This window comes from Flavobacterium cerinum, from assembly GCF_024496085.1.
Classification (GTDB): domain Bacteria; phylum Bacteroidota; class Bacteroidia; order Flavobacteriales; family Flavobacteriaceae; genus Flavobacterium; species Flavobacterium cerinum_A.
In genome coordinates, this window is record NZ_CP101751.1 from 115,343 (window position 1) to 173,013 (window position 57,671).

The 57,671-nt window shown below is 37.4% G+C and carries 49 protein-coding genes and 2 tRNA genes; 24 read left to right on the top strand and 27 right to left on the bottom strand.

The annotated features are described in order from the left end of the window. Positions 1-21 precede the first annotated feature (21 nt). From NOX80_RS00440 to era, 3 genes are all read right to left on the bottom strand, one after another. Entirely contained in the window at positions 22-2,796 is a 2,775-nt protein-coding gene (locus tag NOX80_RS00440; protein WP_256551384.1) for an outer membrane beta-barrel protein, read from the bottom strand. Positions 2,797-2,887: 91 nt separating this feature from the next. After that, positions 2,888-4,198 carry a ribosome biogenesis GTPase Der gene (der, locus tag NOX80_RS00445; RefSeq protein ID WP_256551385.1) on the bottom strand — a complete coding sequence of 437 codons (1,311 nt, stop codon included), beginning with the start codon at positions 4,196-4,198 and terminating at the stop codon, positions 2,888-2,890. A gap of 82 nt (positions 4,199-4,280) precedes the next feature. Continuing rightward, on the bottom strand, positions 4,281-5,165 hold the full coding sequence (gene era, locus NOX80_RS00450; protein ID WP_256551386.1) for a GTPase Era: 885 nt from the start codon (positions 5,163-5,165) through the stop codon (positions 4,281-4,283). Positions 5,166-5,282: 117 nt separating this feature from the next. Here era and NOX80_RS00455 point away from each other — a divergent pair. Continuing rightward, positions 5,283-5,355 (top strand) — tRNA-Met (locus tag NOX80_RS00455). Between the two features lie 33 nt (positions 5,356-5,388). Beyond that, positions 5,389-5,461: transfer RNA gene (locus NOX80_RS00460), tRNA-Met, on the top strand. A gap of 666 nt (positions 5,462-6,127) precedes the next feature. Here the strand turns inward: NOX80_RS00460 and NOX80_RS00465 are convergent. After that, positions 6,128-6,661, bottom strand: a complete 534-nt coding sequence (locus NOX80_RS00465) for a GNAT family N-acetyltransferase (RefSeq protein ID WP_256551387.1) — start codon at positions 6,659-6,661, stop codon at positions 6,128-6,130. A 10-nt stretch (positions 6,662-6,671) separates the two neighbouring features. Next, the gene (locus NOX80_RS00470) at positions 6,672-7,052 is read right to left on the bottom strand and encodes a hypothetical protein (RefSeq protein WP_256551388.1); all 381 of its coding nucleotides are present in this window, start codon (positions 7,050-7,052) and stop codon (positions 6,672-6,674) included. Positions 7,053-7,108: 56 nt separating this feature from the next. On the opposite strand from NOX80_RS00470, the gene NOX80_RS00475 reads away from it, so the two are divergent. Continuing rightward, positions 7,109-7,954, top strand: a complete 846-nt coding sequence (locus tag NOX80_RS00475; protein WP_256551389.1) for a hypothetical protein — start codon at positions 7,109-7,111, stop codon at positions 7,952-7,954. Positions 7,955-8,133: 179 nt separating this feature from the next. Here the strand turns inward: NOX80_RS00475 and NOX80_RS00480 are convergent, their stop codons facing one another. The 3 genes from NOX80_RS00480 to NOX80_RS00490 form a co-directional block, all read right to left on the bottom strand. Next, positions 8,134-9,474: an IS1182 family transposase gene (locus tag NOX80_RS00480; protein WP_256549765.1), complete on the bottom strand. Its 1,341-nt coding sequence runs from the start codon at positions 9,472-9,474 to the stop codon at positions 8,134-8,136. Between the two features lie 159 nt (positions 9,475-9,633). Further along, positions 9,634-10,257 (bottom strand): hypothetical protein, encoded by a 624-nt coding sequence (locus NOX80_RS00485; RefSeq protein ID WP_256551390.1) that lies wholly within the window; start codon positions 10,255-10,257, stop codon positions 9,634-9,636. A 9-nt stretch (positions 10,258-10,266) separates the two neighbouring features. After that, positions 10,267-10,671, bottom strand: coding sequence for a hypothetical protein (locus NOX80_RS00490; protein ID WP_256551391.1), 405 nt, complete (start codon positions 10,669-10,671; stop codon positions 10,267-10,269). A 229-nt stretch (positions 10,672-10,900) separates the two neighbouring features. Between NOX80_RS00490 and NOX80_RS00495 the strand changes: the two genes are divergently transcribed. From NOX80_RS00495 to NOX80_RS00510, 4 genes are read left to right on the top strand one after another with little or no spacing between them, the layout of a single operon-like run. Beyond that, entirely contained in the window at positions 10,901-12,913 is a 2,013-nt protein-coding gene (locus tag NOX80_RS00495) for a tetratricopeptide repeat-containing sensor histidine kinase (RefSeq protein WP_256551392.1), read from the top strand. Beyond that, entirely contained in the window at positions 12,906-13,541 is a 636-nt protein-coding gene (locus NOX80_RS00500; protein ID WP_256551393.1) for a response regulator, read from the top strand. The genes NOX80_RS00495 and NOX80_RS00500 overlap by 8 nt, the downstream gene beginning before the upstream one ends. A gap of 41 nt (positions 13,542-13,582) precedes the next feature. Beyond that, positions 13,583-14,224 (top strand): DUF1801 domain-containing protein, encoded by a 642-nt coding sequence (locus NOX80_RS00505; protein WP_256551394.1) that lies wholly within the window; start codon positions 13,583-13,585, stop codon positions 14,222-14,224. Next, positions 14,221-14,619 carry a DUF1801 domain-containing protein gene (locus NOX80_RS00510; RefSeq protein WP_256551395.1) on the top strand — a complete coding sequence of 133 codons (399 nt, stop codon included), beginning with the start codon at positions 14,221-14,223 and terminating at the stop codon, positions 14,617-14,619. The genes NOX80_RS00505 and NOX80_RS00510 overlap by 4 nt, the downstream gene beginning before the upstream one ends. A 7-nt stretch (positions 14,620-14,626) precedes the next feature. On the opposite strand, the gene NOX80_RS00515 is transcribed toward NOX80_RS00510, so the two are convergent. After that, positions 14,627-15,322 (bottom strand): DNA alkylation repair protein, encoded by a 696-nt coding sequence (locus NOX80_RS00515; RefSeq protein WP_256551396.1) that lies wholly within the window; start codon positions 15,320-15,322, stop codon positions 14,627-14,629. Positions 15,323-16,161: 839 nt separating this feature from the next. On the opposite strand from NOX80_RS00515, the gene NOX80_RS00520 reads away from it, so the two are divergent. Beyond that, a complete protein-coding gene (locus tag NOX80_RS00520) occupies positions 16,162-16,644 on the top strand; it encodes a DUF1761 domain-containing protein (protein WP_256551397.1) in 483 nt (160 codons plus the stop codon). Between the two features lie 66 nt (positions 16,645-16,710). Beyond that, on the top strand, positions 16,711-17,859 hold the full coding sequence (locus tag NOX80_RS00525) for a GNAT family N-acetyltransferase (protein ID WP_256551398.1): 1,149 nt from the start codon (positions 16,711-16,713) through the stop codon (positions 17,857-17,859). Positions 17,860-17,890: 31 nt separating this feature from the next. Here the strand turns inward: NOX80_RS00525 and NOX80_RS00530 are convergent, their stop codons facing one another. Beyond that, positions 17,891-19,804, bottom strand: a complete 1,914-nt coding sequence (locus tag NOX80_RS00530; protein ID WP_256551399.1) for an ABC-F family ATP-binding cassette domain-containing protein — start codon at positions 19,802-19,804, stop codon at positions 17,891-17,893. A gap of 64 nt (positions 19,805-19,868) precedes the next feature. On the opposite strand from NOX80_RS00530, the gene NOX80_RS00535 reads away from it, so the two are divergent. After that, complete coding sequence (locus NOX80_RS00535; RefSeq protein ID WP_256551400.1) at positions 19,869-20,267, top strand: DUF983 domain-containing protein; 399 nt, start codon at positions 19,869-19,871, stop codon at positions 20,265-20,267. 7 nt (positions 20,268-20,274) lie between these two features. Here the strand turns inward: NOX80_RS00535 and NOX80_RS00540 are convergent, their stop codons facing one another. The 7 genes from NOX80_RS00540 to topA all read right to left on the bottom strand — a co-directional run bounded on the left by NOX80_RS00540 (position 20,275) and on the right by topA (position 29,920). Next, complete coding sequence (locus NOX80_RS00540) at positions 20,275-21,339, bottom strand: NAD(P)/FAD-dependent oxidoreductase (protein WP_256551401.1); 1,065 nt, start codon at positions 21,337-21,339, stop codon at positions 20,275-20,277. Between the two features lie 65 nt (positions 21,340-21,404). Then, positions 21,405-22,316: a type IX secretion system ring protein PorN/GldN gene (gene porN / locus NOX80_RS00545; protein WP_256551402.1), complete on the bottom strand. Its 912-nt coding sequence runs from the start codon at positions 22,314-22,316 to the stop codon at positions 21,405-21,407. A 53-nt stretch (positions 22,317-22,369) separates the two neighbouring features. Then, the gene (porM, locus tag NOX80_RS00550) at positions 22,370-23,914 is read right to left on the bottom strand and encodes a type IX secretion system motor protein PorM/GldM (RefSeq protein ID WP_256551403.1); all 1,545 of its coding nucleotides are present in this window, start codon (positions 23,912-23,914) and stop codon (positions 22,370-22,372) included. A gap of 43 nt (positions 23,915-23,957) precedes the next feature. Continuing rightward, positions 23,958-24,596, bottom strand: a complete 639-nt coding sequence (gene porL / locus NOX80_RS00555; RefSeq protein WP_256553045.1) for a type IX secretion system motor protein PorL/GldL — start codon at positions 24,594-24,596, stop codon at positions 23,958-23,960. An 88-nt stretch (positions 24,597-24,684) separates the two neighbouring features. Beyond that, positions 24,685-26,085, bottom strand: a complete 1,401-nt coding sequence (gene porK, locus NOX80_RS00560; RefSeq protein ID WP_256551404.1) for a type IX secretion system lipoprotein PorK/GldK — start codon at positions 26,083-26,085, stop codon at positions 24,685-24,687. Between the two features lie 163 nt (positions 26,086-26,248). After that, entirely contained in the window at positions 26,249-27,400 is a 1,152-nt protein-coding gene (locus tag NOX80_RS00565) for a formimidoylglutamase (protein WP_256551405.1), read from the bottom strand. Positions 27,401-27,403: 3 nt separating this feature from the next. Next, a complete protein-coding gene (gene topA, locus NOX80_RS00570) occupies positions 27,404-29,920 on the bottom strand; it encodes a type I DNA topoisomerase (protein WP_256551406.1) in 2,517 nt (838 codons plus the stop codon). Between the two features lie 356 nt (positions 29,921-30,276). On the opposite strand from topA, the gene NOX80_RS00575 reads away from it, so the two are divergent. From NOX80_RS00575 to NOX80_RS00625, 11 genes are all read left to right on the top strand, one after another. Next, positions 30,277-31,842 (top strand): vitamin K epoxide reductase family protein, encoded by a 1,566-nt coding sequence (locus tag NOX80_RS00575; protein ID WP_256551407.1) that lies wholly within the window; start codon positions 30,277-30,279, stop codon positions 31,840-31,842. A gap of 156 nt (positions 31,843-31,998) precedes the next feature. Then, the gene (locus NOX80_RS00580; RefSeq protein WP_256551408.1) at positions 31,999-34,194 is read left to right on the top strand and encodes a peptidase domain-containing ABC transporter; all 2,196 of its coding nucleotides are present in this window, start codon (positions 31,999-32,001) and stop codon (positions 34,192-34,194) included. 27 nt (positions 34,195-34,221) lie between these two features. After that, positions 34,222-35,520 carry an HlyD family secretion protein gene (locus NOX80_RS00585; protein WP_256551409.1) on the top strand — a complete coding sequence of 433 codons (1,299 nt, stop codon included), beginning with the start codon at positions 34,222-34,224 and terminating at the stop codon, positions 35,518-35,520. A gap of 132 nt (positions 35,521-35,652) precedes the next feature. Further along, positions 35,653-37,098, top strand: a complete 1,446-nt coding sequence (miaB, locus tag NOX80_RS00590) for a tRNA (N6-isopentenyl adenosine(37)-C2)-methylthiotransferase MiaB (protein ID WP_256551410.1) — start codon at positions 35,653-35,655, stop codon at positions 37,096-37,098. 46 nt (positions 37,099-37,144) lie between these two features. Next, positions 37,145-38,413, top strand: coding sequence for a sigma-54 interaction domain-containing protein (locus tag NOX80_RS00595; protein WP_256551411.1), 1,269 nt, complete (start codon positions 37,145-37,147; stop codon positions 38,411-38,413). Between the two features lie 11 nt (positions 38,414-38,424). Then, a complete protein-coding gene (locus tag NOX80_RS00600; protein ID WP_256551412.1) occupies positions 38,425-38,928 on the top strand; it encodes an LptE family protein in 504 nt (167 codons plus the stop codon). A gap of 19 nt (positions 38,929-38,947) precedes the next feature. After that, complete coding sequence (locus tag NOX80_RS00605) at positions 38,948-39,940, top strand: tetratricopeptide repeat protein (RefSeq protein ID WP_256551413.1); 993 nt, start codon at positions 38,948-38,950, stop codon at positions 39,938-39,940. An 11-nt stretch (positions 39,941-39,951) separates the two neighbouring features. Further along, entirely contained in the window at positions 39,952-40,350 is a 399-nt protein-coding gene (gene secG / locus NOX80_RS00610; RefSeq protein ID WP_256551414.1) for a preprotein translocase subunit SecG, read from the top strand. A 141-nt stretch (positions 40,351-40,491) separates the two neighbouring features. Beyond that, complete coding sequence (locus NOX80_RS00615) at positions 40,492-40,767, top strand: co-chaperone GroES (protein WP_256551415.1); 276 nt, start codon at positions 40,492-40,494, stop codon at positions 40,765-40,767. Positions 40,768-40,814: 47 nt separating this feature from the next. Then, a complete protein-coding gene (groL, locus tag NOX80_RS00620) occupies positions 40,815-42,446 on the top strand; it encodes a chaperonin GroEL (protein ID WP_256551416.1) in 1,632 nt (543 codons plus the stop codon). 95 nt (positions 42,447-42,541) lie between these two features. After that, positions 42,542-44,926, top strand: a complete 2,385-nt coding sequence (locus tag NOX80_RS00625) for a hypothetical protein (protein WP_256551417.1) — start codon at positions 42,542-42,544, stop codon at positions 44,924-44,926. A gap of 41 nt (positions 44,927-44,967) precedes the next feature. Here NOX80_RS00625 and NOX80_RS00630 read toward each other — a convergent pair whose 3' ends face one another. The 10 genes from NOX80_RS00630 to xrtF all read right to left on the bottom strand — a co-directional run bounded on the left by NOX80_RS00630 (position 44,968) and on the right by xrtF (position 54,174). Beyond that, positions 44,968-46,278, bottom strand: a complete 1,311-nt coding sequence (locus NOX80_RS00630) for a hypothetical protein (RefSeq protein ID WP_256551418.1) — start codon at positions 46,276-46,278, stop codon at positions 44,968-44,970. A gap of 420 nt (positions 46,279-46,698) precedes the next feature. Next, positions 46,699-47,244: a transcriptional regulator gene (locus NOX80_RS00635; protein ID WP_256551419.1), complete on the bottom strand. Its 546-nt coding sequence runs from the start codon at positions 47,242-47,244 to the stop codon at positions 46,699-46,701. After that, complete coding sequence (locus NOX80_RS00640; RefSeq protein WP_256551420.1) at positions 47,244-47,585, bottom strand: type II toxin-antitoxin system HigB family toxin; 342 nt, start codon at positions 47,583-47,585, stop codon at positions 47,244-47,246. The genes NOX80_RS00635 and NOX80_RS00640 overlap by 1 nt, the downstream gene beginning before the upstream one ends. Before the next feature lie 214 nt (positions 47,586-47,799). Beyond that, complete coding sequence (locus tag NOX80_RS00645) at positions 47,800-48,138, bottom strand: heavy-metal-associated domain-containing protein (protein WP_256551421.1); 339 nt, start codon at positions 48,136-48,138, stop codon at positions 47,800-47,802. Positions 48,139-48,156: 18 nt separating this feature from the next. Further along, complete coding sequence (locus tag NOX80_RS00650) at positions 48,157-50,403, bottom strand: TonB-dependent receptor plug domain-containing protein (RefSeq protein ID WP_256551422.1); 2,247 nt, start codon at positions 50,401-50,403, stop codon at positions 48,157-48,159. Between the two features lie 68 nt (positions 50,404-50,471). Next, positions 50,472-50,894: an HYC_CC_PP family protein gene (locus NOX80_RS00655; RefSeq protein WP_256551423.1), complete on the bottom strand. Its 423-nt coding sequence runs from the start codon at positions 50,892-50,894 to the stop codon at positions 50,472-50,474. 44 nt (positions 50,895-50,938) lie between these two features. Then, on the bottom strand, positions 50,939-52,297 hold the full coding sequence (locus tag NOX80_RS00660; RefSeq protein WP_256551424.1) for an MBL fold metallo-hydrolase RNA specificity domain-containing protein: 1,359 nt from the start codon (positions 52,295-52,297) through the stop codon (positions 50,939-50,941). A 2-nt stretch (positions 52,298-52,299) separates the two neighbouring features. Next, positions 52,300-53,157 carry a restriction endonuclease gene (locus tag NOX80_RS00665; protein ID WP_256551425.1) on the bottom strand — a complete coding sequence of 286 codons (858 nt, stop codon included), beginning with the start codon at positions 53,155-53,157 and terminating at the stop codon, positions 52,300-52,302. 41 nt (positions 53,158-53,198) lie between these two features. Next, the gene (locus tag NOX80_RS00670; RefSeq protein ID WP_443134976.1) at positions 53,199-53,642 is read right to left on the bottom strand and encodes an exosortase F system-associated membrane protein; all 444 of its coding nucleotides are present in this window, start codon (positions 53,640-53,642) and stop codon (positions 53,199-53,201) included. Then, on the bottom strand, positions 53,617-54,174 hold the full coding sequence (gene xrtF / locus NOX80_RS00675; RefSeq protein ID WP_256551427.1) for an exosortase family protein XrtF: 558 nt from the start codon (positions 54,172-54,174) through the stop codon (positions 53,617-53,619). Before xrtF ends, NOX80_RS00670 begins: the two co-directional genes overlap by 26 nt. 70 nt (positions 54,175-54,244) lie before the next feature. On the opposite strand from xrtF, the gene NOX80_RS00680 reads away from it, so the two are divergent. The 3 genes from NOX80_RS00680 (at position 54,245) to NOX80_RS00690 (ending at position 57,395) form a co-directional block, all read left to right on the top strand. Next, positions 54,245-54,700, top strand: a complete 456-nt coding sequence (locus tag NOX80_RS00680; protein WP_256551428.1) for a GAF domain-containing protein — start codon at positions 54,245-54,247, stop codon at positions 54,698-54,700. Between the two features lie 108 nt (positions 54,701-54,808). After that, a complete protein-coding gene (gene rpsO / locus NOX80_RS00685) occupies positions 54,809-55,078 on the top strand; it encodes a 30S ribosomal protein S15 (RefSeq protein ID WP_256551429.1) in 270 nt (89 codons plus the stop codon). Between the two features lie 154 nt (positions 55,079-55,232). Beyond that, the gene (locus tag NOX80_RS00690) at positions 55,233-57,395 is read left to right on the top strand and encodes a polyribonucleotide nucleotidyltransferase (RefSeq protein ID WP_256551430.1); all 2,163 of its coding nucleotides are present in this window, start codon (positions 55,233-55,235) and stop codon (positions 57,393-57,395) included. The last annotated feature ends 276 nt before the right edge of the window (positions 57,396-57,671 follow it).

The following is a 57,671-nucleotide window of genomic DNA, read 5'->3' on the forward strand; positions in this document are numbered from 1 at the left end:
CCTTTTAATTATGGATATATTTTAAAGAACTCTATCCCTTCCCCTTCCTTTTTTTTCTTTTCCGGCAAATTTTTCAATTTTATAAGTCAGCGAAAACATAGCATATCGCTTTAAAACTACATTTTCTTCATCCCGAATACTGGTTGCTGTAATCGTTCGCGTAGCACTCTGATTCTGATTTAACAAGTCGTAGACTTTTACTTTAAACAACATTCTGTCTTCCCAAAAATTATATCCGACACTGGTATTCCATAGGTAAAAATCTTTTTTAAAACCATCGGAAATTGCCGAATTGTAGTTATACCCAAAATCGTTTCCGATAACCAATCCTTTCGGCCAGTAACTCGTAGTCTGTAAATTGACCTGATGCTGATAATTCGAAGCCGAACTTACGCTATAATTCGTATAGCTCGTATTATTATAGACATAACTATAAGAAGGACTTACGCTTAACAATTCGCCGTAATCCCAGTTAAAGTTAGCTTTCGCTCTGATGCGATAATTAAAAGCATCATACATTTCGGCATTAGTATATCCTTTGCTTTTGGTAAAATTCAATCCCGAACCTGCGCTGATACGGAATTTATGCATTTCGACTTTATAACTTTTATTCCAGTTTACACCTGTCCATGTATTAAAAACTCCGGAAACATTTTGATAAGTCGTATATCGCTTTGCACTTTCGTCATATACAGTTGAAGCAATTGCCTGACTTTCATAAAACTGTCCGCCGGTATAAAAACTATAGCCTGAACGGGAAGCATAGTCATAATTCCGGAAGCTTGCATAAACATAGTGGCTCTTATTCGGATTCAAATCCGGATTTCCGGAATAGCTCACCAAAGCACTCGAAAGATCTTCTACAGGTAACAATTGCGTCGCAGACGGGAACGATACCTGATAGGAATAATTCAGCCATAACGATTTTGCTTTCGATAGTTTATAATCCATATAAACTTCCGCCGACGGTAATATATAATCCCGAATTAGTTTGGTATCGCGATATAAATAAAACGATTCATTATCCAAACGGGCAATATTAGTTCCGAAATACCCGCTCAGATAGAGTTTATTTTTCTGTATATTAATTCCTGCTTTGGGATTAATCGTGATTGTTTTCGAGCGCAAAAAACTTGTCAGCGTATCATTTTGTGTTGTATAATCACCGGTTACCTCATCATAATTATAAGCCGTTTTATTGTCCAATGCTTTATTCCATGTATAATCTACCGCTATTTTAAAACGAACGGAATCCATTATCGGCTCCAGGTATTCCAGTCCGATATCGATACGATCATTAAAATTTCGATTATAGCGAATCTGATCCCGGTTATCGGTACGGAGCAAATTTCCGTTTTCATCATAAAACCGCGTTTTGGACTGATTCAGATTACTTCCGATATCTTTTGAATTCGCATTGTCAATCGTAACTCCGATGCTTCTTCCCTTTTTGTTCAGTCTTTTATTAAAAGCTATTGAATTACTGAAGTTCTGATTGTCCGTTTCGTTATACAAATTACTCTGACTATCATTTAACGTCCGGTTATTATCTCCTAACGTTGCCTCGACTGACTGGCTATTGTATTTTGCATTCCCTTTAGTAAAACGAGGGGCAACAAAAACCGTCGCTGTCGAATCGATTTTATATTCAACATTAAAACTCGTGTTATGGGTGTATTTATCCTCTCGTGAATTCCCTTCCGATTCCGTTATGATGGTTCGATCCGGTAAAAAGTTCTGATACCGGCTTTTATTGGTGTTTTTCGAAGTTGCATCGTTATAAAAATAATTTCCGTTGATGTCAAATCCTTTAAAAAGTTCATCGGCATAATTCAATCCGACCATATTGGACTGTGTAATTCCTTTTCCTCCGCCAAAATTCATTCCGCTATCACCGGAACGAGACGAATTATTACGACCACCTCCCATATTGTCAAAAATTTCATTCATGGAGAATCCGGTCGAATTAATATTATTCGACGATCCTAAAAAACTGATCTTACGGGAACCTTTAAAATAATTTACCAACGCACTACTTTCATAGCGACTATCTGTACCATAACCACCGGTAAATTTCCCAAAGAAACCTTTATTCTTATCTTCCTCGATCGTCAGGTTAATACTGGCATTATTGGAATTCCCTTTCTGTCCGGATATTTCTTCTTTTTTGGTTTTAGTATCCGTTACCTGTATTTTATTAATAACATTGGAAGGCAGGCTTTGCAGTGCAATTTTTCCATCCTTATCAAAAAACGGTTTTCCGTTTACAAGGATTTGATTTACTTCTTTTCCGTTAACAGTAATTTTACCGTCCGTATCCACTTCTACACCGGGTAATTGCTTTAAAAGTGTTTCTACGTTCGCATCCGGGCGCACTTTAAACGAAGCGGCATTAAACTCTAATGTATCTTTTTTAATCCGGATTGGCGGCGCTTCCGCTTTCACCACCACTTCATCCAATGCTTTAGCCGATTCAGCAATTGCAATCGTTCCGAAATCTTTCGATTCGGTAAAATTTTCCAGTCTTACTTTATGATCCTGATAACCGATCAGCGCTATTTTCAGAAAAACAGGCTGTGTTATTTTTTTTACGCTGAGTTCAAAGTTTCCGGTTTTATTGGTGATCGTATAATCGATCAGCGAAGAATCTTTGGCAACCGACAAGTAAACGGTTACAGATTCGATTGGCAAACCCGAGTTTTTGTCTATAACTTTCCCTTTTACCGTTATGGTATTTTGAGCGAAGGAAAGGCAACTAAAAAACAAAAACGCAAAAAGTAAGGTGATTTTTTGCATTAGAATAAAAAAAATTGCGGTTAATATATATTAACCGCAAAAGAAATGATTTCGTATGTAATAACGGGAATCTTAAAGAAAGTTTAACAAACTATTTCTGTCTGAAATAAATATCAATCGGAACACCCGAAAAGTTATAGTTTTCCCGCAGTTTATTTTCAATAAATCGTTTATACGGATCTTTTACATATTGTGGTAAATTGGCGAAAAACACAAACTGAGGTGTAGGTGTCGGCAATTGCATACAATATTTGATCTTGATATATTTTCCTTTTAATGCCGGTGGTGGCGTATGTTCGATAATCGGTAACATCAATTCATTGAATTTAGATGTTGCGATACGTTGTTTACGGTTTTCGAATACTTCAACAGCTGTTTCCAGTGCTTTTAGTAAACGTTGTTTGGTTAACGCTGATACGAATAGAATCGGCACATCGGTAAACGGAGCAATCTCTTGTCGGATTTTTGCTTCATAATCGCGTGTCGACATCGTATCTTTCTCCACAAGATCCCATTTATTCACCAGAATAACGATTCCTTTACGGTTTTTTTCAGCCAACCAGAAAATACTCTGATCCTGGCCTTCAAAACCGCGGGTAGCATCAATCATCAGGATACAAACATCACTGTGTTCGATTGCCCGGATAGAACGCATTACCGAATAGAATTCCAAGTCTTCTTTTACTTTCGCTTTTCTACGGATACCGGCTGTATCAACCAGGTTGAATTCAAATCCGAAACGGTTGTATTTAGTATCGATAGCATCACGGGTTGTTCCGGCAATATCGGTTACCACAAAACGATCCTGACCGATTAATGCATTGATAAATGATGATTTTCCGGCATTCGGACGTCCTACCACGGCAAAACGCGGTAACGGATTTTCTTCTTCCACTGCTTCCGGTAATTCCGGCAACAATTCTACTAAAGCATCCAGTAATTCTCCGGTTCCGCTTCCGTTCATTCCGGCAATGGTATAATAATCGCCTAATCCCAGATTATAAAATTCGATTGCGTCTTTTTCACGCATCGCATTATCAACTTTATTTACGGCAAGCATAACCGGCTTTTTCACTTTACGCAACAGTTTTGCCACCTCATCATCCATCGGTGTAATCCCTTCTTCTACATCAACCATAAAGATAATGGCATCTGCTTCATCAATAGCCAATTCTACCTGACGGCGAATTTCACCTTCAAAAATATCGTCCGACCCTTTTATATATCCTCCTGTATCAATTACGGAGAACTCTTTTCCATTCCACTCACTTTTTCCGTAGTTACGGTCACGGGTAACACCACTTACTGAATCGACTATGGCATCACGACGTTGAATCAACCTGTTGAAAAAAGTGGATTTTCCTACATTTGGTCTTCCTACTATGGCTACGATATTATTCATCTTTCTTTATTTTTTGCAAAAGTACATTTTTTTGATTGCAGCGGCCCTATCCAACTGCAACACTGACCTTATTTTTAGTATTTTATTTATTGTTATATCCGAAACGACGCAACTGATAGCTATTGCTTCTCCAGTCTTTATTCACTTTTACGAACATTTCGATATGGATTTGCTTTCCGAAGAATTTCTCAAGATCCTGTCGGGCTTCAATTCCTACCTTTTTAATCGCCGCTCCTTTATGTCCGATGATGATTCCTTTTTGAGTATCACGTTCCACCATGATCACAGCGCGGATTCGGATAATATCATCGTCTTCTTTAAATTCTTCCGTTTCGATCTCTACCGAATATGGGATCTCTTTCTCATAATGCAACAGGATTTTTTCACGGATCGTTTCGTTTACAAAGAAACGTTCCGGTTTATCGGTTAACGCATCTTTCGGATAATACGGCGGTGATTCCGGTAATAATTCGATTATTCTGTCGAAAACGGCACTTACATTAAAGTTTTCTAATGCTGAAATCGGAAAAATTTCGGCATTCGGCACTTTTTCTTTCCAAAGGTTTACCTGTTCTTCCAGTTGTTCCTGATTCGATTTATCGATTTTATTCAGTAACAATAATACCGGAATTTTAGCATGGATGATTTTATTAAAGAAAGCTTCATCTTTTAATTCTTTCTCTCCTATTTCAACCATATATATTAATACATCGGCATCTTCGAACGCCGATTTCACAAAATCCATCATTGAAGACTGTAGTTCATAAGCGGGTTTTATGATTCCGGGTGTATCGGAAAACAAAATCTGGAAGTCATCACCATTTACGATTCCGAGAATACGGTGACGTGTTGTTTGCGCTTTGGAAGTTATAATAGAAAGGCGTTCCCCAACAAAGGCATTCATTAATGTCGATTTCCCGACATTTGGATTCCCGATGATGTTAACATAACCTGCTTTATGTGCCATAGTAAAAATTTTAGCCTACAAAGGTAGGCATATCAGGCGAATAAGAATAAATTTTTTATTTTTTTTAAAAAAGGCTTGTTATTCCAAATATTCGTTGTAATTTTGCACTCGAAACATCGCGGGATAGAGCAGTAGGCAGCTCGTCGGGCTCATAACCCGAAGGTCACAGGTTCGAGTCCTGTTCCCGCTACTAAGAAAACATATTGAGAATTCAAACGCACAGCGCGGGATAGAGCAGTAGGCAGCTCGTCGGGCTCATAACCCGAAGGTCACAGGTTCGAGTCCTGTTCCCGCTACTAAGAAAAGCTTCAAAGAAATCTGGAGCTTTTTTTGTTTACTTACCTTTAAACATCTCATCTTGTTCACAAACGTGACGCTCGCGCCAGCAGCGGGCAATCTTTACAATTAGATAAAAAGACGCTTGTTGCCTTTCTTGCATCTTTATCGGGTAGTTATTATAAAAACGGAAAGACCGGAATTACCTCGAAAATAATATTGTTTTTCGTTTTGGTTACTAAAAAAAGCCTATTGTTCGATAGACTTTTAATTTTTGACATAATAAAAAACAGCTTTTGATTCACTATCCATAAGCTTAAATCGATGTCGATATACATTATCAGGCCAATCGCTTCTTAGATCGATCACTGTCTGATTTCCGCTTTTAAGTAAGCTATCCTGATTTAACAGGTAATATTTAAAAAAATTGTAATCGTATTTTTCATTTTTTATCGCTTGCTCCATAAAATTATCCGTACCGCCTTTCCGATGACAGCTTCCGCAATTATTTTCAAAATACACACGTCCTATAGTAAACAACAATTCTGTTTTACGTTCCTTTTCAAGATTTTCATAAAACTTATTTTACTCTATTTCTTTCCGCTGACAGGAAATAAGCAACGTCAAAAATAATAACCGGACAAACTGTTTCAACATTTCTTTCAGACACTATTTCTTTCGCATTTTTACTCAAAAAACGCTTTCGGATATTCCACAACGCCCTGAACATCCTGTAAAGCTCCGGTAACCAATTCAATCACCATACAATTTTCAGAAGGAACATCAAAAGGCAATCGGATGCCATACTTACTTGTCAATTCATAACCGAATCGCGGATAATACTGTTCATGTCCCAATAAAACAATAGAACCGAATCCCAATTTCCGGGCTTTTTCATGTGCATAACGAATTAACTGTCCGCCTATACCCTTTCCCTGAAAATCCTGTAAAACCGCTACGGGCGCTAATGCTAATGATTCCGCTTCTTTTCCGTTTTCGTCTTTAATTTTAATTTTGGTCAACAACAGATAACCGACAATCCTTCCATCCTGTTCTGCAACCAATGCTAACTCCGGAATATAGGCCGCTGATTTCCGTAATCGCTCCACTAAAAACTGTTCTTTATGATCACTGTATTCCTCCTTTTCAAAAGCATTTTCAATCAGGTTAAAAACTGCTTGAAAATCGTTTTCCTCTTCTTGCCTTATTTTTATTTCCATTTGTCTATTTTCATTCGTGCATTTTAATCCATTCCACGCTGTCGTTTTCTTTTAATTTTATCACCATTGATTTGGTATGCAACGGAAAAAGAAACATCCGTTTTTGAAGAATCGTGTAAAACAAAAATAAACTATCCGTACGATCCGGCTCACCCAACAAAGCTACTATTTCTTCTTTTTTTAATTGCCTTACTTTTCGGTTCTCGATAAGATCATAAAGCATTTTATCTCTGTAAGCATAAGCAGCATCATTTTTCACACCCCATTTTACTTTATCAAAAGCCATATGTTGCTCTGTCTTCACATCCGATTTCTTTTCGCTATTATCCGACTCTTGTTTGCAGGCAAAACATACTATCAAGAGCAGTGCTGCTACAATTTGTTTCTTCATATTGCCTTTTATTATACTTTACTAAGATACGCAATACTACTCAAATTGAAAATTATATGCTTTTCAAAGTTGATCAAATCAAAAACTATCTCACTAAAAATCAGGCAAAAACACCTGATATTCATTTTCAGAACAATACTACATTAGATACTCTAAAAAACATTATTATGGAACTACACGAAACCGAAAGTCTGATCGCCTATATTGACGACTTGCTACCCGATCATTCTACTGCTGCCAAAAACAATACCGCTATATTATCTGCTAATGCGATAAACACCAATGCTAATATTGTAGCCGGCAGTATAGCCTATTTCGACAAGAATATGTCCGCTCAACAATGTGAAGATGTTATGTATTCGACATTATTCGCGCAAATAGCCAGTGATAAACGATGCGACAGAAAAACACAAACAAGAGACTGGTATCGGAGTTATTTTGATATTTTAAATAAGATCGGATGGAGTACCTATAACACTCCTTTTGATCCTTATAGAACCACCGGAAACACGTTAAGGCCAAGTGATGCCGTATTAAAAATCATGGAATGGGACCAAGAGGCATTACCCGGTTTACAAAAAACCTTACAGGCGTTTAGTACCTTACCGGACGACAGCATGCCTGTTCGGGTTTTCGACAGTGCTTCGAATCTAACATTTCAGACACTAACTACAACCTCAGCTTACGATCAAATTGTCACTACTATTGGGAGTTTTCAAGTGATCGCCCGCGAAAATCCTAAAAAGTTTTTATTCTATTCCTTTCCGGCAAGTACTACAGAGCTAAATTTCAGCGTACAGCGCATCGCATTAAATTCAGATGTTTATAACCAAATACGTCAAAATGTAATCGCTAAGCTCGGACCTTATATCAGCACCTATATTACCTCCTTTGAATTATAATAACACCGTTTAAAAACGGGTTTCATTTGAATACACAGCGGAAAAGGGGCTGTCTCAAAAGGACATCCCCTTTTTTATTGCCGACAATCTTCTGATTTATTTTTTCTGATTTAGCTATTTTGATGTCTCTTTTAGCCAGTAAAAGCATCTACTTTTCAAAAAAGAGAAAATTATCCCTTTTATGATGTCCTAACAGGGCATTTTTTGAGGTTATGAGCCATAGCAAGTAATGCCGTTTCCACTTCGGCCTTGGCTTTGCTACGCAGATTATACCTGCGGAAGCCTTTGTTGTTTTTTATCTGGGCAAAAACGGTTTCTACATCATGACAGCGTTGCTTTCTGAGTTCCTTTCCCCTGTCGGTTACGAGCAGGTTATAAGCTTTTGTTCTTAACTGGGCTACTTCGGGATTAGATAAAGAGATACTTGGTATTCCTGTTCTGGTGTCTTTGTCAAAATGATTATATTTTACATATGCTTCAACACCTTCATTATCAAGTAATGTGTAGTTTTCCTGCGAACCATAACCTGCATCAGCCACAAGTTCTTCAGGTAGTCTATTGTAGTGTTCTTTAAAAATTTTTATATGTTCGGGTAGCGTCCTTGTATCATTGGGATTAGGGTGTAAAGAGTAATTTACAATGAACTGGTTGTGTGTGCTTATCTGTAAGTTATATCCCGGTTTTAACTGTCCGTTCTTCATGTGGTCTTCTTTCATCCGCATAAAAGTAGCATCAGTATCGGTCTTACAAAAGCTGTTTCGCTTACCCATTATATCTTCTTGCTTAGCATACTTCTCAAGGTTTGCAGGCCAGTTCTTACGGGCATAGTTAAGCTTCTGCCGTACTTTAGGGCATATCTTTTTGCCTTTAAGGGCGGTGTCAATCTTCTTAATAGTCTTTTCAACAGCTTCCTTGTCAATAGCCTTAAACTCAACTTCTGTCTTGTCTTTAGATTCAGTAGCGGCAACTTGCTGCGTATACTCCCATAAGTCCTGAAGCTGCTCTTCTATGCGCCTTTTATTCCTTTCGATGGATCTGCCCCATACAAAAGTGTACCGGTTGGCATTGGCTTCTATTTTTGTACCATCGGTAAAAACAGTTTTAAGGCTCACATGTCCCTGGGATTCTAAAAGCAATACAACCTGGGTAAAGATGCTGCGTACCTCATCTTTAAGGCGTTCACTCCTAAAGCGGTTTATAGTATTATGGTCAGGACGGCTCATACCGCTTAACCACATAAAATGGATATTCTGCTTCAAGGCTTCCTCAAGCCTGCGGCTGGAAAAAATATTGCACAAATAACCATAAACCAACACTTTAAGAAGCATGCGGGGATGGTAACTGGAAGTGCCGCCTGGTTTGTAATTCTTAATAAGGCACTCCAAATCAAGACCGTCAATCACATCGGAAACGGTTCTTACTGGATGGTTGAGTTCTATCAGCTCCTCTAAACTCGGAGGAAGTAGAAAATTTTGCTTGGGATTGTAATCTTTAAAGACTACTTTTGATTTATTATACACACCGCAAGTTAACAAACTTGCAAAATATAGGGAGCTCTCGGGCTCCCTTATTTGTATAAAAAAATTGAGGCTGCCTCACTTTTGAGACAGCCCCCTTCCTTTTAACGGATGGGAATTTAGCGGAAACGTCTGGTACAAACATAATCCGATTCTCCTTATTTATCGCAAATTTACTTCCACAACAATACCGTCTTTATCGATCTCAATAAACTTTTCTATTCGTTCATGCTGATCGCTGTAATACGTTTTATCTTGATAATAGTTAATATTCCCGTATTGGGTATATCCGGTTCCGGTATGAACCTGACCTGAATGTCCATAGGAAGTCGACATCATCGCCTGAAGAAAATATTTTCCGGGTTTCATTTTTTCAAACTTAAAACGTCCGTATTCGTCTGTTTTCACATCAATGCGATAACGGTAGGCTGTTTGCGACATAAACACATGTGTCTTTTTGTTTTCCTTCGATTTTCTTAAATCATACCAAGCCTCAAAATAAGGCGTTACCGGAAAAAGAGACACCGTACGATTAGTACCATAAACCCGCTCTGCCATTAACGGTTTAATTCCCAGACTACTTTTCTGTTTTGTCGACAATACTCCTTTAATCGTAGCTTTTCCGTAACCTATGGCTTTCTTAGCCTGAAGGCTATCAAAAGGAGACTCCGGATAGATTTCGGTTATCTTATTTTTATTGGCTTTTCTGTCCGCTTCCTTTACAGGATTACAGGATACAATTAAAATAACTAATCCGATCAGGAATAAAAAAGGAGAATACTTCATTGCTTTCAATTAATATATAGTCGTTGATGCTGACATCACCGATCCAGTTGACACATTTTCTTTTACTACTTCACCGTTAATGATGATTTGTACCTTTAATGTCCCTGATTCTCCCTGCGTGTTTACATCAGCCGATCCGCCGAATGAAATAGCCTGTACCGAAGCCGGCATGCTAATTTCCGGGCTTTCCCATGTAGTTGCATTGATATCGGTATGTGTAGTCATATCTCCTTGTGCATTCGTATAAGCAATAACACCTATTCTGGCATTATCGGTTACAGTTGCTTTATAACGTACTACTCTATTCGTTCCTGTTGATGAACCAGCCGGACTATCACTGTCACTACTACATGATGTTCCGAAAAGCCCGAAAGCCGTTGTCAATACTAACGTCAAAAAAATTCTCTTTTTCATATTATAAAAGGTCTAAATGGTTGAACAATCTTTCTGAAACAAAATTAGATTGCAGCCAAAACAGTAACAATCGCAGAAAATGAGTATTTTTTTCTAATGGTTTTCCGGTATTTTTCAATATTCATATGGCTTTTTACAATGTTTTTATAATCTTTGAAAGAAATTGATTTGATAAAAATTATATTTATCAGTAAATTCCTATTTATTACCCTAAATTAATATGCGAATCATGCACCGGATTTTGTTTTTCCGAAAATTATTATGGTCCCTTTTTATCCTAATCGGTTTTTCATTTTCTGTTACCGCTCAACAGCTTTTACCGGTTAATGAAAAAACATATGCCGATAGTCTAAGTCATATTGTATATTCTAAGAAAACGGATAGTATCAGAGCCAATGCCAGTTTTTTACTTTCCGATTATTGGAGGGCTAAAGACACCGTTAAAAGCCGTTTATTTCTAACAAAAGGCAAACAACTCGCCGCCAGAAATAATTATCTGTATGCTTTGTATTGTTTTTACGAGGGTCAACATTTGTCATCTTTTAAACCGGAAAAGGCTATTCTTACCTTACAAAAAGCGACAAAAAAACTAGCTGCTTTTCACACTCCGGCCAGTTATGAAGCTGCTGCTTCAGCTTGGTATAATGCTGCCATCTTACAACGCAATAAAAAAGGGGATCCATTTGTGATCAATATATTATTAAACAAGTCCATCCCTTTGGCTCAGAAATCCGGAAAACCGAAAAAAATTGCCCATTATTATTCGCAATTGGGAACACTTTTTATGTATAATTCCCAGTTTGACAAAGCAGAAAGCTATAACCAAAAAGCGATTGATTTGTTAGAAAAAAACAATCCCGGTTCAACCGAATTGATGTTAGCCTATCTCGGCGCTGTAAGTAATTATATCTATAAAGGAAACAACGAAGAGGCCAAAATAATGTTAGATAAAGCCAAAAATATCCTGGCTCCTTATCCCGAATCGACTCATTATCCCTATTATTATTATAACGAAGGACTTTATTTGATTACGAAGGGTTATTTTAACAATGCCATTAAAAGTATCGATAAAGGTGTTGCCTTGTCTAAAAGCATGAACCAACCTACCTTACTCCAAATGCTTATTTTTAGAAAATATGACATCTATCTCCAATTAGAACAATATAAAAATGCCCGGGATTTATTGTTGAGCCTACTTAAGGAAGGGACTTTAGCAGCGGAAGTCAACAATCGGAAAATGTTTTATACCCAATTGGCCAGTGTTAATAAAAAGATGGGAAACCTGAAAGAAGCCTACGATTGGCAAGCCCAATACAGTAAATTAAGCGATAGTATTAATGATGGTAAGCTAAAAGAAAAAATTAACGAGCTGGAAGTACAGTTTCAAAATGCCGAAAATCAGAAAAAGATAACGGCTCTTGAAACGGACAAAAAAGAAGCGGCTCTCGCGGCTAAAAACAATCGCCTTTTTAGCGGACTACTAGGTGCCACGGCCTTGTTCTTTCTTGTAATTGCCATACTCGCATTTGCTTTCTACCGAAATCAGAAAAAGTTATCCGAGCAAAAAGAAATCAACCATCAACAGCAATTAAAAGAGCTTCAACAGCAGCAACTTTTATCGTTAACCGAAGCTATGCTTGAAGGTGAAGAACGGGAACGTCGTCGGGTAGCCCGGGATCTCCATGATGGTTTAGGTGGTATGTTAGCCGGTATAAAGATAAAATTATCAGGAGAAATGACCGCTCTTAATAAAAATCCGGATCCGGTAGAAATTCAAAAAATTATCGGACAGTTAGATAATTCGGTAACCGAATTACGTCGTATTGCCCGTAATATGATGCCGGAAACATTACTTCGTTTTGGCCTTGAAACGGCATTAAAAGACTTATGTGAATCGCTTCAAACGCATGAAATCGCTGTTAGTTATGAAGCCTTTAATATTGATAATGAAATGCCGATGGCAACTCAGGTCATTATTTACCGGATCATTCAGGAAGCTTTATCGAATGCTATCCGCCATTCTGAAGCCAATACCATTATGGTACAATGCAGTCAAAACGGAAAAACATTTTTTATTACTGTCGAAGATGACGGAAAAGGTTTTGATAAGCGCATTCTGGAACAGAAAAAAGGAATCGGTATTACCAATATTGAAAACCGTGCAAAATACCTGAACGGAAAAGTCGAAATTCATTCTGCTCCGGATGAAGGAACCACAATAAATGTAGAATTAGATGTCTGATACCGCAAAAATCATATTGGCCATTGTAGATGATCATCCTATTGTCATTGAAGGCCTGAAAACATTATTAAAAAGTGATCCCCGTATCACCGCTGTCAGCTTTATTAACGGCCAATCCTTTCTTGATTTTATCGAAAGTAACGATGTCGACATTGTATTGCTCGATATTATGCTACCCGACTATCACGGAATCGAGCTGTGTAAAATGATAAAGCGGAAAGTCCCGGAAACCGTTATTCTCGGATTGAGTAATCAAGCGGAACGAAGTATTATGATGCAGTTACTTCAAAACGGCGCCGGAGGTTATGTTTTAAAAAATGCGAATGCCAATGAACTTTTGAATTGTATTTCGGAGGCGCTGGAAGGAAAACTAACTTTTAGTGAAGAGGCCAAAGCGATTATGACAAAACCATCTCAAAATGAATGGAAATCCATTCCGACATTAACTAAAAGGGAAAAGCAGATTTTACAAAAAATTGCTAATGGTGAAACTACCGTTGCTATCGCCGATGAATTATTTGTGAGTCCGTTGACAGTGGAGACACATCGACGAAATTTGCTACAGAAATTCGGCGCTAAAAATGTTGCGGAATTGATTAAAATGGCTGTAGAATATAAATTTTTATAAAAAACTGTATCTTTATACAGCACATTATTAATCATTTAGCGATGAAACCGGTTACAAATATCGATCAATATATCGGCAACTTTCCGGAGGCTACCCAGTTATTACTACATCAAATCCGAAACAGTATTAGAGAGGTAATTCCTGAAGCTGAAGAAGTGATCAATTACGGTATGCCTACTTATCAATTACACGGAAATGTCGTGCATTTTGCGGCTTATAAAAATCATATTGGCTTTTACCCGGCTCCATCCGGAATAGCAGCGTTTAAATCGGAATTATACCTTTACAAAGGGGCAAAAGGATCTGTTCAGTTTCCGTTAGATCGTCCGTTACCGTTACAACTAATCCAATCCATTACGCTATTTCGGGCTCAGGAAAATACTGAAAAAGCCCGGTTAAAAAAATCATTGCGAACCTGTACAAAAGGGCATCGCTATTATAAAAGTAGTACCTGTCCGGTGTGTCCGGTTTGTGAATCGGAGAGAAAGCCTCAAAATGATTTTCTATCCCGATTTTCTGCTCCGGCCAGACGTGCTTTAGAACAACATCACATTTTTTCCGAAGGTGATTTAACCCGGTTTACAGAACAGGAAATTTTAGCTTTTCACGGTATCGGAAAAAGTTCGCTTCCCAAACTAAAAGAGGCACTTATTTCTGCCGGTTTACATTTTAAATCTACATGATGAATATAACTGTAACTGAACATATTCAAAACAGGAATCATCCATTGACAGCAATTATTATGGCTTTACGCCAAATTATATTAGAAGTTGACAATCGAATAGCCGAACAAATTAAATGGAATTCTCCGAGTTTTTACTATTCCGGTGCAATGAAACCTTTTGATCCTAAAGAATACAAAAGAGATATTGTTGTTTTTAATTTACACAAAGAAGATTGCGTACTATTGGTATTCCCTACGGGCGCTACAATTCATGATACTTCGGGACTGTTAGAAGGTAAATTTACCGATAGTCGAAAAGTAGTGCTATTCAAGTCAATTGATCAGGTCATGCAGCGGAAAAATGACTTGCAAGCTATTATTACAGAGTGGTTACGATTGGTTGATACACCATAGCTATCTCTTATTTTTTCAAGCTCATATAATATGCTTTTTCTTCCGGTTCAAAATGTTCTAAGGCGTAACGCAACATTACTCTAGGCATTGTAGCTGCGTGTACATCCAAAAAACGTATTAACCGGATTTTATCCGTTTTCCCGGCCTGGCGAATCCATCCGCCTACAGCTTTTCGAATCAGATCTTCCGAATCATTAACCAATATCGCTGCTATAGCAAAAGTATCATCCGCTTGTTTATTTCTTAAAAAATAGCCCGTGCTTACAATAGCGGTACGCCTGGCCCAAATATTATCCGATTGTGCTAATTGATATAAAATAGCTCTAGGTTTATCCCAAAGGTAACGTCCCACAACAAACTGACAACTTATATCAACCAAATCCCAATTATTGATCTGATCGAGACGACTCATATAAAGTTCAAACATGGCTTTTCGCTCGGCATCAGAAGTTTTTTTATTTCTTCCTTTCTTATCCATAATGCTTAAAGCACCGGCACGTATCTCATGAATTGGATTTTCCAAAAGCAGCGCTACTTCTTGTAACGGCATATCCATATAATCTTGAGCTACTTTAAAAAGTTGTCCCATTTTAATCCCCATAAACAACGACCCATTCGTTATTTTAAAATAACGTTGGATTTTCACTTTCTCTATATCGGACTGATACTGATTAAGGTCAACTATAAATTGTTCTGCGGTCATATATAAACATTACATTGCCAACTACGGACATATTTAAATTATTTCAAATATATCGTAGAAAAACAACATAACTTTGCACAGTAATAAAAAAGTTTTTTGAGATTAAAATAGTTAAGAGACACCCTATTCTTTCAAACTGACTCCCCCAATCAATTCTCAAGAACATATCAGGTGCCTCATTAACAACTGTTTAACCCCAAAAAACTTTATTTTTTAAGTAACTCCAAATTAAGCACTTAACTATATCCGGAATCTACTCCATAAATTTACCTAACCTTCCGTTAAGCAAATAATTCCACTAAAAGAGCGAATAAATAAGTAAATGGTAACATACTTTATAATATATTAATTAATAATTCTTGTAGAATCAACTTTAAACTTATTAACGTACTCTGTTTCATCCTTGATTGTCATATAGCAAACGATACAAGGAATCATTTTAGCTACACATTGCCTTCTTCTTACGATTTCAAAAGTTTCTCATTAACACATATTGAATTTCTAAAAATCATCAAAAAAGAACTCTTTTATCGATATTGTTATAACTAAAACTGCATTACTTCAAATTCATTTACAAGGCAAAGTAAACGCAAAAACAAAGGCAAAAAAAGAAATTAGACACTCACTTCCACGTAGCTGAAAAAATAAACACAAAACACTGATTTACAATATTTTAAAAACAACCAGTTTTATTATTTGAGTGTTTTTGAGTATTTATTACTTGCTAATAATAATTTCAATTCCGTATGGTCACAACACATAGCGCAAAGATAAAACAACATAAAAATCAATAATATTGTTAATTTTCATACATTTACACAACAAAAAAGCAAAAAATCATGGAAGTCAACTTTTTAGCGCTTTTATTAGCAGCATTATCCACATTAGTTGTTGGATTTATATGGTATAATCCGAAAGTATTCGGTACTATCTGGATGAGAGAAGCTCATCTAACGGAAGAACAGGTAAAAACCGGTAATATGGCCGTTATTTTCGGAATGGCTATTGTCTATGCTTTCTTTATTTCGTTTATCCTTCAGTTTCTTACAATTCATCAATACGGAGCATTAGGTATGATCGGCGGTGATGTTACTACTGCTAAACCTTCTTATCATGCCTTTATGGCCGACTATGGAACCGTTTTCCGTACTTTTAAACACGGTATGCTTCATGGTTTTTTTGCCGGATTATTTTTCGCCTTGCCTGTAGTGGGTACAAGTGCTTTATTTGAACGCAGATCCTGGAAATATACCTTAATTGCCGGAGGATTCTGGGTAGTAAGTTGCATGATTATGGGCGGAATAATCTGTGCCATGAAATAGAAAAAAACTTTTTTAACACTTATTCTATACTAATCGCTCTACATTTGTGGAGCGATTCTTTCTTTAGTGAAAACAGACTTTACCTATAAAATTTATACATCATCAACAGCGATTCCTGAAAATTGGGATACACTGGCTAATTCCAATATTTTCCTTAGTAAAGCTTATCTTAAAGTACTGGAGAAATCGGCTCCGGTTAATATGATCTGTCACTATATCGGTTTATATCATCAGGAGGAATTATGCGGAATTGCTTTATCTCAGTTTTTAGATCTTAACAAAGTAGAATCCTTCGGTGAACGGGACAATTGCCTTAAAACTTCCGTTCGAAATTTTGTATTCCGAAATTTTAGTGCTCATGTACTTTTTATCGGGAATAATATGCTGACCGGACAGAATGCTTTTGCTATCAATGATAAAATAAATACTGCTGATGCCATTGCATTGCTATTAGCTTCGGTTAATGATTTAAAAGAAATATTCCGAAAACGAAAAACAAAAATTCATTTAACCGTTTTTAAGGATTTTGATCAATCTGCTATATCGCATTTTGACATCCCTGAATTTGCTTCTTTTTATCGATTCACAACCCAACCTAACATGATATTTGACATCCGTGAGGAATGGAAAAACGAAACCGATTATGTGGATTCATTACTAAAAAAGTATAGAGATCAGTATAAAAGAGCACGAAAAAAAGCAACGGGAATTACTAAACGTAAGTTTACTTTAGAGGACATAAAAACACATTCAGACATCATACATCAATTGTATCATAATGTTGCCCGAAATGCTCCGTTTAATACTTTTTTTCTGGCTGAAAATCATTTTTACAAGCTGAAGAAACTACTTCAGGATGATTTTTTCTTTTACGGTTATTTTCTGGATGACAAATTGATTGGTTTCAATACGCTAATTAAAAACGGAACTGTGATCGACACCTATTTTTTAGGATATGATGAAAGTTGTCAGCGGGATAAAATGTTGTATCTGAATATGCTTTATGATATGATTTGTTATTCGATCAATCAGGGTTACAAAAAAATCATCTTTGCCCGGACTGCTTTGGAAATAAAGAGCTCCGTTGGTGCAAAACCTTTGGAAATGTTCGGCTATATTCAGCATAGTAATCCGTTTATTAACCGTTATATTTCAAAACTTTTCCGTTCTCTCGAACCCGAAACAGTATGGCAGGAACGAAATCCTTTTAAATAAAAAAGAGTGGCTATAACCACTCTTCTCTGTTTTATACGTTACTTTCTATTTCTTCTTGTATTAGTTCCCAGTCGGCTAAAAGCTGATCCAACTCTTTCTTTTTCTTTTCATATGCCGAAAAGAAAGAAGCATCCTGCATTAGTTTTTCATAATGTTCGGCAAGTGCTTTGTCATCTTTCTGAATTTCTTTTTCAAGTTCCTGAATCTGACTTTCTACTTTACTTAGCTTATTCTGAAGGCCTTTTTGTTTTTTTTGTTCCTCATACGAAAGCGTCTTACTCTCTTTCTGCACCACCGTTTCCTTAACGACATCTTTTTTCTCTACTTCACGCATATTCTGTACATTGCGTTGTTCAAGGAAGAAATTAATATCCCCTAAGTATTCACGGATTTTCTGGTCTTTAAATTCGTAGACAATATTGGACATTCCCTGTAAGAAATCCCGATCGTGAGACACTAACAGCAAAGTTCCTTCAAACTTCTGCAAAGCGGCCTTTAAAACGTTTTTAGACTTAATATCGAGGTGGTTTGTCGGCTCATCCATTACCAACACATTAATAGGCTGTAATAACAGCTTACAAAGTGCTAATCGGTTTCGCTCTCCTCCGGACAGTACTTTTACTTTTTTCTCAACATCATCACCACGGAAAAGAAAGGCTCCGAGCATATCTCTTACCTTCGAACGATTTGTATCCGTTGCAGCATCCGTCATTGTATCCAGTAACGTTTTTTCGCCATCCAGATATTCCGCCTGATTTTGAGCGAAATAGCCCAACTGAACGTTATGTCCCAGTTTTATTTCGCCCTGATATTCGAATTCATTAACTATTGCTTTTATAAATGTCGATTTTCCCTGACCGTTTTGTCCCACAAAAGCGATTTTACTACCACGCTCTACCAAAAGCGAAATATCTTTTAAAATCGTTTTTTCGCCGTAACTTTTGGTTACATGCTCCGCTTCAATTACAACACGTCCCGGCGTTACAGAAACCGGAAATGAAATACTCATCACCGAATTATCATCTTCATCTACTTCAATACGCTCTACTTTATCCAGTTTTTTGATCAGGGATTGTGCCATTGAGGCTTTAGAAGCTTTGGCTCTGAATTTTTCGATCAGTTTTTCCGTTTCTTCAATTTTTTTCGCCTGATTTTTCTGTGTTGCCAATTGTTTTTCACGGATTTCGTGACGTTGAATCAGATATTCACTGTAAGGCTTACTAAAGTCGTAAATCTTACCCAGAGAGATCTCAATCGTTCTATTGGTAACATTATCCAGGAACATTTTATCGTGGGAAACGATTACTACAACGCCCGGGAAATTTCGTAAAAAGCTTTCCAACCAGATGATACTTTCAATATCAAGGTGGTTTGTCGGCTCATCCAATAATAAAATATCATTGGTTTGCAGTAACAATTTTGCTAACTCAATACGCATTCTCCATCCTCCGGAAAAAGTATCGGTAGCCTTATCAAAATCTTCCCGTTTAAAACCTAATCCAAGCAATACTTTTTCGGTATCACCTACATAGTTATAACCGCCCAAAATTTCATAATGATGGGTAACATCACTTAACTGTTCGATCAATTCGGAATACTCCTGACTTTCATAATCGGTTCGGGTTGCCAACTGATGATTGATGTTATCCATCTTCATTTCGGCATTTTTAATTTCTTCAAAAGCCTGGTAAGCTTCATCCAAAACCGTTCTCCCTTTTACAAAGTCAATATCTTGTTTTAAGAATCCCAGTTTAACTTCTTTTTCAGTTGCAATGCTTCCTGAATCCGGAGCCAGTTCTCTGGAAAGAATTTTAAGCATGGTTGATTTTCCAGCTCCGTTTTTCCCAACTAGTCCGACTCTGTCACCTGCTCCCAATCGAAACGTTACTTCTTCAAACAAGTAAGTTCCGCCAAAAGAAACCGATAAATTGTGTATATTTAGCATAATTTTGTTACAAAGGTTACAAAGGTAATTTTTTAAAGACGTACCTTTACTAAAATTTCTACAAATGTTTAAAAAAGGAACCAAACTCAATAGTATCCTGACCGGAAGTTGCCCAAAATGTCAGGAAGAAGGCATGTATGTTGAGAAAAACCCATATAAACTAAAGAGTGTTTTTGAGATGCATGAACAATGCAGTCATTGCGGCACTTATTACAAAATTGAGCCGTCGTTTTTTTATGGCGCCATGTATGTAAGCTATGGTGTAGGTATTGCCTTCGGCGTAGCCGCATTTGTCATTTCCTATCTGTTTTTGGGATCAACACTTAAAACCGCATTTATCGCCATAATTTTAACTCTAATTGTTTTTATGCCGATCATTATGCGTTTGTCCCGTAATATCTGGATTAACTTTTTTGTCCATTATGACAAGGACTGGAAAAATCACATTAATAAAAACAACTAAGCTATATTTAGGAATCCAATCGGATTCCTAATTTTTTATAAAAACGTTTGATATCAATTTGCGTATCTAAAGCCGTTTTATTTTCAATCGATTCAAAGAGCTTTTGAGCCAAAAACGGCCCTAGCATTACCCCACGTGTCCCGAGTCCGTTTAACAAGTGTAAATTGCGATACAGATGATGTGTTCCGACTAACGGTCTTCTGTCTTTCACCGTTGGTCGTACTCCGGCAAAATGATCGACAACTTCAAATTCACAATCAATTAAAGATTTCAATTCCTGAATCAATTCCTGTTTTCCGGCTTCAGTAGGTTCGTCCGTTTTATCCTCCCAATTATAAGTTGCGCCAACTTTAAACAGTCCGTTACCTATTGGAAGTATAAAAACACTGGATTTTAAAACTACATCAAGATCCAGATCCGGTGCTTTAATCACAAGTAATTCACCTTTGGTTCCATCAAGTGGCACATGATTAAAAAACGGATTTTGTATCATTCCGAAGCCTTCTGCAAAAACAATTTCTTTTGCTTTTATGCCTTTATATTCTAAATAATCATCCGTAACGGTTAATTTAGAATGGTCAAAATGCTCCTTAATCAATAAGTCATTTTCATCCAGATAACGGTTATAAGTATCTAATAAGAGTGCTGTATCAACATAGCCGGTCATCAGCACTTCTCCAAAGCCAAAATCAGATGTAATCGATTGGTATTTTTTATGAATAACAGTTCCCGATAAATAGGGTGCCAGATTGGGTTTATCAGCCGCCTGAAACCAATTATTCTGTTCTTCAACGGATGCGAATTTTCGATAGATCGGTATCCGGAAATCAAATTCAGTTCCGATTCTTTTGGCAATGTCGGCATAAAACGGAAGTCCGTATTCCAATTGTTCCTGAGCACACCAAACCTGACTAAAACGTTTTAAAATAACCGGGTTATATAAACCGCCTGCTACGCGTGAAGACGACGTTGAAGCATCTTCAAATACCTTAAATGTTTTCCCGTTTTGCAATATCGTTTCAGCAAAACAAATTCCGGCGATACCGGAGCCGACAATCAAATAATCTATCATGGTACAAAAATAAAAAACTCTTACCGGGTTGGTAAGAGTTTTTATAAAATTGGAGAAATTATTTTTTAGTAATTCCACATATCTTGTTCGAAGTTGCGGATTTTTTCTTTTACGCGTTCTGATTCCAATAATTGCATTTGAGCATTTTCTTTTACATACTCATCAATCTGACGGTCACCATAAACGTTTTCTTCTCTATAAATTACTCCGTTAAAACGTCTTGAATTCAACAAGTGGTCAAACGTAATTGGCATAGCCGAGTTTTTATCGTTGAAGGCTTTACTTGCGTGTAACACATCTCTTGCCGACGGGAAGTAAACCCAGAACAATTCGATGTATTCTTTCTCCTCTTTGTCCATTGTATAAACATCCGGAACAATTGGGCAAATACCTAAAATACGGTATTTTAATTCACCCTGACGGGTATCGAAATACCAGTAACCAACAACTTTATAATCGGATACGTGAACTGCTGCGATTTCTGTTTTGTTGATATACTCTTCAGAAATTTTGGCACCCGCTTTTTTCTGTTTTGCCGTGAAGCTGTTATACTGCTCTTTACCGGCATCAGTTGTATCGATTCTAAATAATGAAGCCTCGATATCTTTTAATGATTTTTTAGTTGTAAAATAACTATCATCATAAATTTCAGTAAGCTTACCTGCCTTAATTCCTTCAACCAAAACATCATAAAGAGGCTTTCTATCCGGACCTAAGTTTCCTTCTATAGGGTAATATAACGGGAAGTTAACTCTTTCATCAAGGTCGATAATTTCCCAAATCTTTTTCCCCATTAATACATCACGATCATCCACATATCCGTATGGAAGCGGCTTGTCGTTATCTGCATTTAATTGTGCTGCGGTTTTTTTACCGATCTCAGCCGGGGTTTTTGCATTTAAAAGGTTAGACTGTGCAAAAGTTGCAATCGAGCTAAAAGTAAATGCAATTACTAATGAAAAATTTCTCCAATTCATTTTTTATTCTTTATATACTATTTAAGTAATTATAAACTCAAACTTGGTCGTTTTTATTGTACTTCAAATGTACAAGATGCAACTCTTTTCGGCATTTGATCTAAACCAACAAATTTAGCTTTGATCTCGGAGATAATAACGATATCACCTCTGCTTGCTTTAGCGATAGCCGCTTTAGCTCTTGCATCCATTTTGTTTCCGGAAACAACGATAGTCGGCTGACCTGGTACTCTGATGTTAAATTGTGTTACGTTAACGCTAACAGGGAAATCAAAATCTTCTAACTCAGCTGAGATTGTACAAACCTCTAAGTTTGATTTAGATCCTTTAGCAGCAACCTCTCCACGGATTTTTCCAGTCGGAGCCGGTAATCCTTTGATACGGAATACTTCTTTGCTGCTGAATGATTTACCGTCAGGCATAGTAGCAGTAACATTGATTGTTACATCACTTCCAGCACCTGGTGTAAGGTTGTACTGACCTGGTTTTCCAGCTGCAGCCATTCCAGGAGCAGACGCTTTTACTTTATCAGAAGAGATACCTGGTACAGAAACCGAAATCGGGTTCGGAACACCACGGTAAACAACTTTCATTTTATCAGCAGAAACGATAGCCTGGTTTGGTTTTGGTACTACAACGTAGTTTCCAGCGATTTCGATTTCAACCGGTTTGTTATCTTCCATGAAAGTAAACTTACCTTTGATATCTTTATCTCCAACGCTTCCAGCAGCCATTTTGAATACTGCAGATCCGTTTTCGATAGAAGTACTTGCACCTACAACAGAAACTGCTTTCGGAACTGTAGACTCATCATAACGACCTAATACTACACGTCCTGTAACTTGCTCTCCCTGGAAGAAAGCTGATTTATCCATCATTACGAACGCTTTATAGTTTTTCATAGAAGCCGCTGCAATTGCAGTGTTTCCTAAGAATGCGTTGTAAAGCTCTGCTTCGATAACTTTTACGTCATTTTGCATTGCCGATAACTTCGTTAAAGAAGCGATTGACGGGAATCCTTTGTAGTTGTAATCTAAATATTTTTTAGTTACTCCATCTCCGTCTTTCACATCAGCAGTATTGAATTTAGAATCGATTTCAGCAACAATAGCTTTGTATTTAGCATCGTTTCCGATTATCGCTTTCATATCTGCTCTGTACTTATCCATAGTACTAACGATTTCTTTTCCTTTAGCAGAATATCCGTCACCACTAAACCAACCTTCGTCGATTTTGTCACCTTTATCCATAGCTTCGTAAGGAAGTTTTCCGTCTTTGTTTTTTTCAACTCCTGCAGTTGCATCAGCTTTTAATTTTCCGATGTAATCGTAGAAATTTTTAGTAATAGTTGCTACCTGATCTGCTTTCTTTTTAGCTTCTCCAAATTGAGTCGGGTTATCAGCAGCTTTAGTACCTAACGCGCCTAATGTAAGTGAATTTGTTTCTGTAGCAGCCGTGTTAGCTGTTTCGAATTTTTCGTTCATCAAACCAAAAGCGGATAATACTTCTTTTGACATGTTTAATGCCAACATTGCGATGAAAACCAGGTACATCAGGTTAATCATCTTCTGTCTAGGGGTTAATTTTCCTCCTGCCATTTCTTTCTAATTAGTTTTAAAGATTAATAAATAATGCAACTAATTAGTTTCTGTTGCTCATTGCAGAAAGCATTCCGCCGTAAACGTTGTTTAATGAAGATAAATTTGCAGTCAATGATTGCATTTGATCTTTTAATTTCAAGTTGTTTTCTGCAACTTCTTTGTTGATCTCTGCATTACGAGTAGCACTTTCTAATTGTACTTTGTACATGCTGTTTAATGACTCCATTTGAGCTGCAGCCAATGACATTTCTTCAGCATATTTTTTTGTAGAAGCAACTGAATCAACAGTTGGAGCAATTCCTTTAGCAGCAGCTTCGAAATTTTTGATGCTGTTACCTAAGCTTGACATTAACTCACCGTCAATTTTAGCTTCTTTTAACATGTTATCTAATTTCTGAGATAATAATCCTTGCGCTTCTGTTGGGTTTTCCGCTTTTTTCACATCTCTCTTTTTAGCTTCTCCACCTGCTAATTCAGGGTAAACTAAAGACCAATCTAATTCTTTTTCAACTGGATCAAAAGCTGATAATGCGAAGATGAAAGCCTCAACTCCAAGACCAATAATAAGCATTGGGCTTGCACCTGGCCAGTGCATAATTTTGAATAACGCTCCAACGATTACCACTGCTGCCCCCATACCGTAGGCAAAATTCATAACTTTTTTAGGTAGTGCCATAATAAAATAAAATTTTAGTTAGTTAAGTTAATTATAAATAAAAATTGGTTAAATTTTAAAATTGAGTTAAGTTGAAATATTTTGTTGGATTTTAGTTCGGTCTGCTTCCGGTTGCCTGAGCTCCCATATAATCCTGAACTGTTCTGAATCCGATATAACTTCTTGCTGTATCTGCATATTCGAAGTTACGTGTTCCCACCTGTAAGTAGTAAGAAACATCTTTCCAGGATCCGCCACGTACCACTTTACGTTGGTTTTTAGCATCCGGAACATTTGGGTTCATTGTTGACACGTAATCATAAGCCGCTGCATCATATGAAGAATCAGTCCACTCAGCTACGTTACCTGACATGTTGTATAAGTTGAAATCATTAGGCTCGTATGATTTTGCTTCTACTGTATAAAGCGCTCCGTCAGCCGCATAATCTCCACGACTTGGTTTGAAGTTAGCCAAATAACATCCTCTGTCATTATGAGCATAAGGTCCTCCCCAAGGAAAAGTTGCAGATTCTAAACCGCCTCTTGCAGCGTACTCCCACTCTGCCTCTGTTGGCAAACGGAATGAGTTCACTTGATCTCTACCTTTTTTCTTTTTGATATACGAGTTTTTGTTTAACGTTCTCCAAGCACAAAATGCTTTTGCTTGTTTCCAGCTAACTCCTACTACAGGATAATCCCCATAAGCCTGGTGCCAGAAATAATCATTGTGCATTGGTTCGTTATACGAATATGCGAAGTCCTTAATCCAAACGGTAGTATCCGGATAGATTAACTGATTTTCAGTTTTGATAAATTTACTTCTTTTGGAACGACTGCTTGTAGTGCTTTTATCTTTAGCAGCAGCTTGAATATCCATCCATGTATAACGGAATTTCAATTTCGAAACATCGAAAGTTCTCAGACCGTTATAAGACTCACTTGCAGGTAAATACAAAGAATCCATAACCTCAACATAATACTCATCCGGGTATTTTTGCGGGTCTTTATGTAATTTCACTTTTTTGTTAAGACGTCTTCCGGCATAAGGATCTTCATCAGTTCCTACACTGTAATAATTCTCATACATGTATTTGTCGTAAGCAGACATTTTTGCAGGATCCTGATCACTAAAAGCGAAATCTCCAATACTTCCACCTTTATTGCTTCCTGAACCTGGTTTCATACCTTGCTCGTCGGCTAAAATTGCCAAACGAACACGGATTGTAGAATCTTTTACCCATTCGACAAACTGACGATACTCACTATTCGTAATCTCCGTCTCATCCATGTAAAAGGAACGAACTGTTACCGTTTTTGTCGGCGCGTCCTGAACGTTGGCTAAATCATCATCTGATTTACCCATAATAAAAGCACCACCAGGAACCAAAGTCATACCATACGGCTTTTCCGGATGCCATTTCTTTCCTTTAACTCCTACTAGCTCACCTCTGTCGTTAGAACCACAGCTGAAAAATAAGGATACAACAGCTGTTAATGCAATGAACTTCTTCATATAAATTTGGGTTAATAGTATTTATATTTTTAAGGGCGTAAACCTATTTATTTATTTTCTAAAAAACAAAAATTTTATTAAAAAAAACTTAAAAAAAACAATAAAACACAATTTAGGGTTTAAATAAACGTTTTTTCAACAATCAACGTTATGAAGGCGTTAATTAAACCATATTTTTACGTTGCGCCTTCCACCATCTTTCGGGGATTTCATGGTTTGTTGCGCCCAAATAATCCTCATATGTGCAAGGTAATAACGTGTTTCTTTTTAATTTATTGTTAAAACTTGTTAAAAAGGGTATTTCTATCCACCATCTGTCCGTTTTATCGCTTTTATAGAAAATCAATTCTTCGTCTTCCAACGGCACAATATAGCGGGAATACTCTTCTCGGCTACCAAACGGATATTCTTTCGAACGATAATGATATCCTTCAATAAAATACCATAAAATCTGAGCAATTAACATCGCTTCCGCAGCGGTACTATTATGGTTAAAAATTCCAAAAGAAGACACCTTATCACTGATTCCTGCGTAACGGGAAAGTATACAGATTTCTTTACCGTTAAAGCCATTCGGCATAAACTGTGCAAAGTTACCGGAAGCGCTTGACTTTACTGAGGTCAAATCAAGACTTACTAGGTCAGCATCGCGAAAAACCGGCTCTGCTATAGTCGAATTATTACTGATTTCACCTAACCGATAAGCATCAAAGTATAATTTTTCAACAAGATCAATCTCTTCCTGCGAATTGAAATAGGTCTGATATCCGACATTACTATAATTAAAGAGATTATTCGGTTCTTCCACAATCATCTTAGTCAGATACGAATTACCGGCTAACTGTTCTTCATCTTTACCAAAATCAAAACGATTATCTATGGCTACTACATTCACCATCTGTTCCAATTGATCATACGCCCGGTAAACCGCATAGGTTAAATCCTGAGAACCACCAATTACAATCGGAATTACTTTATTTTTGATCAGATGCGCCACAGCTGTTTTCAACACATAATACGTATCTTCCGAAGAACTACCGGCAACCACATTACCCAAATCAACAATCTGAGCATCCCAGTTGCCCGGAAATTGTCTGTAAAATGCTTTTCGTATCTCCGTTAATTCAATCGCATCATTATGTCCTGCAAAACCTCTGTTTTCCAAAACACCAATAATCGCTATAGCTGCATTTTCGATGTCCGGGAACTCCGTTTCGGTATGAAAAACCACTTTCCGTCCTAAAGTTTGGCTATTTAATTCCTGAATAAACGCCAGAAATTCGGCATCAACCGGTTGAATATAATCGAATGCCATTTCTTATTTCTTTTTTGTAGTTGTTTTTTTAGCCGGTGCTTTTTTTGCTGTTGCTTTCTTAGCTGCCGTTTTCTTTGCAGGAGCCTTTTTCTCGATCATCTCCTTTACCTCATCAAGCGTCATCTTAGCGGCATCCACATCTTTAGAAAGTTCAATTTTCACTTTCCCTTTCAGAATTACCGAACGCCCCCAACGTGCTTTTTCCACGCGGATTCCTTCTTCTTCCCAGTTATGAATTACTTTATCAATATCCTTTTGCAACTTATCTTCAATCAATTCTACAATATCCGATTGTGATAAGTTATCAAAGTTGTATTTCTTATTGACATTAATAAACATTCCGTTCCATTTAATAAACGGCCCGAAACGTCCTACTCCTTTTTGTACCGGTTCATTCTTATACGTTCCGATCGGTGCATCGGCCTGTTCTTTTTCTTTAATCAGAACCATAGCCCTTTCTAACGTTACGTCTAACGGCTCTTCACCTTTAGGAAGCGAAATAAAAACACTTCCGAAACGCACATACGGTCCGAAACGTCCGTTATTTACCTCCACTTCTTCTCCTTTATATGTACCCAGGTTTTTCGGCAACAAGAATAAGTTCAACGCTTCCTCCAGTGTAATACTTCCGATGTTTTGTTCCGGACGCAGACTGGCGAATTGTTTTTCTTCTTCATCCACATCACCGATTTGTGCCATCGGTCCGAATTTACCTAAACGTACACTAACCGGTTTTCCCGATTTCGGATCTACACCTAAAATACGCTCACCGGATTCTCTTTCCGCATTTTCTTCAACGTTTATTACGGTCGGATGAAAATGATCATAAAACAGACGCATCATCGTAGCCCAATCTTCATTTCCGGCTGCGATCTCATCAAAATCCTGTTCTACTTTAGCAGTAAAGTTATAATCTAAGATGGTTTCAAAATTTTTAACCAGGAAGTCATTCACAATAATTCCGATATCCGTCGGAACTAATTTTCCTTTATCAGAACCGAAATTCTCTTTCAATTCCTGATCATTTATCTTACCTCCTTTTAATGTCAACAATGCATATTTACGCTCTTGTCCTTCAAAGCTTCCTTTTTCAACATAATTTCTGTTGATGATCGTTGAGATTGTCGGTGCATAAGTCGACGGACGTCCAATTCCCAGTTCTTCGAGTTTTTTCACCAAAGAAGCTTCCGTATAACGCGCCGGCGGTCTTGAAAAACGTTCTGTAGCCGTAATATAATTATTCGTTAATCTTTCGTTTACCCGTAATGCCGGCAACATTCCTTCCTGTTCTTCCTCTTCGTCATCATTTCCTTCCAGATACACTTTAAGGAAGCCTTCAAAAAGTAACACTTCACCCACAGCACCAAACACTTCCTTATGGTTACTGGCTTGAATTTTCACATTGGTACGTTCCAACTGCGCATCACTCATTTGCGATGCCAGGGTACGTTTCCAGATCAAATCATATAAACGTGCCTGATCTCTGTCGATATTTACGGAATGCAAAGACATGTCAGTAGGTCGGATTGCCTCGTGTGCTTCCTGCGCCCCTTTTGTCTTTGTTGCATAATTTCTCGGTTTACTGAATTCTTTACCGTAGGAACGAATAATTTCAGCTTCGGCTGCTGCCATCGCATCCTGTGATAAGTTCACACTATCCGTTCTCATATAAGTGATCAATCCGGCCTCATACAAACGTTGCGCCAACATCATCGTAACACCTACCGGAAAATAGAGCTTTCGCGCCGCTTCCTGTTGCAAAGTTGATGTAGTAAAAGGCGCAGCCGGTGTCTTTTTGGTCGGCTTTGTTTCCAGATCAGCTACTTTATAGTCTGATCCTATATTTTGTTTTAAGAAGTTTTCCGCTTCTTCTTTTGTTTTAAAATTATGTGGCAGCTTCGCTTTAAATGTTTTTCCGGCTTCATTCGCAAATTCAGCCGAGACACTATAGGAACCTTCAGCTCTAAAATTTTGTATTTCGCGTTCCCTTTCAACAATTAAACGAACTGAAACCGATTGTACTCTTCCCGCAGACAATCCTCCTTTTACTTTTTTCCAAAGCACCGGAGAAAGTTCATATCCTACCAATCGATCCAAAACACGTCTCGCCTGTTGGGCATTTACAAGATCGTAATTAATCCCTCTCGGGTTTTCGATCGCTTTTTGAATGGCCGTTTTAGTAATTTCGTGAAAAACGATACGTTTGGTTTTTTTCTGATCCAATTTTAATTCTTCCGCCAGATGCCATGCAATAGCTTCTCCCTCGCGGTCTTCATCGGAAGCCAACCAAACGGTTTCTGCTGACTTAGAAAGGTCTTTTAGTTTTTTAACTACTGCTTTTTTATCGGACGAAACTTCATACTTCGGTTTAAAATTGTTTTCAATATCAACTCCGATTTCTTTGGAAGGCAAGTCGGCTATATGTCCGTAACTTGACTCAACCTGATAATCCTTTCCTAAAAACTTTTCTATCGTTTTTGCCTTTGCAGGCGACTCAACAATCACTAAATTCTTTGCCATACTTCTACTGTTTGTCCCGCAAAAGTATAGGATTTTTTTAAATATTACATTTTTGCTTTTTTTAAAACTAATTATTAATCTGCATTTCGGGGTTAATCACGTCATTTTTCACACGCTATTTTCAAAAGAAAAGTAACCCGATTATATCAAATCATTTACGCTATAAAAAAAGAAAACAATTCATTAATTATCAGAACAATAATTCTTAAAAAACCAACACTTCAAACACATCTTCCTTACTTTTATTTATAAAAAAACAAAAAAGTTGAAAAAATTAACATTTAAAATTTTGGACAAACGCACTTTATGATGATTTTTGAGAATATAATTCCCATTTCGCAACAAAAAAACACAATATGTCCTCTTTTTTAAATTTAACCTATGACTTTCTGAACAAAAACGCATACTTCTTAAACAAAGAGGATTTGAACCTTCAGTTGTTATCGCATGAAGATTACCCAAGTTTCCGATCGGTTTCAGATACTTTCGATTATTTTGGCATTGAAAATCTTGCAGCCAATGTACCGATAGACGCATTAGAACAGCTTCCGGAATATTTTATGACATTGATCAATATCGATGAAAAACCTGTTTTCGTATCCGTTCAGAAAACTAAAAACCGTATTATCTGTAAAGGATCTGATAAAAAAGCCCGTCATTACAGTTTTACCGATTTTAAAAAGATCTGGACCGGAACCATTATCGTGGTAGAGAAAAACGCCACTCCTACTGTAGACAAAAACAGACTAAACACAATCATTTCAGGAATAGCAGCTCTATTACTAGTTGCTATACTATTGTATCCTTTTTCGCTTACCACTGCATTATTAGGTGTTTTATCGTTATCCGGTATTTTCCTTAGTTGGCTGATTACAAAAGAAGAACTCGGTATTCAGGACACCATCACAACGACTTTATGTAACACCTTAAATGAAAAAGGCAGTTGCAGTACCATTATCAATTCCAAAGTTCGGTTTTTAGGCTGGCTCTCACTCAGTACCGCTACCAGTCTGTTTTTTCTTTCTCAGCTAACACTTTTACTATTTATCGGTTTTGACAAGACTTTTTTCAGCATCGCCTTATTAGCCGCTATACCGGTTTTGTTATTTTCATTTTACAGCCAGGCTTTTATTTTAAAAGAATGGTGCGCCCTTTGTCTCGGAACGGCTTTATTAATTGTTTTGGAAATGGGCTTTGTTTTTACAGCAGCTGCACCTTATCAATTCCAACCGGCATATTGGAGCAAAGCGCTATTATGCATTACGGTTATATTTTTAGGAATAACGTATTTCAAAAACTTAATAAGAAAGAACATTGACTTAAAAAAGACCGAGATTGACTTTCTAAAGTTTAAACGAAATCAGGAATTATTTTCCTCCTTATTATATAAGAAGCAACTCGCCAATAATTCAATTCTTCCAAAACAACACAAAATCAGCTTCGGATCCGACAATCAGGCCATCACCATACAAACGGTTATCAATCCGTTATGCGGTTATTGTACCGATGCTTTTAAAGCTTATTTTTCATTGTTAGAAAGACACAGTAATGACATTCGTATTCACTTTATTTTTAGTGTTCCTTATGATAAACCCGACAATCTTGCCACCAAAATAGTACTTTCCGTATTGGAAGCATACAACCACAATCCGAAACAAGCCTTATTACTATTAAAAGAATGGTTTGACAAAAAAGACATTTCCCATTGGGAGAATAAAAGCGTTACCATGACTCCGGAAAAACAGCAATTACTACAATCACATCGTTTGTGGTGTGATACGAACGGTATTTTGTATACTCCGGCTACTTTTATTAACGGCTATTATTACCCAACCGAATACAAAATACAGGAATTCAGTCTATTTTCTGACGAAATGATTGAACTGTCCAAAAAAGAGCACAATATGACCTATCAAAATTAGCACTAACAAAACATTGTCCTCACTTTGTCATTGATTTGACCTTGACAAATCCCGCTTTACTTAACAATATTATTATATTTGTTAATAATGATTGAGTTTTAACCACAAAACAACAAATAGTTATTCCTTATTAAGGTATACTAATTTTTAAACGAAATGCTACAATTCCCTTTTTATAAACAAGCCGATTCCAAAGACTGTGGTCCCACATGTCTTAAAATAATTGCCAAGCACTACAAAAAGGTCATCAATATTCAGAAGTTAAGAGCTTTATCTGAAACAACGAGGGAAGGAAGTAATCTTCTGTCACTAAGTGACGCCGCTGAAAGAATCGGTTTTCGTACATTGGGTGTCCGCATTTCATTAGAGCGATTGCAGGAAGTACCGGTTCCGTGTATTCTGCATTGGAATAACAATCATTATGTAGTCTTATATAAGGTAAAGAAAAACAAACTCTATGTTTCGGATCCGGCACACGGACTTCTGGAATATGATAAAGAAGAATTTCTAAAATTCTGGATCGGCAATAATGCTACTGAAACAACTGAAGAAGGAATCGCACTTTTAATTGAACCGACTCCCAAGTTTTATCAGAATGAATTTGAATCCGACAGTAACAACAGTGCTTTCGGTTTCGGATTATTATCCCGTTACGTTTTACGCTACAAAACTTTTCTGGTTCAACTAATCATCGGGTTGACAGCCGGGAGTTTTATTCAGCTTATCTTTCCGTTCCTGACACAAAGCGTAGTCGATGTCGGTATCCAAAACCAGAATATCCATTTTATTTATCTGGTACTTGTCGCCCAGTTGTTTTTGTTTCTCGGAAGAACCGGACTTGAATTTATCCGAAGCTGGATTTTATTGCATCTGTCAACACGAATCAATATTTCCCTGATCTCCGATTTCTTTATCAAACTGATGAATCTTCCGATTTCCTTTTTTGATGTGCGAATGACCGGAGATATCATGCAACGAATCAGCGATCATCACCGTATCGAACGAATCCTGACAACATCTTCATTAAGCGTTTTATTCTCCTTTATTAATATGATTATTATGGGAGCCGTATTAGCTTACTATAATCTGACTATTTTCGCTATTTTCTTTATCGGAAGTTTCTTCTACTTTCTATGGGTTACCCTTTTCCTAAAAAGAAGAGAGGATCTCGATTACAAACGTTTTTCTGAAGTCAGCCAGGAACAAAGTAAAGTAATTGAGTTGATCAATGGAATGCAGGAAATCAAACTGCACAATGCAGAAAAACAAAAACGCTGGGGATGGGAATATATCCAGGCGCGCCTATTTAAAGTATCCATGAAAAGTCTGGTATTGGAGCAAACTCAAAACATTGGTTCCAACTTTATCAACGAACTTAAAAATATTCTGATTATTTTTCTTTCTGCCAAATTGGTTATCGACGGTGCCATTACGCTCGGTATGATGATGGCCATCAGTTCCATTGTAGGAAACTTAAACGGTCCCATTTTACAATTAATCGGTTTTATACGGGAAGCACAAGACGCTAGAATTTCCCTTGCCCGTTTGTCGGAAATACACGAAAAAGAAGATGAAACTCAGGACGAGGACGAAAAAATACACGACTTTCCAAAAGACGAAACGATTAACATTAAAAATATCTCGTTCCGGTATACCGGTTCCGATATTCCCGTACTTGAAGATGTCAGCTTAACCATACCGGCTAAAAAAGTGACCGCTATTGTTGGTGTTAGCGGTAGCGGAAAAACGACACTGATGAAAATCCTACTAAAATTCTACGATCCGAATACCGGTGATATCTTTCTGGGCAAAACCAATCTTAAAAACATGTCTCAAAAAACCTGGCGTTCTCATATCGGGTGCGTGATGCAGGAAGGCTATATTTTTAATGATACAATAGCAAACAATATCGCACTTGGTGTAGACAAAGTGGATAAAAATCGTCTTGCTTATGCCGCAGATGTAGCCAATATCCGGGATTTTATCGAGGAACTTCCTTTGGGTTACAATACCAAAATCGGAATGGAAGGAACCGGAATGAGTACGGGGCAGAAACAACGCTTACTCATTGCCCGTGCCGTTTATAAAAATCCTGAAATGTTGTTTTTTGACGAAGCAACTTCCGCTTTGGATGCCAATAATGAACGGGAGATTATGCAAAAGCTAGATCTCTTTTTCCGGGATAAAACAGTAGTCGTTATTGCGCACCGACTTAGTACGGTTATGAATGCTGATCAAATTGTAGTACTCGACAAAGGTCGGATTATTGAAGTCGGAAATCATGAGGAACTCGTAGACAACCGCGGTGATTATTACCGTTTAGTTAAAAACCAGTTACAACTGGGCAATTAAATAAATACAGAATTAATACAACGAAAGATGCCTCAGCCTCAAAATAGAAGAACCAATATCGAATTAAGAAGCGAAGAAGTTCAGGAAATACTAACGCAAGTTCCGCATTGGATGATCCGATGGGGAAATATCGTTATTTTCATTATTCTGTCCTTACTATTAATATTGTCCTGGTTTGTCCGTTATCCGGATATTGTAACAACTGAAATCACGATAACAACACAAACACCACCCGAAAAACTAATCGCACGTACTTCGGGTCGAATTGAAAAAATTCTGGTTCCGGATCGCACAAAAATCAAAAAAGACACACCACTGGCCGTTATTGAGAACACTGCCAATTTTGAGGATGTTTTTCTTTTAAAAAGTATTACCGACAGTTTAAAGGTTACTCCCGATTTTAAATTCCCTTTTGAAAAAGTGAATGCTTTACAATTGGGCGATATTTCCAGTGTGTTTGCACTATTCGAAAAAGACTATGCCAACTATGAACTCAACAAAGACCTCCAACCCTATAATGTAGAAAACAGTGCCCAACGTTATGAAGCCACTCAGTTAAAGGAACGAATGGGACTTTTACAACAGCAGGTCATTATCGCGCAAACCGAATTACAACTTAAGAAAAAAGAACTGGAGCGCTATAAAAAATTATATGAAAACGGTGTTATCGCCTCTCAGGAATGGGAAACAAAAAATATCGACTACCTGCAAAGTGAAAAAAACATCAAAAGTCTGAATTCCCAGATTTCACAACTACATTCTTCTTTGAATGAATTAAGCCGAAGCAGTAAAACGACCAAAATAAATGAAACAAAGGATCAGGTTATCTTTTTCCGAAATATGGCGCAATCCTACAATCAGCTAAAAAAGGCTATTGCCGACTGGGATCTCGCTTTCGTATTGCGTTCCTCAATCCCCGGTGAAGTTTCCTATCTGCAAATCTGGAAAGAAAATCAAACCATTAATGTAGGTGAAAATGTTTTTACCGTCATTCCTAAATCCGATGCTCAATATATAGGTAAGGTAAAAGCACGGACTACCAATGCCGGAAAACTAAAACCCAATCAGGATGTCAATATTCGATTATTAAATTATCCTGATCGTGAATTCGGTATCGTGAAAGGCAAGGTAAAATCCATTTCGCTGACGCCTGATAAAGACGGTTTGTTATTGATTGACGTATCATTACCAAAAGGATTAAACACATCCTATCACAAAAAGATTACATTCCAACAGGAAATGGGCGGAACAGCCGACATTATAACGGAAGATCTTCGCCTGTTAGAACGGCTACTCTATCAATTCCGCGATCTGTTCAGAAGATAAAAAACAGCGTCTTTTCGGGTCTTTTCACGGCGTAATTGAAAATCTGTGTTAAACAAATCTGTCATCTTGTCAGAAAATAAAATTTAATAGTATCTTTGCAGATTAAGAAGATTTACACCCTTATCGTGATATATGGAAAAGGTTATTGAAGAAAATAAACAGGGAACCAGCCTTGTTCTTGAAAATAAAGAAGGAAACTCCAAAAAGCTTTTTATTGAAAGCTACGGTTGTGCGATGAATTTTTCCGACAGTGAAGTTGTAGCCTCAATTTTAGCGAATGAAGGATACAATACCACTCAGAAATTGGAAGAAGCTGATTTGGTTCTGGTAAACACCTGTTCCATTCGGGACAAAGCAGAACAAACAGTTCGCAAACGCCTTGAGAAATACAACGCAGTTAAAAAAATAAATCCCGGCATGAAAGTGGGCGTATTGGGCTGTATGGCCGAACGTCTGAAAAGCCAGTTCCTTGAACAGGAAAAAATCGTGGATATGGTTGTCGGTCCGGATGCCTACAAAGACATTCCGAATCTACTAAAAGAAGTAGAGGAAGGCCGTGACGCCATTAATGTAATTTTATCAAAAGACGAAACTTACGGCGACATCTCCCCTGTCCGTTTACAAAGTAACGGTGTAACTGCTTTTGTATCTATTACAAGAGGATGCGACAATATGTGTACGTTCTGCGTGGTACCTTTTACCCGTGGTCGTGAGCGTAGTCGTGAACCGCAAAGTATTTTGGAAGAAATCAACGATCTGGCTAGCAGAGGCTTTAAAGAAGTGACGCTTTTAGGACAAAACGTTGATAGTTATTTATGGTATGGCGGCGGATTAAAAAAGGATTACGAGAAAGCCAGCGAAATGCAAAAAGCTACCGCAGTGGATTTTGCTCAATTACTGGATATCTGCGCAACGGCACATCCAAAAATCCGTTACCGTTTTTCCACTTCCAATCCGCAGGATATGCATGAAGAAGTATTACATGCTATCGCGAAACATCCTAATGTTTGTAATTACATTCACTTACCGGTTCAATCCGGAAGTACCCGTATATTAAAAGAAATGAATCGCCAGCATACTCGTGAAGAGTATATGGCTTTAGTCGACAAAATCAAGACTATTATTCCGGGCTGTTCTATTTCACAGGATATCATTACCGGTTTCCCTACCGAAACAGAAGAAGATCATCAGGATACTTTAAGCCTAATGGAATATGTAGAATATGATTTCGGTTATATGTTTGCTTATTCTGAAAGACCGGGAACTTTGGCCGCCAGAAAAATGGAAGATGATGTGCCGGAAGAAACAAAAAAACGCCGTTTACAGGAAATTGTCGATTTACAACAGGAACTAAGCTATAAAAGAACATCCCGCTTCCTGAACCAAACCGTGGAAGTACTGATTGAAAAAGATTCTAAACGATCTGATGCACATTGGTCCGGAAGAAATTCCGAAAACGTAGTTGTGGTTTTCCCGAAAGAAAACTATAAAGTGGGTGATTTTGTAATGGTTAAAATCAACGATTGTACTACGGCAACCTTAATCGGTGAAGCAACCGGATATTCAGAAATGAATTAAATCCGAAACCGATATCAGCATCAATATAACCCAAACAACCTCTGTCATGGAAAACGTCCAAGCCATAAAACAGCGTTTTGAAATTATCGGGAATGACCCGAAACTCAATCGTGCCATCGAAAAAGCCATTCAGGTTGCGCCAACCGATATTTCGGTATTAGTAACCGGTGAAAGCGGTGTTGGTAAAGAAAGTATTCCGAAAATTATTCATTCCCTTTCCCATCGAAAGCACGGAAAATATATCGCCGTAAACTGTGGTGCGATCCCGGAAGGAACAATTGACAGTGAATTGTTCGGTCATGAAAAAGGAGCGTTTACAGGCGCAACGGCAACTCGTGAAGGGTATTTTGAAGTAGCCGACGGCGGAACTATTTTCCTGGATGAAGTCGGTGAATTACCGTTAACCACTCAAGTTCGTTTATTACGGGTATTAGAAAACGGAGAATTTATCAAAGTAGGTTCGTCACAAGTACAAAAAACCAACGTACGAATTGTAGCCGCTACTAATGTCAACATGGTTAGCGCTATAGAAAAAGGAAAATTCAGAGAAGATCTTTATTATCGTTTAAGTACCGTAGAAATTAATCTTCCTCCGTTACGGGAACGAAAAGAGGACATCCACTTGCTGTTCCGCAAATTTGCATCTGATTTTGCTCATAAATATAAAATGCCGCCTTTAAAGTTAGACGAAGGTGCAATTCAATGGCTTACCAAATACCGTTGGAGCGGAAATATCCGTCAGCTTCGCAATGTAGCCGAGCAGATATCTGTATTGGAAACCAGCCGCGATATTTCATTAGCAACACTTCAGTCGTATTTACCGATGGAAGGGAGCAATTTACCTTCTGTAATCAGTGATAAAAAAGCGGATAGCGATTTCAGTTCCGAACGGGAAATTCTATATAAAATCCTTTTCGACATGAAAAGTGATTTGAACGATTTGAAAAAACTGACTTTGGAATTGATGCAAAACGGCAATACCAATAAAGTTCAGGAAACCAATAAAAATCTGATTCAGCGTATTTACGGCACGGCAGATGAAACTGAAATTCCGTTTGAAAAACAAAACAGCCTTGACGCCATTCCGGTTCCTTCGAAAAATATGCAGGAAGAGTTTGACGACGATGACGACGATCAGAACTACCTGATCGCAGAAGCAGTTGAAGAAGAAGATTCATTGCGCCTGGATCAAAAGGAAATCGAACTGATCAAAAAAGCATTAGAACGCAACAAAGGAAAAAGAAAAGCAGCAGCAGATGAATTAGGCATTTCCGAACGCACATTATACCGAAAAATTAAGCAATTCGATCTGTAATATATTCCAAAATGAAAAATTTTAAATCCCTTTTTATAATCCCGATCCTGCTATTACTAAGCAGCTGTTCCGTTTATAACTTTACCGGAACCGGAAAAATAGATGCCAAGACATTTCAGGTTAATTATTTCCAAAACAATGCACCGTTAGTAGAACCGGGAATTGAAAGAAACTTTACACTCGAATTACAAAAAATCATTCAGAATCAGACCAATCTGAGTCTTACCAATACCGGAGGTGATCTGATTTATGAAGGTGAAATTACCGATTACAGGATTACACCTATGGGATCGAATGCTAATCAGGGCGCCGATCAAAACAGGCTTTCCATCACGGTAAACGTACGTTTTACCAATAAAAACAAATCGGATGACGATTTCGAAAGAAAATTCTCTTTCTATTATGACTTCCCTGCTAATGATCAATTGGTTGGTTCCAAACTTTCAGAAGCACTAAACGTTATTTTTGAAAGAATTACACAAGATGTATTCAACCAGTCATTGGCGAAATGGTAATAACAACAAAACTGTCATTGTGAACGTAAACGATTTAACCTATTTACTCAATAAACCCGAAAACATCCGGTCGAGACAAACCATCGAACTGGAAAGTATTTTGCATCAGTTCCCCTATTTTCAGGCGGCTCGGGCAATTCATCTAAAAGGGCTTTACGATGAAAACAGTTTTCGTTACAACCACGAGTTAAAAAAGACAGCAGCCTATACTACCGACAGAAGCATCCTTTTCGAATTTATTACATCGAAAAATTTCACATCAATACAACAGGCTTTCTTTGAAGAAAAAGAAGCGGCTATTCAGGATATTATTGTCAATCAATATAAAGTTGTTATTCCGGAAGAAACAAAACCGGCTGTTAAAGAAGTCGATCCGTTGGAACAGTCAATCCGATCTTCGATTAAAGTAGCCGAACCGGATCCTGTCCAAACCGAAATCAAAACGGAAACAACGGCAGAAAAACAAGAAAAAACAGAAACCGCTTTAGAGCAATCCATTCGCACTTCGATTAAAGTTGCGGAACCGGAGACTGAAAAGCCGGCTGTTGAAACCCAAATCATTCCGGTAAATGAACCGTCCGAAATTGAAACGGCTGTTGAAAATCTTGAGATCGGAAAACCGTTGGAATTTTCAAAAGAAGAAAAACATTCGTTCCAGGAATGGCTCCAATTGGCAAAATTTAGTCCGATTGACCGTGAAAATCCGATTGAAAAAGAAGAAATTGATCCGGAGAAAAAGAAAAAATCAGATCTGATTGATAAATTTATTGAAACCAATCCGAAAATAGTTCCGAGTAAAAATACGCCTGTACCTCCCGTAAACATTGACAAATCGACTCAGGACACTTCTTATTTGATGACCGAAACACTGGCAAAAGTGTACCTCGAACAAAAAAAATATCAGAAAGCAATTCAAGCTTATGAAATATTAATTTTGAAATATCCAGAAAAAAGTCATTTCTTTGCAGACCGAATTTCGGATATTAAGATATTACAACAAAATAACAATTAAAAAATTAAAATATGTTTTCAGTTTTTTTAGTACTAATAACAATCGTTTGTTTTTTACTTATTGTGGTTATCATGGTTCAAAACCCTAAAGGTGGAGGATTATCTTCAAGCCTTGGTGGTTCACAAATGATGGGTGGTGTTCAGAAAACAAATGACTTCCTTGATAAAAGTACATGGACTTTGGCTACTGCCTTAATCGTTTTGATTTTATTATCCAGCTTAAGCTTCACAGGAAGCATGGGTGATAACGGTTCTAAATTAATTGACAACAACACTCCGGCTCCGGTTGCAGCTCCTGCAAAACCGGCAGCTAACCAAACAGCGGCTCCGGCTGCAAAAACAGAAGAAGCTCCGGCAGCTACTACAGATGCAGCAACTCCGGCTCCGACTACTGAAGAAGCTAAAAAATAAGCATACGTATACGATTATAAAATGCCAGCCTGTCAGTGCTGGCATTTTTTTTTACAAAAAACTGTCAGTTTTAGCAATTGGCATACTTTCTGAAAAGTAAATTGCATCAAACTAAATAATAACATAAAATAACATATCATTATGGCATTAAACATTAAACCACTTTCAGATCGCGTTATCGTGGAACCTGCGGCTGCTGAAACGCAAACCGCTTCCGGTATTATCATCCCTGATACAGCTAAAGAAAAACCTCAGAAAGGTACTGTGGTAGCTGTAGGAAACGGTAAAAAAGACGAACCCTTAACGGTAAAAGTCGGAGATACGGTTTTATACGGTAAATATGCTGGAACCGATTTAAAATTCGAAGGTAAAGATTACCTGATTATGAGAGAAGATGACATTTTGGCGATCATCTAATAATGTACCATAAAAAAGGATAACAAATAAAATTAAAGAATTATAAAATGGCAAAAGATATAAAATTTGATATTGAAGCACGTGATGGTTTAAAACGTGGAGTTGATGCTTTAGCAAATGCAGTAAAAGTAACATTAGGTCCTAAAGGTCGTAATGTAATCATAAGTAAATCATTCGGAGGTCCTACAGTAACTAAAGATGGTGTTTCTGTGGCAAAAGAAGTGGAATTAAAAGACACTTTAGAAAACATGGGAGCACAGATGGTAAAAGAAGTGGCTTCAAAAACCAATGATCTTGCAGGTGACGGAACAACTACTGCAACTGTTTTAGCACAGGCAATCGTAAAAGAAGGTCTTAAAAACGTAGCAGCAGGAGCGAATCCGATGGATTTGAAAAGAGGAATCGACAAAGCTGTTGAAGCTATTGTATCTGATTTACAAAAACAAGCTCAGGAAGTGGGTAGCTCAACTGAAAAAATCAAACAGGTAGCTTCTATTTCCGCTAATAATGATGATGTGATCGGTGATTTGATCGCAACTGCTTTCGGAAAAGTAGGAAAAGAAGGTGTTATCACTGTTGAAGAAGCTAAAGGAACGGATACGTATGTTGATGTTGTAGAAGGAATGCAATTTGACAGAGGTTATTTATCACCTTATTTCGTGACCAATCCGGAAAAAATGGAAGTGGAATTAGAAAGACCATACATCCTTTTATACGATAAAAAAGTATCTTCTTTAAAAGAATTATTACCAATCCTAGAGCCGGTAGCACAATCCGGAAAACCATTGTTAATCATCGCTGAAGATGTTGACGGGGAAGCGCTTTCTACATTGGTAGTTAACAAATTAAGAGGGGCATTGAAAATTGCTGCCGTGAAAGCACCAGGCTTTGGTGACAGAAGAAAAGCAATGTTAGAAGATATTGCAATCCTGACAGGCGGAACTGTAATCGCAGAAGAAAGCGGATACAACTTAGAAAATGCTACTTTGGACATGTTAGGAACTTGCGAAAAAGTAACAATCGATAAAGACAATACTACAGTAGTAAACGGTGCCGGTGAAGCTGACATGATTAAAAATCGCGTTAACCAGATTAAAGCACAAATGGAAACTACTACTTCTGATTATGACAGAGAAAAACTACAGGAGCGTTTGGCTAAATTGGCCGGCGGTGTAGCTGTATTATATGTAGGTGCCGCTTCTGAAGTAGAAATGAAAGAGAAAAAAGACCGTGTGGATGACGCTTTACATGCTACTCGTGCAGCTGTTGAAGAAGGAATCGTTGCCGGTGGTGGTGTTGCTTTATTAAGAGCTAAAGCTGTATTAACAAATATCAAAGCCGATAATGCAGATGAAGCAACCGGAGTTCAGATTGTTTCCCGTGCTGTTGAAGCGCCGCTAAGAACAATTGTTGAAAATGCTGGTTTAGAAGGTTCTGTAGTAGTAGCTAAAGTAGCTGAAGGAAAAGACAGCTTCGGATATAACGCTAAAACGGACGAATATGTTGACATGTTAAAAGCCGGAATTATCGATCCTAAAAAAGTAACACGTGTAGCACTTGAAAACGCTGCATCTGTTTCAGGAATGATCCTGACAACAGAATGTGCTTTGATCGAAATTAAAGAAGAGAATGCCGGAGGTGCTATGCCAATGGGAGGCGGAATGCCGGGAATGATGTAATATTTCAACTCAGATATACTCAAAAAACCATCTTGCTCGCAAGATGGTTTTTTTTATCATTTTTATTTCTCATCTTTGAGAAAACAAAAACAAATATGCTGCTAAAAAACCTTCTTCTTTTGCTTTTATTGGTTCACTATAACAGTCAGGCGCAATCGTCGGTCACTCAACGTGAACAGGAAATCGCATCCTTGTATAGCAATTATTTTAAAGCAAACCGCGAAAAGATCCATCTTCACCTCAACAAAACGGTTTACCTGAGCGAAGAAACCATTTGGTTTAAAGGGTATGTCATTGAAGAAAAAAATAAGCTTCCTTTTCCGCAAACGGCCAATGTTTATGTCGATTTAGTAGATGAAAAAGGAACAAAAATACAATCTGAACTATGCTATTCCAGTAATGGCATTCTGGAAGGCTATATTTCGTTAGATAAAAAAACAGCAACAGGAAATTATTACATAAGGGCTTATACTAACTTCATGAATAATTTTAAAGAAGATGAATCGGCTCTATATAAAATCCGTATTCTGAATCCTTCCGATCCGGCAACTTCAAATACAAATTCCAAATTAAACCTTAAAGCCCTTACGGTTCAATTTTTTCCTGAAAGCGGTGTACTATTAGAAAATACGACCAATACCATTGGAATAAAAATAACCGATTGTAACGAAAAACCGGCTATAATCCGGGACGGATCAATTGTAAATGCTAAAGGAGTTGTTGTGACCCGTTTTTCTACTAACGAAAACGGTATAGGCCGGTTTGATCTGCTACGAAACCAAGACGCCCCTTATAAAGCTGTTTTCACGATCAATAATACCACACAATCATTTGCCCTTCCCGCTGCAAAAACAGAAGGCTATACTTTTAGCATCAACAATTATACATTAACAGATAAAGCCTTTTTAAAAATAAGAAGTGTAACTCCGGTTACTGTAGACACACAGCTTTCGCTTATCATCCAACAAGATGAAAAAGTGACACTGATAGAGTCCTTAATTCTTAAAAAAGGAACAAATGAAGAAAGTTTTACCATTAATAACGATCATTTTTATAATGGTATCAACACCTTAACACTGATTGATTCAAACAATAAAAAAATAGCCGATCGTCTGATTTTCAAACCTTATTCTATTCTGAAAGAATCTATTGTTACGATCGCAAAAAAACGAAACGATTCTATTATTTTTAAAGGATCTTCTACAATTCCGTTTGCCAGTCTCAGCATTTCAGTAGTTCCTGAAAAATCAGTGGCAACCGGTGATACCCGTTCGTTATACGACACGTTTATTTTTTCGACCTATCTGAATCATTATTGGTCCGGCAATCCGGCAACCTATCTTGCGGATTTTTCCAGAAACAGACATTATGAACTGGATACGTATCTGATTACTCAAAAGCCTAAATATGATTTTGAAACGATTTCAAATACTGCCGTTCCGGATAACAAATATGAATTTCAAACCGGCATAACGATTAAAGGCACCATTAACAAGCCGCTTTCCGACAGAGATAAATATTTTGTAGAAATGAGTGCGTTTTTTAACAGTATCAAAAAACAATCGGAGATTAATGATAAAAATGAATTCTTCTTCAATAATGTCATTTTATCCGATTCAACCAAAGTCTCATTTATTCTACAGAATAGAAAAGGAAAAATCGAGGAAATTCCTATGTCAATCCAGGTACTAAAAGGACAAAACATATTTTTAAAACAGCTTCCACAATTGCCTTCACAATGCCCAGATGGGACTTCACCTACTAATAAAACAGAAACCTATTCGTTTCCTTATGTTCGGGATACGAAAGTCGTACAACTGAATGATGTCAATATAAAGAAAGCGCCAAAAGCTCCGGTTTTAAAAAATATAAACCGGTTTAGCAATTCAATGGCCAGAGGCTTCAAAATAAGCAGTGGTGATTTCGCCTCTTTTAGAGAAGTTCTTCCATTTATCGGCGCTCATGGTTTTGATGTAATTTATAAAAACGGTGATGTTTATATTAATAATCGTATCACACGATCACTCCGCGGCAATCCCTCTCCTGCTGTTTTTGTTGATGATGTCCCGTTACAACCCGATTTGACCATGCTTATCGGTATGTCATTGGATATGGTAGAAGAGATTTATATCAGTAAAAACGGTTACGGACTTGGAATGGATGGCGGTAGCGGCTATATTCGCATTTATACAAAACGCTATATGGGAACTTCTGAACCGGCAAGATCAAAAGCCCAATCCTATGTTGTAAAAAAAGCATTCCAGCCTTATAAAAGCTTTAAAAATCCGGATTATTTGGATTACGATGCCGGATTTATCAATTACGGTACTATTAACTGGACTCCGAATGTTGAAACTGATGAAAACGGCGCTTTTACTTTTTCAATTCCGAATTACAATCAGAAAAGTGTAAAAGTAAAAATCGAAGGAATCGGTTCTAACGGTGAGTTGATTTCCGAAGAAAAGATAATTCATTTATAAAAACAAAAACCGAAGCTTGAACTTCGGTTTTTTTATATTCTTTAGTTAAAAAACACTTGATATTGTGCTATAAATGCTCCTTTTCTTTCCAACTGATCACCGGTTGTATTATAAACCGGTCGGTTTTGATAAGCCAGCGTAAATTTGGATGTATGTCCGGACAAAAGCCAGTTCACTCCTATATCGTAAAAATTCATCGCTGTATTCAAACGTTCATAATTGGCATGTTGTAATGAAACGTAAGGCATTAAAGTCGTTTTCCCAATTAAATTATCTTTTAATTTATACCCCAGTTGTCCGTATAAAATAGTACCGGTTCCATACATCGGAAAACCATTTCCGCTGCCGTTTAAAATTGTCGGATCTTTCGTTCCGTTTACGGGATTCATTACCGCTGCATTCCGGATATAGTTTTTACCGAAATCATAATGCGTCACACTTCCGTAAGCACTGATTGCTTCTCCTTTACTCCCTATCGGAGCATCATAATAGATATCGGCTGCCAGATGGACCATATTCTCGCGAATCGTATCATTAGCAGTTCCCAATCGCCACATAGCATCTTTCTGATAAACAAATCCGGCTCCGATGTTCAAGACTTTTTTCTTTCCTAAATACGTTCCCGTCATATAGGGTGTCTGATTGGATTCCTGATCTTTAAACTGATACTGGAAATATCCGTTCCATTGCATATCCGGCGGATCGGCAGAAAAAGAAGCATTAGATGTAATTGTCGGATTATAATTGGCCGATTTCTGAATATTCATCGGTTTAGCCATAGCAATCCGGTAATCGAATTTTCCTAGTTTTCCCTTTGCAAACACGGAAAGCTTTCGCAAAAACTGATCGGTTACATCATTCGTACTTTGCTGATACAAAGGTGCATCAACTCCCAGAATCGTTCCGGCCGACGGTGCTGCAAAACGCGCCAGTCCGCTCCAACCGGACAATCCCATTCCCAGAGATAATTTATCTTTATCGATGGCATAATCTCCCATCGCATCATGTACAAAGAAACCGACTTTTCGATCGGACATACTATTGAAATTGTTTTCCCCGAATTGCGTATAGATAAAAACACGATCTGTTAGCTGACCGAACATTTGTACGCGATATCGGCGAATTCCGATATCCGTTCCGTTATCCTGCGGTACATTGTTGATTGTTGATCCGGGGTTAAAATCCTGATTTCGGAGCCAGGCTTGTGTCAGGAAAGTAAATTTCACATAATTGGATCCGTCTTCGTTCAGATTCAGTTTCCGATCTTTAAAAAAGTCCTGAGCCTGCATATGTTGCGGCATAAAGAACCCTAGCAACAGCAATCCTGTTGCTAAAATGTTAGTTGTTTTCATAAATGTAGTAAAGTGAGTTTCGGGTGACAGACAGTCGATTCGAAAAATTACTGCTTAATCATTGATCATCGCCATAAAACGGCTTATTTTTTTCGTATCGACCGATTTTTACAAATATAATTTTTTCAGCCCAAAAGTCCCAGAGAATTACACGCGGAATAGCATTTAATTTCCTTTTTAACATCCTAACATTCCTTTATTTACAACTGTTTCGGGATCTATAACAGATATATTGTGAACAACCTCAGCCATTCCATTATTCGTATCAATAATTCGACACACAATACCAATAAAAAACCACTCCGAAGAGTGGTTCTTTTTAAATTATGCTTTAAAATTTCCGGAAAATTAACATCCTGAAAATTGCAAACAATACGGTTTTTCACATTTCGGTTTTTTCTTGTCGTTTTTCTTCTTCTATCAATACGAGCAAAGTATCAGATCTTCCTTTCCTAATGCTTTTATAGCTGTTTTAATTTTAACTATGTCTTCTTTTGATAAAAAAACCGGGATCAATTCTTTCATGTTTATTTTTAACAGACAGTTGATTACGATTAAATCTTTTAACGTAAAAGGTTTAATCCCATTCATCAATTCCGACATATGCGTTTTACTTTTATGCCCTAAAACAGTTCCCAGCTCTTTTTGTGTCAGATTCAGAGTCTTTAGTTTGTTTCGAATTAGTTGTTTTCTGTTTTCTATAAAAATTCGTTCTTTCTCCGCCAGTTTTTCAGAAAGATCGCTTTCCGCCATTTTTTCATCTGTCAATTTTTCCAAGTCCGACCACTCCTTACGCTCATACGCTTCAAGCAGATCCCTTAGTTTTTTTCTTAGATTTTTAAAATGCAAACTGTCTTTCGATAAGATTCTTAATTTTCTCTCTGCAATTAAGGCTCTTTCAAAGTCCATTTCATTTGTTATAACTCCTTTTTCTACAAGCTGTTCTATATCAAAATGTGTTTTCATTATTCAATATAATTTTTATTTTTCAACCATTTTTCAATGACTATTCTGTTATTCTTAAAGATCCTTTCGTATTCCTGATGCGTCCCGGCCCATATTATTGTAGCTTCTCCTTCCTCATCCATCTCAATTAAAATCAATGTTCTGTGAATATTGATATCAAAAAAGAAAAAACCGTCACTGTGTACACAATCAGCATCTTTTCTAATCGTTATTATATCTTCTCTAACCGGGTCAAATATTTCTAAATCTGTAATCAGTTTATCAACAGCATCACACAGCTTTTTATTCCCGATATTTTTTCTTTTTAATTTTAAAATGATTTTCTTACCTATTATCCGCATAACAAAAATATAAAAAGTTCTGAATAAAACCGAACTTTATTTGAATTTATTTTTTTACCAAACAGAAACAAGGTAATGATTTTCATTATTTTACCACAAAACAAACAGCTCCAATAGAAGTCAAAATAAGATCATTAACATACTATTGCTTTTACATATAATTTTACTGAGTTATAAAAAAAATCCCGATTCTTTTGAACCGGGATTTTTAATTTTATCTTTCATATTGACAACAACTATGTAGCTTTCCGTAATCATCGGTAGTGGCTTTTACTGTTTCCGTATCGTGTCCAGCTTTGGCAATCGATTCCTGAATTTGTAACGGAGTTGCTTTTTCTTCATTCATAATCACATGCAGCGATTGATTATCCGCTGTCCAGATCGCTGATTTTACTCCCGGAACGGCATAGGCCGCCTTTTCAATTCGCTTTTTACACATTTCGCAGTTTCCTTTTACCGCGATATCGTGCTTTGCATTTTTATTTTTCTTTTCCTGCGCTTGTGCCGAAAATCCCACTATTGAGAGTAATAGCACTACTATTATTTTTTTCATCTTTTTACAGTTTAATCGTTATTTAATTTTAAAACGCAATCCGGCATAATACATTTGTCCGAATACCGGCGCATAGATAATAGAGCTATCAAATGACGGACCAAACGGATTTTCTGCTCCTAAAATAGCTTTTTTCTGTTTATAATTTCCAATATTTTCACCTCCTACGTATACTTCAAACGTACTGGAAAATGTTCGTGTGATCTGGGCATTCATTACCGAGAATGACGGTGAATAATCCGGCAATCGGTCACGTAGTAAAGCATTGTCTGCCGTATTCGGTAAACGTTGCGCTCCCATCCAGTTATACGTAAAGTCAAATTTCCATTGCTGTCCTTTTTCTTTTATATGGGTTTCAAAAGCTAAGTTAGCAAAAACACGGTGTTTCGCCTGTAACGGACGTTCTTTGGCTCCGCTAAGGTAATCGGTCTGAATGTCGTAATATTTATACGCTGTACGCAAATTCAGGTGTTTAAAGAATTCATAGTTAAATTCCAATTGCAGACTGTTAGCATACGATTTTCCGTCCAAATTATAAAACAATACCTGTTGCGGACCGGCATATAAATCGACTACCGCCTGGTTTTCAAAATCCGTTCGGTAAAAGTCAAGACTCACTTCTGCCGTTCTTCCGAATAACTGGAAACCCTGCATAAAACTTACACCATAATTCCACGCAATTTCCGGATCCAATCCGTAGATTTTCCCTCCGGTATTCAGGATATTAAACGCTCTTGATGTCGCAAATAGCTGTTGGTTTTCAGCAAAAATATTAGCACTTCTTTTTCCTCTTCCCGCTGAAGCTCTGAAAACCGCTTTCTCCCACGGATTATAGCGCATATGTACACGTGGTGTAAAAAAGGCGCCTAAACGATTATGAACATCATAACGCGCACCCGCTACAAGACTAAAATTATCGGTATTATCATATGTATATTCAAAAAAAGCACCAATGGAGTTATCACGTCGGCTTACATCCATTGCAGAACCTACAAACACATATTCATTATAATCATCAGAAGTAAAGTTCAAACCGGTTGAGAATTTATTCAATGTATTGCTGATAATCGAGTTAAAAATCAGATTGGAATAAAAGCTGTTTTGCTGGATATTGTATTGATTAAATCCGAAGTACGACTCCTGCTTATGATAATTAAATGAGTTTTGAAAACCGATACTCTGATACGGCATATCCGGGAATACATATCCGATTTTTGTTGACAAATCTACTTTATCCGTATTGATTTCGGATCCCCAATAGTTATTTGTAAACTTATCCCGATCCGGGTCAAATTCTACTTGTCCGGTTTGCTTTTCATCACGCATATAACGAAGATTGATAAAGCTTACCCAACCTTTTTCGGCATCACTATACTGCCAACGGTTTAATACGTTGATTTGTTTTCCCAACGGATTATCCAGAAAACCGTCGTGATTCATATCGTTTTTAGCCACGCGCGCATTACCGTGTAGAAACAAACTGCTACTCCATTTATCGGATATTTTTTTATTGAAATGGGTATTCAGCTCATAACGACTATCAGTCGAACCGTAGGCATTCAGGAAAAACGGAATATCATTAGCAGGCTTGATCAATTCGGTATTAATCTGCCCCGATATACTTTCATATCCGTTTACCACGCTACCGGCACCTTTTGTTACCTGAATACTTTCAACCCAGGTACCCGGCGTAAAAGACAATCCGTAAGCCTGAGATGCGCCCCGGACAGACGGGATATTTTCTTCTGCTATCAGAATATACGGACTGGTTAATCCTAACATTTTGATTTGTTTACTTCCGGAAATCGCATCCGAAAAGTTAACATCGATTGACGGATTGGTTTCAAAACTTTCTGACAGGTTACAACAAGCTGCTTTAAGTAGTTCTTTACTACTCATTGTAACGACATTAGCCGTTTTGACATAGGATTTTTGAAGACTGTTTCGTTTCGTCTGAACGACAACTTCCCCTAATGTCTTCGAGGGTTTTACATTTATTTTGAGTACTTTCGGCTCATGAACTTCCAGCGTTTGCGTTTCATAGCCGATATAGCTAATCATTAATTTTTTATTTTCTTCAGAAAAAGGAAGGCTGAAAAAGCCGTTTTCATCAGTGGTTACACCAATAGTAGTGTCTTTCCAGGTTACGGAAGCACCAATCACAGGCAGATTGTGTTCATCGACAATCGTACCCGTTACATTATTTTCCTGTGCCGTTATGAAATTCACAAACAACAGCAGAAAAAACATAAAGTTCTTGTGCATGATTTTATTTTTAATGTTTGAATAAGTAAGGTATGCGCATCAGGCGCAATATTTCAAAGCATTAAAAATCAGGCGTAAAAGAGATATTGACAATAGAGTTTAAAAAGCGGCGGTGCGTTACTGTCGCAATAAAAAGACGGTGTATCGCTTTTTACAACAGCTTCTTCCGTTTCAGCGGAAATTACCGGCTTCCAGTTATCCGTAATCGTAAAAGCACCCAAATCCAGTTGGAAGCTTTTTACAATTATGTTATCAGTAGTGTTTTTCTTTAAATCGACTTTACTGTCGGAACAACAACTGTCTTTTTTTTCAGTTGCCGCACAACAGGAACTTTCTGCATCGGACTGCTCCATACAAGGCATTTCCGATTTATAGGCTAAAGAAACGGAAGCGATTTCGCCTCCACAATAATGCACATTAAATGCCAATCCGACATTGGATACCAATATCAGCATAGCTAATAACAAACTAATGTGCTTCTTAATTTTCATTGCCACAAAAATAACATTTTTTTCAATGTAGTATGTTAATGACTTTATAATTCGATAATCTGGTCCAGTTCCGGAATCACACAATCATAACCATATCGTGTTTCGATTGCTTTTTTTAATTCGGTAAAACTATCTGCCTCACCATGCACCAAAAATATATTTCGGGGTTTATTTTCCAGATCCGACAACCAGTTAACCAAATCGTCCTGATCGCCATGCGCCGATAAACCTTCAATCTCAACCACCTTTGCTTCAACCGGAAAAAAACGTCCGTAAATTTTAATTTCTTTTTCTCCTTCGAGTAATTTTCGTCCCCGGGTACCTTCCGCCTGATATCCCACAATAACAACCGTAGTTTCCGGTCGTACAATATACCGTTCCAGATAGCTTAAAACCCGACCGCCGGTTATCATTCCGCTGGCTGCAATAATAACTTTCGAACGATCATCGTAAATTGCTTCAATGGTTTCCTCATAATTGGCTATCATCGAAAACATTTCACACATTTCAGAACATTCCTCCCATGTGAGCTTATGCCATTTCCCGCTATCGGTAAAAATGTCCAGCACTTTAATTCCCATCGGAGTATCAATAATATAAGGCATATCCGGTATCCTACCCTCTTTTTTGAGTTGCCATAACAGATACATAATTGACTGCGCTCTTTCAACCGCAAAACTTGGAATAACAACATTCCCGTTCCGTTCGTAGGCTTCGTTAATACAAGCCTCCAATTCGGCTTTCGGATCGTTATCCGGATGTAATTTATTTCCGTAGGTACTTTCCAGAAAAACATAATCCGCTTGTTTCGGATGAACCGGCGGATATAACAAAACATCATTATCCCGTCCGATATCGCCTGAGAACACCAGTTTTTTACCATCCAGTTCCAATGTAATCGAACAGGCACCGATAATATGCCCGGCATAGAAATAGGTTGCCGTAATACCGTCTTCCAATTCAAACGGCGTATCAATCGCGATTACTTTAAAATGCGGCACTACTTTATCAGCTTGTTCTACTGTGTAGAGCGGTTCGGCCGGATCGTGTTTCGAATAATGTTCTTTATTTGCTTTCTCGGCTTCTTCTTCCTGTATTTTTGCACTATCCTGAAGAATCAGATTACTAACGGATTTCGTCGGACCGGTACAAAATATTTTCCCTTCGAATCCTTCGTTGACCAATCTTGGCAGCCAACCGCAATGATCAAGATGCCCGTGTGTTAAAAGCACATAATCGATAGACGACGGGAGAACAGACAACGGATTCCAGTTAAAACTCCGCAATAGCTTTCCGCCCTGAAACAATCCGCAATCGATTAATATACGGATTCCGTTATCGCTTTCAATAAGAGTCTTGGATCCGGTAACTGTACCGGCTGCGCCTAAAAACTGAACTTTCATAGCTAATCATTAAAAATTTTACAGGAATTATCAATATACTCACAAAGAGCAGAAGCTTCCCGGATAATGTTTTTAACCCGATTCGGATGCACATCGATATTGGTTAACAGTTCACTATTATCCAATATTTCGGAAGCCAGTAAAACACCACTGATCAATAACTTTTCTTTTTCATTTTGCGTCAACGTTGTCAGACAGGTAACCGGAAACAATCCGCTTTCTTCGATTTTAAATTTTAAGCTTTCTTTTTCCGGATAATCCCAACTTATCATCTTTAAGTCAGAACACCTTCCGAATTGTAAGGCTTCCGTTGTAAATCGATTATTTGTAATTACCCAACATCGGGTTATCGTATCACTTTGACTAAAAATAGAATGTGATTTACTTTTAAGGTCATTAAATCGGGATAGAATATACATCGGTACTTTTACATCCGACTTCACATCATTCCGGCTATGAAACTTACATTCGACCATTCCTATTTTCTGATCTTTCTTTATCAGAACATCTACTTCATGCGATACACATTTTCCGTTTAAAACAAGATTGGTTTTAGTCGTATACCCTTCGCTTTCGAAAAGCAAGGCTACATATTTTTCAAAAAAGAAACCCGCAGGTCCCAATGCCTGAACAGCCGCTTTAAGATTATATCGGGCGGCATGTATTTTAGATGATTTTTTAAGTAATTGAAAAGCCAGTCGGTTTATTTTCCGGGTCGGCATACCGTCATACAGTTCATTGACGATTATAGTAAGAATTTCTTCCGTTTTTTCCGGACTTGCTCCGGACATCTGTAGCGAACGTTTTAGTTTTTCACTATCAAATTTTACGATATCACCCGACTGTTTGACAACTTTCATCCTTTAAATCATTTTACATTCCTTTAAAGGTACAAAAAATATTACGATTTCTTTTTCTGATAATAAAATGCCGGAAGGAACAAAATGAGTAGTAACGGCTGGATAAGAAACCTACGAATGTAGAATAATGTCATATAATCCGGTTTATCCGAACTTTTTAGCAGCACGATAAAGGCAGTCAGCAAACCCACATAAAAGAAGAGGAATAATATACCGGAAAACCAAACCAATCCCCTGTCTTTAAAGAACAGGTAAATAATAATCAGCGATAATATTGTATTCAATCCGTAACGAAGCGATAAGCTCCCCAATAAGTTTCCGGTATCATAAGACGGCAAAACAGCATTTTGAAAAGTCCCTTTAAAAAAATCCAGAAACGGATCATAAAACAATTCCGTTTCAAATGTTCTTATCAAAGCTAATAGCAATATTGCTATGCCAACACCCAAAATGGTCCGTTTATTTTTCCACATTTTTTGCAGCATATCCTGAGAATTTCTGAACCCAAAGAATCCATAATAAAAAAACCACACCATAAATGAACAGCGGAAAAACCACACCATGCAACAGGTGTTGCTGTTTCGGATAACGATCCAGTGCTATGGTAAGCAAAGTTATTCTCAACACATTAAGAATATGAATTATACCGATGCCTATTACGATATAGAGTAAGGTTTTTTTCCATTTGGAAGAAAAAGCAAAAATAAAGGCCGCAAATAGAATCATAATACTTATAGCGTTACATCCTTCAATAACCCGGGCGATCGGTTTATCACGCAACAGAATAACAACAGATGCATCGCGGGTACTCGGTTTTGTAGTTACCGGCTGATCAAAGATTAATAACGATTGTTCAACCTGTAAAGCCACTGAAGTTGTCAATCCGTCGACTTCCAGTTTTTCGGCATCATACTGATTGAGGTAAAATTTATACACAACCGTTAATACGATATAGAGCAGCAGGAATTTTATCAGAAAGATAAAAAAAGGCTTATATTGAACGTAAAGATTTTTCAAACCGCTTTATTTTTAACAAAAATATAAAAATTAGAACACCTCAAATAAATACTTTTGCAAAAAGAATGTTATGAAATTTCAAGAATTAGAACCGAAAGTTAAAGCTATTGTAACTGAAACCGGCATTAGCAGAGACGATAAATTAAAAAATATTTGTCAACTTTTGAGTGACCATGTTGATTATTATGACTGGGTTGGCTTTTATTTTCGGAACGGCGACAAAGAGGAATTACTTTTAGGCCCTTACGTAGGCGCTGCTACCGACCATACCGTTATTCCGTTTGGAAAAGGAATCTGCGGACAGGTTGCCGTATCCAATCAGAATTTTGTAGTACCGGATGTAAAAGCGCAAGATAATTATATTGCGTGTAGTCTTACTGTAAAATCAGAAATTGTGGTTCCGCTTTTTGTAAACGGTATCAATATCGGACAGATCGACATTGATTCCCATGTTCTGGATCCGTTTACAAGCGAAGACGAACGTTTTCTGGAATTTGTTAATCAGGAAGTTGCCCAACTTTTTTAACATTGTTCCCTGAATTTATTTGTCAGTTAAAAAAATAAAGTTACCTTTGCACACGAAATAGGATTTATACCTAATTCACTACATAATAATCATTTAAACAATATTAGCATGTATTTAACTAAAGAAGTTAAAGCGGACATTTTCGCAAAACATGGTGGAAACGCAACCAATACTGGTTCAGCTGAAGGGCAAATCGCGTTATTCACATTCAGAATTAACCACTTGACAGGACACTTAAAAGTAAATCGTCACGATTACAACACTGAGCGTTCGCTTGTGAAATTGGTAGGTAAAAGAAGAAGTCTTCTTGACTACTTAAAGAAAAAAGATATCAACAGATATCGTGAGATTATCAAAGAATTAAACATCAGAAAATAATCACTGGAAAGAGGCGCCCGCGCGCCTCTTTTTGTTTTGTATATTTTGACAGAAAAAAGTTTGGTTTTTCATTGGGTATTAGACAACTACACAACAACGACAACAACAACACAACTAAAACCCATTTGTCTAATTAAGAATTAAAATTAATTTTATGGTTCCTAAGGTTACCCAAGAAATTATCGATTTAGGTGATGGAAGAACAATCACCATCGAAACAGGAAAACTAGCCAAACAAGCAGACGGTTCTGTCGTGGTTCGTATGGGCGATAGCATGTTATTAGCAACAGCTGTATCTGCCCGTACAGCCAGTCCAGGAGTGGATTTCCTACCGTTAACAGTAGATTATCGTGAAAAATTTGCCGCTGCCGGACGTTTCCCGGGTGGTTTTTTTAAGCGTGAAGCGCGTCCAAGTGACAGTGAAGTTTTAACTATGCGTCTTGTAGACCGTGTATTACGTCCTTTATTTCCGGACGATTATCATGCGGAAACACAAGTAATGATCCAATTAATGTCGCATGATGAAAATGTGATGCCGGATGCTTTAGCCGGTTTAGCTGCATCAGCTGCATTAGCCGTTTCCGATATTCCTTTTACGACGTACATCTCTGAAGTTCGCGTAGGACGTGTTAACGGAAAACTGGTTATCAACCCAAGTAAACAGGATTTAGAAAATTCCGATATCGATATGATGATCGGTGCATCTCTTGATTCTATTGCTATGGTTGAAGGTGAGATGAAAGAAATCTCTGAAAAAGAAATGGTAGAAGCAATTAAGTTTGCTCACGAAGCTATTAAAGCGCAAATTAATGCACAGATACGATTACGTGCTGCTTTAGGTCTGACCGAAGTACGTACCTATGAAGAGGAAAAAAATGACGAGGCTATTTATGCCAAAGTAAAAGAAGCTGCTTACGATAAATGCTATGCTATAGCACAAGAAGGTACTTCTAAACAAGAAAGAGGTGAGAAATTTGCCTTGGTTAAAGAAGAAGTAAAAGCCCTTTTTACCGAAGAAGAATTAGCTGAAAACGGTGATTTGGTATCCAAATACTTTTCTAAAACACAAAAAGAAGCAGTTCGTAATGTAATTTTAGATTTAGGATTACGTTTAGACGGAAGAAAAACAACTGAAATCCGTGGTATCTGGAGTGAGGTTGATTACCTTCCATCAACACACGGATCAGCTGTATTTACCAGAGGAGAAACTCAGGCATTAGCAACTGTAACTCTTGGAACTTCAAGAGAAGCTAATATCATTGACCTTCCTTCTGAACAAGGAGAAGAAAGATTCTATCTTCATTATAATTTCCCTCCGTTCTCAACCGGTGAAGCAAAACCATTACGTGGTACTTCCCGTCGTGAAGTAGGACACGGAAATCTGGCACAACGTGCTTTAAAAAACATGATTCCTGCTGACTGTCCTTACACAATCCGTGTAGTATCAGAAGTATTGGAATCAAACGGTTCCTCTTCTATGGCTACGGTTTGCGCCGGAACATTAGCTTTAATGGATGCCGGAATTCAAATCAGCAAACCGGTTTCCGGTATTGCAATGGGATTAATTTCTGATGACAAAACCGGTCGTTGGGCAGTATTATCCGATATTTTAGGAGACGAAGATCACTTAGGTGATATGGACTTTAAAGTAACCGGAACTGCTGATGGTATCACTGCTTGTCAGATGGATATTAAAATCGAAGGTTTGGCTTACGACATCATGGAGAAAGCATTAGAACAAGCTCGTGACGGACGTTTACACATTTTAGGTAAAATCACGGAAACAATTGCTCAACCTAATGCTACCGTTAAACCGAAAGCTCCGAAAATCATCAAAATTGAAATCCCTAAAGATTTCATCGGTGCAGTTATCGGACCAGGTGGTAAAAACATTCAGGCTTTACAAGCGGAAACCGAAACTACAATCGTTATCAATGAAGAAGGTAATCTTGGTATTATCGAGATTCTCGGAACGAATGCAGCCGGTATGGACAAAGCAATAAGCTCAATCCAAAACACTATCTTCTCACCTGTAGAAGGCGAAACCTATACTGTAAAAGTAGTTAAGGTACTTGAATTTGGTGCGGTTGTAGAATTTGTACCTGGAAAAGAAACTTTACTTCACGTTTCGGAACTAGACTGGAAACGCGTTGAAAATGTTGCCGATGTAATTAAAATCGGAGATGTTTTTGATGTAAAATACATGGGTATCGATCCTAAAACCAAAAAAGCTAAAGTTTCTAAAAAAGCTTTACTACCAAGACCTCCGAGAGAAGAGAAAAAAGAGGAGAAAAAAGACGACAAGCAACAAGGTTAATTTTTTATAAAATTAATTCATAAAAAGCCCTGATTCTTAACAGAATCGGGGCTTTTACTTTTTTCACCATTGCGAGAAAAAAATGTTAATTTTTTCAAAAAAAATTTTCCGTACGATATTATTTCTATTTTTGACATTCTTTAAAACTGAAATATTATCAAATAAATCCACTATTTTATCAATGATCCTCAAAAACCCACCCAAACAATTATGCATTATAATATTATATACCCTATTTTTTAGCTATTTAAAAACTTCAGCCCAATCAGAAGAACG

Coding starts and splice junctions, on each gene's coding strand:
- NOX80_RS00600 (WP_256551412.1), top strand. CDS start 38,425: ATGAAAAATTTTAAATCCCTTTTTATAATCCCGATCCTGCTATTACTA.
- porN (WP_256551402.1), bottom strand. CDS start 22,316: ATGAATTGGAGAAATTTTTCATTAGTAATTGCATTTACTTTTAGCTCG.
- groL (WP_256551416.1), top strand. CDS start 40,815: ATGGCAAAAGATATAAAATTTGATATTGAAGCACGTGATGGTTTAAAA.
- NOX80_RS00495 (WP_256551392.1), top strand. CDS start 10,901: ATGCACCGGATTTTGTTTTTCCGAAAATTATTATGGTCCCTTTTTATC.
- NOX80_RS00670 (WP_443134976.1), bottom strand. CDS start 53,642: ATGCTGCAAAAAATGTGGAAAAATAAACGGACCATTTTGGGTGTTGGC.
- NOX80_RS00595 (WP_256551411.1), top strand. CDS start 37,145: ATGGAAAACGTCCAAGCCATAAAACAGCGTTTTGAAATTATCGGGAAT.
- NOX80_RS00500 (WP_256551393.1), top strand. CDS start 12,906: ATGTCTGATACCGCAAAAATCATATTGGCCATTGTAGATGATCATCCT.
- NOX80_RS00655 (WP_256551423.1), bottom strand. CDS start 50,894: ATGAAAATTAAGAAGCACATTAGTTTGTTATTAGCTATGCTGATATTG.
- secG (WP_256551414.1), top strand. CDS start 39,952: ATGTTTTCAGTTTTTTTAGTACTAATAACAATCGTTTGTTTTTTACTT.
- NOX80_RS00660 (WP_256551424.1), bottom strand. CDS start 52,297: ATGAAAGTTCAGTTTTTAGGCGCAGCCGGTACAGTTACCGGATCCAAG.
- NOX80_RS00520 (WP_256551397.1), top strand. CDS start 16,162: ATGGAAGTCAACTTTTTAGCGCTTTTATTAGCAGCATTATCCACATTA.
- NOX80_RS00470 (WP_256551388.1), bottom strand. CDS start 7,052: ATGAAGAAACAAATTGTAGCAGCACTGCTCTTGATAGTATGTTTTGCC.
- NOX80_RS00530 (WP_256551399.1), bottom strand. CDS start 19,804: ATGCTAAATATACACAATTTATCGGTTTCTTTTGGCGGAACTTACTTG.
- porM (WP_256551403.1), bottom strand. CDS start 23,914: ATGGCAGGAGGAAAATTAACCCCTAGACAGAAGATGATTAACCTGATG.
- NOX80_RS00475 (WP_256551389.1), top strand. CDS start 7,109: ATGCTTTTCAAAGTTGATCAAATCAAAAACTATCTCACTAAAAATCAG.
- NOX80_RS00630 (WP_256551418.1), bottom strand. CDS start 46,278: ATGAAAACAACTAACATTTTAGCAACAGGATTGCTGTTGCTAGGGTTC.
- NOX80_RS00510 (WP_256551395.1), top strand. CDS start 14,221: ATGATGAATATAACTGTAACTGAACATATTCAAAACAGGAATCATCCA.
- NOX80_RS00690 (WP_256551430.1), top strand. CDS start 55,233: ATGGTTCCTAAGGTTACCCAAGAAATTATCGATTTAGGTGATGGAAGA.
- NOX80_RS00440 (WP_256551384.1), bottom strand. CDS start 2,796: ATGCAAAAAATCACCTTACTTTTTGCGTTTTTGTTTTTTAGTTGCCTT.
- porK (WP_256551404.1), bottom strand. CDS start 26,085: ATGAAGAAGTTCATTGCATTAACAGCTGTTGTATCCTTATTTTTCAGC.
- der (WP_256551385.1), bottom strand. CDS start 4,198: ATGAATAATATCGTAGCCATAGTAGGAAGACCAAATGTAGGAAAATCC.
- miaB (WP_256551410.1), top strand. CDS start 35,653: ATGGAAAAGGTTATTGAAGAAAATAAACAGGGAACCAGCCTTGTTCTT.
- NOX80_RS00490 (WP_256551391.1), bottom strand. CDS start 10,671: ATGAAAAAGAGAATTTTTTTGACGTTAGTATTGACAACGGCTTTCGGG.
- NOX80_RS00640 (WP_256551420.1), bottom strand. CDS start 47,585: ATGCGGATAATAGGTAAGAAAATCATTTTAAAATTAAAAAGAAAAAAT.
- topA (WP_256551406.1), bottom strand. CDS start 29,920: ATGGCAAAGAATTTAGTGATTGTTGAGTCGCCTGCAAAGGCAAAAACG.
- rpsO (WP_256551429.1), top strand. CDS start 54,809: ATGTATTTAACTAAAGAAGTTAAAGCGGACATTTTCGCAAAACATGGT.
- NOX80_RS00485 (WP_256551390.1), bottom strand. CDS start 10,257: ATGAAGTATTCTCCTTTTTTATTCCTGATCGGATTAGTTATTTTAATT.
- NOX80_RS00615 (WP_256551415.1), top strand. CDS start 40,492: ATGGCATTAAACATTAAACCACTTTCAGATCGCGTTATCGTGGAACCT.
- NOX80_RS00625 (WP_256551417.1), top strand. CDS start 42,542: ATGCTGCTAAAAAACCTTCTTCTTTTGCTTTTATTGGTTCACTATAAC.
- NOX80_RS00575 (WP_256551407.1), top strand. CDS start 30,277: ATGTCCTCTTTTTTAAATTTAACCTATGACTTTCTGAACAAAAACGCA.
- NOX80_RS00465 (WP_256551387.1), bottom strand. CDS start 6,661: ATGGAAATAAAAATAAGGCAAGAAGAGGAAAACGATTTTCAAGCAGTT.
- NOX80_RS00680 (WP_256551428.1), top strand. CDS start 54,245: ATGAAATTTCAAGAATTAGAACCGAAAGTTAAAGCTATTGTAACTGAA.
- NOX80_RS00645 (WP_256551421.1), bottom strand. CDS start 48,138: ATGAAAAAAATAATAGTAGTGCTATTACTCTCAATAGTGGGATTTTCG.
- NOX80_RS00650 (WP_256551422.1), bottom strand. CDS start 50,403: ATGCACAAGAACTTTATGTTTTTTCTGCTGTTGTTTGTGAATTTCATA.
- NOX80_RS00635 (WP_256551419.1), bottom strand. CDS start 47,244: ATGAAAACACATTTTGATATAGAACAGCTTGTAGAAAAAGGAGTTATA.
- era (WP_256551386.1), bottom strand. CDS start 5,165: ATGGCACATAAAGCAGGTTATGTTAACATCATCGGGAATCCAAATGTC.
- NOX80_RS00535 (WP_256551400.1), top strand. CDS start 19,869: ATGTTTAAAAAAGGAACCAAACTCAATAGTATCCTGACCGGAAGTTGC.
- NOX80_RS00515 (WP_256551396.1), bottom strand. CDS start 15,322: ATGACCGCAGAACAATTTATAGTTGACCTTAATCAGTATCAGTCCGAT.
- NOX80_RS00505 (WP_256551394.1), top strand. CDS start 13,583: ATGAAACCGGTTACAAATATCGATCAATATATCGGCAACTTTCCGGAG.
- NOX80_RS00540 (WP_256551401.1), bottom strand. CDS start 21,339: ATGATAGATTATTTGATTGTCGGCTCCGGTATCGCCGGAATTTGTTTT.
- NOX80_RS00565 (WP_256551405.1), bottom strand. CDS start 27,400: ATGGCATTCGATTATATTCAACCGGTTGATGCCGAATTTCTGGCGTTT.
- NOX80_RS00585 (WP_256551409.1), top strand. CDS start 34,222: ATGCCTCAGCCTCAAAATAGAAGAACCAATATCGAATTAAGAAGCGAA.
- NOX80_RS00580 (WP_256551408.1), top strand. CDS start 31,999: ATGCTACAATTCCCTTTTTATAAACAAGCCGATTCCAAAGACTGTGGT.
- NOX80_RS00665 (WP_256551425.1), bottom strand. CDS start 53,157: ATGAAAGTTGTCAAACAGTCGGGTGATATCGTAAAATTTGATAGTGAA.